44 protein-coding genes and 5 pseudogenes (1 of these 49 running past the window's edge) are annotated in these 57671 nt (G+C 41.1%); 27 read left to right on the top strand and 22 right to left on the bottom strand.

The features are described 5' to 3' along the window. The 6 genes from CDC33_RS16085 to CDC33_RS16060 all read right to left on the bottom strand — a co-directional run. On the bottom strand, nucleotides 1-771 hold the 5' portion of the coding sequence (locus CDC33_RS16085) for a phosphatase PAP2 family protein (RefSeq protein WP_244919246.1). The gene continues 348 nt to the left of window position 1, outside the view; 771 of the gene's 1119 nt are visible here — the first part of the coding sequence; its start codon is at nucleotides 769-771; its stop codon lies off the left edge, out of view. Nucleotides 772-943: 172 nt separating this feature from the next. Beyond that, nucleotides 944-1543, bottom strand: a complete 600-nt coding sequence (locus CDC33_RS16080; protein ID WP_109009308.1) for a DUF2238 domain-containing protein — start codon at nucleotides 1541-1543, stop codon at nucleotides 944-946. After that, entirely contained in the window at nucleotides 1540-2886 is a 1347-nt protein-coding gene (locus CDC33_RS16075; RefSeq protein WP_109009307.1) for a DUF2254 domain-containing protein, read from the bottom strand. Before CDC33_RS16075 ends, CDC33_RS16080 begins: the two co-directional genes overlap by 4 nt. Next, a complete protein-coding gene (locus CDC33_RS16070) occupies nucleotides 2883-3890 on the bottom strand; it encodes a mechanosensitive ion channel family protein (protein WP_109009306.1) in 1008 nt (335 codons plus the stop codon). The genes CDC33_RS16075 and CDC33_RS16070 overlap by 4 nt, the downstream gene beginning before the upstream one ends. 32 nt (nucleotides 3891-3922) lie before the next feature. After that, complete coding sequence (locus CDC33_RS16065) at nucleotides 3923-4738, bottom strand: potassium channel family protein (protein ID WP_109012594.1); 816 nt, start codon at nucleotides 4736-4738, stop codon at nucleotides 3923-3925. Between the two features lie 112 nt (nucleotides 4739-4850). After that, a complete protein-coding gene (locus CDC33_RS16060; RefSeq protein ID WP_109009305.1) occupies nucleotides 4851-6134 on the bottom strand; it encodes a DUF389 domain-containing protein in 1284 nt (427 codons plus the stop codon). 490 nt (nucleotides 6135-6624) lie between these two features. Here CDC33_RS16060 and CDC33_RS16055 point away from each other — a divergent pair, with 490 nt between their 5' ends. Continuing rightward, nucleotides 6625-7539, top strand: coding sequence for an S-layer homology domain-containing protein (locus tag CDC33_RS16055; protein WP_109009304.1), 915 nt, complete (start codon nucleotides 6625-6627; stop codon nucleotides 7537-7539). A gap of 46 nt (nucleotides 7540-7585) precedes the next feature. Here the strand turns inward: CDC33_RS16055 and CDC33_RS16050 are convergent. The 6 genes and pseudogenes from CDC33_RS16050 to CDC33_RS16025 all read right to left on the bottom strand — a co-directional run bounded on the left by CDC33_RS16050 (nucleotide 7586) and on the right by CDC33_RS16025 (nucleotide 14936). Continuing rightward, nucleotides 7586-8724, bottom strand: a pseudogene (locus tag CDC33_RS16050) (mechanosensitive ion channel family protein). Nucleotides 8725-8958: 234 nt separating this feature from the next. Beyond that, nucleotides 8959-9969: a DUF389 domain-containing protein gene (locus CDC33_RS16045; RefSeq protein ID WP_109009303.1), complete on the bottom strand. Its 1011-nt coding sequence runs from the start codon at nucleotides 9967-9969 to the stop codon at nucleotides 8959-8961. Between the two features lie 248 nt (nucleotides 9970-10217). Continuing rightward, nucleotides 10218-11552, bottom strand: a complete 1335-nt coding sequence (gene rppB, locus CDC33_RS16040; protein WP_109009302.1) for a two-component system sensor histidine kinase RppB — start codon at nucleotides 11550-11552, stop codon at nucleotides 10218-10220. 42 nt (nucleotides 11553-11594) lie between these two features. Next, nucleotides 11595-12329 carry a two-component system response regulator RppA gene (rppA, locus tag CDC33_RS16035; protein WP_109009301.1) on the bottom strand — a complete coding sequence of 245 codons (735 nt, stop codon included), beginning with the start codon at nucleotides 12327-12329 and terminating at the stop codon, nucleotides 11595-11597. 538 nt (nucleotides 12330-12867) lie between these two features. Next, nucleotides 12868-13248 carry a hypothetical protein gene (locus tag CDC33_RS16030; protein ID WP_109009300.1) on the bottom strand — a complete coding sequence of 127 codons (381 nt, stop codon included), beginning with the start codon at nucleotides 13246-13248 and terminating at the stop codon, nucleotides 12868-12870. 113 nt (nucleotides 13249-13361) lie between these two features. Further along, on the bottom strand, nucleotides 13362-14936 hold the full coding sequence (locus CDC33_RS16025; RefSeq protein ID WP_109009299.1) for a GMC oxidoreductase: 1575 nt from the start codon (nucleotides 14934-14936) through the stop codon (nucleotides 13362-13364). 603 nt (nucleotides 14937-15539) lie between these two features. Here CDC33_RS16025 and CDC33_RS16020 point away from each other — a divergent pair. After that, nucleotides 15540-16445 (top strand): SMP-30/gluconolactonase/LRE family protein, encoded by a 906-nt coding sequence (locus tag CDC33_RS16020; protein ID WP_109009298.1) that lies wholly within the window; start codon nucleotides 15540-15542, stop codon nucleotides 16443-16445. Beyond that, entirely contained in the window at nucleotides 16442-17008 is a 567-nt protein-coding gene (locus CDC33_RS16015; protein WP_109009297.1) for a DoxX family protein, read from the top strand. Before CDC33_RS16020 ends, CDC33_RS16015 begins: the two co-directional genes overlap by 4 nt. A 160-nt stretch (nucleotides 17009-17168) precedes the next feature. Here CDC33_RS16015 and CDC33_RS16010 read toward each other — a convergent pair whose 3' ends face one another. Genes CDC33_RS16010 through CDC33_RS16000 form a run of 3 tightly spaced genes read right to left on the bottom strand, consistent with a single transcriptional unit; the run spans nucleotide 17169 to nucleotide 18880 of the window. Beyond that, nucleotides 17169-17552, bottom strand: coding sequence for a type II toxin-antitoxin system VapC family toxin (locus CDC33_RS16010; protein ID WP_109009296.1), 384 nt, complete (start codon nucleotides 17550-17552; stop codon nucleotides 17169-17171). Further along, nucleotides 17552-17857: a type II toxin-antitoxin system Phd/YefM family antitoxin gene (locus CDC33_RS16005; protein WP_109009295.1), complete on the bottom strand. Its 306-nt coding sequence runs from the start codon at nucleotides 17855-17857 to the stop codon at nucleotides 17552-17554. Before CDC33_RS16005 ends, CDC33_RS16010 begins: the two co-directional genes overlap by 1 nt. 39 nt (nucleotides 17858-17896) lie before the next feature. Further along, complete coding sequence (locus CDC33_RS16000) at nucleotides 17897-18880, bottom strand: VOC family protein (protein WP_109009294.1); 984 nt, start codon at nucleotides 18878-18880, stop codon at nucleotides 17897-17899. Between the two features lie 414 nt (nucleotides 18881-19294). On the opposite strand from CDC33_RS16000, the gene CDC33_RS15995 reads away from it, so the two are divergent. The 10 genes and pseudogenes from CDC33_RS15995 to CDC33_RS15950 all read left to right on the top strand — a co-directional run bounded on the left by CDC33_RS15995 (nucleotide 19295) and on the right by CDC33_RS15950 (nucleotide 32703). Further along, entirely contained in the window at nucleotides 19295-20107 is an 813-nt protein-coding gene (locus CDC33_RS15995) for an SDR family oxidoreductase (RefSeq protein WP_109009293.1), read from the top strand. A 190-nt stretch (nucleotides 20108-20297) separates the two neighbouring features. After that, on the top strand, nucleotides 20298-22421 hold the full coding sequence (locus CDC33_RS15990) for an amylo-alpha-1,6-glucosidase (RefSeq protein WP_109009292.1): 2124 nt from the start codon (nucleotides 20298-20300) through the stop codon (nucleotides 22419-22421). A 35-nt stretch (nucleotides 22422-22456) separates the two neighbouring features. Beyond that, nucleotides 22457-23701, top strand: a complete 1245-nt coding sequence (locus CDC33_RS15985; RefSeq protein ID WP_109009291.1) for a permease — start codon at nucleotides 22457-22459, stop codon at nucleotides 23699-23701. 18 nt (nucleotides 23702-23719) lie between these two features. Beyond that, complete coding sequence (locus CDC33_RS15980; protein WP_109009290.1) at nucleotides 23720-24658, top strand: cation diffusion facilitator family transporter; 939 nt, start codon at nucleotides 23720-23722, stop codon at nucleotides 24656-24658. Nucleotides 24659-24703: 45 nt separating this feature from the next. Beyond that, nucleotides 24704-27100 carry a glycoside hydrolase family 15 protein gene (locus tag CDC33_RS15975; RefSeq protein ID WP_109009289.1) on the top strand — a complete coding sequence of 799 codons (2397 nt, stop codon included), beginning with the start codon at nucleotides 24704-24706 and terminating at the stop codon, nucleotides 27098-27100. 55 nt (nucleotides 27101-27155) lie between these two features. After that, on the top strand, nucleotides 27156-27611 hold the full coding sequence (locus CDC33_RS15970) for a cupin domain-containing protein (RefSeq protein WP_109009288.1): 456 nt from the start codon (nucleotides 27156-27158) through the stop codon (nucleotides 27609-27611). A 317-nt stretch (nucleotides 27612-27928) separates the two neighbouring features. Further along, nucleotides 27929-29113: pseudogene (locus CDC33_RS15965) on the top strand (cation:proton antiporter); the annotation flags it as partial. A 162-nt stretch (nucleotides 29114-29275) separates the two neighbouring features. Continuing rightward, nucleotides 29276-30067, top strand: a complete 792-nt coding sequence (locus CDC33_RS15960) for an alpha/beta hydrolase (protein WP_109009286.1) — start codon at nucleotides 29276-29278, stop codon at nucleotides 30065-30067. A gap of 23 nt (nucleotides 30068-30090) precedes the next feature. Beyond that, entirely contained in the window at nucleotides 30091-31731 is a 1641-nt protein-coding gene (locus CDC33_RS15955; RefSeq protein WP_109009285.1) for an alpha/beta hydrolase, read from the top strand. Between the two features lie 75 nt (nucleotides 31732-31806). Beyond that, nucleotides 31807-32703: a DUF3267 domain-containing protein gene (locus CDC33_RS15950; RefSeq protein WP_109009284.1), complete on the top strand. Its 897-nt coding sequence runs from the start codon at nucleotides 31807-31809 to the stop codon at nucleotides 32701-32703. A gap of 20 nt (nucleotides 32704-32723) precedes the next feature. Here CDC33_RS15950 and CDC33_RS15945 read toward each other — a convergent pair. Next, a pseudogene (locus CDC33_RS15945) lies at nucleotides 32724-33050 on the bottom strand (HAD family hydrolase); the annotation flags it as partial. Between the two features lie 236 nt (nucleotides 33051-33286). After that, the gene (locus tag CDC33_RS15940) at nucleotides 33287-34729 is read right to left on the bottom strand and encodes a glycosyltransferase (protein WP_109009283.1); all 1443 of its coding nucleotides are present in this window, start codon (nucleotides 34727-34729) and stop codon (nucleotides 33287-33289) included. Between the two features lie 691 nt (nucleotides 34730-35420). On the opposite strand from CDC33_RS15940, the gene CDC33_RS15935 reads away from it, so the two are divergent. From CDC33_RS15935 to CDC33_RS15925, 3 genes are all read left to right on the top strand, one after another. After that, nucleotides 35421-35648, top strand: coding sequence for a hypothetical protein (locus CDC33_RS15935; protein ID WP_109009282.1), 228 nt, complete (start codon nucleotides 35421-35423; stop codon nucleotides 35646-35648). 16 nt (nucleotides 35649-35664) lie between these two features. Further along, nucleotides 35665-36063, top strand: a complete 399-nt coding sequence (locus CDC33_RS15930; RefSeq protein ID WP_109009281.1) for a type II toxin-antitoxin system VapC family toxin — start codon at nucleotides 35665-35667, stop codon at nucleotides 36061-36063. A 177-nt stretch (nucleotides 36064-36240) separates the two neighbouring features. After that, nucleotides 36241-36882: a restriction endonuclease subunit R gene (locus CDC33_RS15925; RefSeq protein ID WP_109009280.1), complete on the top strand. Its 642-nt coding sequence runs from the start codon at nucleotides 36241-36243 to the stop codon at nucleotides 36880-36882. A 240-nt stretch (nucleotides 36883-37122) separates the two neighbouring features. On the opposite strand, the gene CDC33_RS38800 is transcribed toward CDC33_RS15925, so the two are convergent. Both CDC33_RS38800 and CDC33_RS15920 read right to left on the bottom strand, forming a co-directional pair. Next, complete coding sequence (locus CDC33_RS38800; protein ID WP_181374029.1) at nucleotides 37123-37275, bottom strand: hypothetical protein; 153 nt, start codon at nucleotides 37273-37275, stop codon at nucleotides 37123-37125. Between the two features lie 153 nt (nucleotides 37276-37428). After that, complete coding sequence (locus CDC33_RS15920; protein WP_109006873.1) at nucleotides 37429-38256, bottom strand: IS982 family transposase; 828 nt, start codon at nucleotides 38254-38256, stop codon at nucleotides 37429-37431. A 220-nt stretch (nucleotides 38257-38476) separates the two neighbouring features. On the opposite strand from CDC33_RS15920, the pseudogene CDC33_RS40490 reads away from it, so the two are divergent. Then, nucleotides 38477-38641 (top strand): annotated as a pseudogene (locus CDC33_RS40490) (AIPR family protein); the annotation flags it as partial. A gap of 303 nt (nucleotides 38642-38944) precedes the next feature. On the opposite strand, the gene CDC33_RS15910 reads toward CDC33_RS40490, so the two are convergent. Further along, a complete protein-coding gene (locus CDC33_RS15910) occupies nucleotides 38945-40318 on the bottom strand; it encodes a calcium-binding protein (RefSeq protein WP_109009279.1) in 1374 nt (457 codons plus the stop codon). Nucleotides 40319-41385: 1067 nt separating this feature from the next. Between CDC33_RS15910 and CDC33_RS15905 the strand changes: the two are divergent. Next, a pseudogene (locus tag CDC33_RS15905) lies at nucleotides 41386-41591 on the top strand (IS66 family transposase); the annotation flags it as partial. A gap of 227 nt (nucleotides 41592-41818) precedes the next feature. Here CDC33_RS15905 and CDC33_RS15900 read toward each other — a convergent pair. Further along, nucleotides 41819-42052: an EF-hand domain-containing protein gene (locus CDC33_RS15900; RefSeq protein WP_100902068.1), complete on the bottom strand. Its 234-nt coding sequence runs from the start codon at nucleotides 42050-42052 to the stop codon at nucleotides 41819-41821. A gap of 325 nt (nucleotides 42053-42377) precedes the next feature. Here CDC33_RS15900 and CDC33_RS15895 point away from each other — a divergent pair, with 325 nt between their 5' ends. From CDC33_RS15895 to CDC33_RS15875, 6 genes are all read left to right on the top strand, one after another. After that, nucleotides 42378-43061: a PRC-barrel domain-containing protein gene (locus CDC33_RS15895; protein ID WP_109009278.1), complete on the top strand. Its 684-nt coding sequence runs from the start codon at nucleotides 42378-42380 to the stop codon at nucleotides 43059-43061. A 94-nt stretch (nucleotides 43062-43155) separates the two neighbouring features. Then, a complete protein-coding gene (locus tag CDC33_RS15890; protein ID WP_109009277.1) occupies nucleotides 43156-43497 on the top strand; it encodes a transposase in 342 nt (113 codons plus the stop codon). 168 nt (nucleotides 43498-43665) lie between these two features. Next, nucleotides 43666-43800, top strand: coding sequence for a hypothetical protein (locus CDC33_RS41270; protein WP_280524415.1), 135 nt, complete (start codon nucleotides 43666-43668; stop codon nucleotides 43798-43800). Nucleotides 43801-44441: 641 nt separating this feature from the next. Beyond that, nucleotides 44442-45788 (top strand): phage terminase large subunit, encoded by a 1347-nt coding sequence (terL, locus tag CDC33_RS15885; protein ID WP_109009276.1) that lies wholly within the window; start codon nucleotides 44442-44444, stop codon nucleotides 45786-45788. A gap of 257 nt (nucleotides 45789-46045) precedes the next feature. Then, entirely contained in the window at nucleotides 46046-46708 is a 663-nt protein-coding gene (locus CDC33_RS15880) for a sigma-70 family RNA polymerase sigma factor (protein ID WP_109009275.1), read from the top strand. Continuing rightward, nucleotides 46705-47442, top strand: coding sequence for a DUF3102 domain-containing protein (locus CDC33_RS15875; protein WP_109009274.1), 738 nt, complete (start codon nucleotides 46705-46707; stop codon nucleotides 47440-47442). The genes CDC33_RS15880 and CDC33_RS15875 overlap by 4 nt, the downstream gene beginning before the upstream one ends. On the opposite strand, the gene CDC33_RS15870 is transcribed toward CDC33_RS15875, so the two are convergent. After that, entirely contained in the window at nucleotides 47396-47977 is a 582-nt protein-coding gene (locus CDC33_RS15870) for a hypothetical protein (RefSeq protein WP_109009273.1), read from the bottom strand. The two genes, CDC33_RS15875 and CDC33_RS15870, sit on opposite strands and share 47 nt — an antisense overlap. A gap of 357 nt (nucleotides 47978-48334) precedes the next feature. Between CDC33_RS15870 and CDC33_RS15865 the strand changes: the two genes are divergently transcribed. The 3 genes from CDC33_RS15865 (at nucleotide 48335) to CDC33_RS15855 (ending at nucleotide 57655) form a co-directional block, all read left to right on the top strand. Beyond that, the gene (locus tag CDC33_RS15865; protein ID WP_109009272.1) at nucleotides 48335-48976 is read left to right on the top strand and encodes a hypothetical protein; all 642 of its coding nucleotides are present in this window, start codon (nucleotides 48335-48337) and stop codon (nucleotides 48974-48976) included. A 44-nt stretch (nucleotides 48977-49020) separates the two neighbouring features. Then, a complete protein-coding gene (locus CDC33_RS15860; RefSeq protein ID WP_109009271.1) occupies nucleotides 49021-49458 on the top strand; it encodes a hypothetical protein in 438 nt (145 codons plus the stop codon). A gap of 103 nt (nucleotides 49459-49561) precedes the next feature. Further along, the gene (locus CDC33_RS15855; RefSeq protein WP_109009270.1) at nucleotides 49562-57655 is read left to right on the top strand and encodes a tape measure protein; all 8094 of its coding nucleotides are present in this window, start codon (nucleotides 49562-49564) and stop codon (nucleotides 57653-57655) included. The last annotated feature ends 16 nt before the right edge of the window (nucleotides 57656-57671 follow it).

Raw genomic sequence — 57671 nt, 5'->3', positions numbered from 1 at the left:
GTCTTTTTTGGCTTCGCCACCGTTTTGGATATTTAACCAAGTTTCATAATCAGTCAAGTAATTGATATCTCGTTGTACGGTTTTTTGTTTTTGAGAAATCGTTAGGGAACCGAAAGGAATATCCTTGAGCAATAACTGGGAGATATAAGGGCCTACTAAGTCACCAGTATGAATACCTCGGAACAGCGTAGCTGGTGTGATACATCCATCAACTTTCGGGCCGCGAAAATCAGACAATTTGGACAAATCTGCTGCGGCTTCCGCAACTAAGGGATCTTTTGCATAATCAGTGAAGTTGATATCTCGCAACAGCGCCATCCAGTAGAGTTCTACCATTTCCCCTGAGTTTTCGGCTGAGTCGATACGAGGTGCTGGAGGAATAGCCGGTGCATGGCCGTCGGGGCCTTCTAGATCGAAACCTAAGCCTGCTTGGGGATTAGTCAATTTGCGACCAAGACCTAGCTTGATGGCTTCAAAATCTTGTGGTTTGCCACTTTCAAGGGCTTTGAGTAGAGATTTATAAGCTTCTGGCTTGACTTCTCCAAGTTCATTATGAGGCAAACCCTTAGAGAAATTTGCAATGTAGTTGGGATTTCCATCTGCGCCGCGATAGTCTTGTTCTTCACCATTGCAAACATGATCCGCCGCACCCCGATTAAAGGCAATCTGCGCTGCTTGACGACGAATCGATCGAGATGATTTCCGACGTTGTTTGTTGTTTTCAGGGCCAAGTTCTTGGCATTCTTGACGATCAGAACGCTCTTTATTCATAAACAAATGTCTTTTGTGAAGTTAGTATGTGGTAGCCACGTGTATATCTACCGATCGCAGTTTGAAGATTTCGGAAAGCCTGACAGGTTTTTCTCATATCTCTAATCGCTGAGTATATTTGCTTAAAGTTAGATGTCTTCATAGTTATTTCAAGTATTAAATATTATGTAGTTTAAATGTATGTCTCAGTTTGCGAATGATTTGCCTCTGCATTACGACTAGTCCACTCTCGTAATGCCCAAAGGTTAATTAAAGCTGCTAATCCAGCCCCAAGAGAGTCCATAATTAAATCGATAATAGTGTCATCCAAGCTTTCAATTACTTGAGTATTAAGGATTTTACCGGCAGACCATTCCGTAACTTCCCACAAAGCACCAATGGCAATTCCAAAACTGGTAATTGTCACTAGATATAAGAGTGTATGATTACGAAATATATTCAGCATTGAACCGTAGACTAAAAAACTGAGTGCGAGGGTAATTGCAAAAGTCGTATAAGCATGAACAATCTCATCATAAGGGCCTGGCATACCAAAGAAATCCCATACCCAACCAGTAGCATTTAGCAATGCAGCCAAGACAAATAGAAAATCAAACAAGGTGGGTAACTTATTATCTTGAATGACAAATACAAAGGATGCAATAAGGAAGACTGCAAGACCAAAGGCATTTGTCCACTTGCCTTGAACTGCTGTGGCTATGACAAGAATTGTTAATAGAGCTTGTCCTAACCACGCAATAATTCGATAACCTTTCCAATTGAGACTTTTCATTTTTTTCTTTCAGCTAAAGTCTGATTTTTTAAAGCTTGAATCACGTTGTCATATTGCTTTTGCACATCCTGGCGGTCTAGTTCTTCTGGTAAACCGTCTTGGCTACCGCGCAAAATCATCTCTGCATGACGCTGTAAAACTACTTGATATTTGGGATTGTTGGTGTAAGTTGCAATATTCTCGATCGCTTCTAATAAACGAATGGTTACTGATGTATCAGAGCGTGCATATTGGCGAATTCCATTAAAGGCACTATCAACCAATCCCTCAAATGTTACCCCAAAAGCGATCGCACGTAATTTATGATCTTCATCGTAGCGGTAAGGTGAAGGAAAATCTTTTTGGGCTAAACGGGATAGTCCAGCGCCTAGTCTATCAACACAGCGAATTGCAGTAAATGGGTCATTAATCCCTGGAGAAAGCGCACGTAGGGCAATTTCTACTAACTGATCGATGGGAAACTCGATATCTTGCTGTTCGCTACGTTCTTTACCCAAAATAAAGCAATCATTGATTTGTTTGGTTAATTTTTGGTTCACAAATTTACCAGGAAAAACCATAACTAAATCACTGTCCTTAACAATAAACTTTCCGGGTCGAGACTCGACGCGCAATAAAAGATTGTTTCTGCGGGCAATTTTCATCAATTCTTCGTCGTCAATTGCTTGTATGTAACCATTCTTATTAACTATTACAGGACTTGCAACCAAGTCAAAATTGTCAGGTATTTCTGCAATTTCTTGTCCAAATGGGATACTACGCCCGATTTTTTTGGGAAACAAGCGATCGATGGCTCTATCTAAGTCATCACTAACATTTTCGATGATGTGCGAAGCCTGAATTATTGTAGAAGCATGATCGATAAAATAAATCAAAACTCCGATGCTAATAATTGCCAGTAAAATACCGCACGTAACCGAAATTTGCGGTACAAACTGACTATATCCATCTCCCTCACCATGAATAGTCCGAAGTATCAGCAAGCAGTAGATAAACGTACTAATAAATGTACCAAGGACAACTTGATTGCCAGTGTCCTGCATGAAATTACGCAGGAGACGGGGGCCAAAATTGGAAGCAGCTAACTGAAGCGCCACGATTGTAATTGAAAAGGCAGTAGCAGCAACGCTAATCATTGAACCTGCAACTGCTCCTAAAACCGATCGCGCTCCGTCTGCTCCACCAGTATAGCTCCACCAATAATTAAGACCTGCCTTACCTGTGCGATCGAGCATTAACATTATGAATGCCAACGCAGTGGTAATTATAGCCATAATTGACGGAATGAACCAATAGCTTGAGTGGAGCGTATCCCACAGTTTGCCTAATTTGACATTTTTCATGTTTCATTATTCACCTTTGCAGAATCTACTTTACTATTGCCATCATCTTGCTTTTGAGCAAGTAACCTGAGAGTATCGCTAATACGGCGTGGCTTTGGTACTTCACCTTTGCCGGCAGGCCAACCTTCACGCTGACGGGAGCGATCGCCATCTGTCTCTTCGGTCTGGTCATGAAATAGAATTTGTTGTGTGGGAAAAGGTAAATCAATACCATTTGCAACGAGTTTTTTCTTAATAGCAGTAATCACTTTATCCCGCGAAATCAGATTATCTGCTCGTCTTGGTGGATGAACCCACCAGCGCACCCGGATGTTAACAGTGCTTCCGGCTAGTTCCATTGCTAGTACATCAGGAGCCGGATCTTTTAAAACCTCGTCTACGCTATGCATTGCGTCTAACATCAACTGCTTGGCTTGGTCAATGTCGTCGCCGTAGCCAATACCGACATCGTATTCTAATCGGCGGTTATCAAAAGCAGTATTGACAGTTACCGAATTAGTAAATAATTCTGAGTTAGGAATCACAATCCGCCGACCATCGTAGGTTCTGATTGTTGTTGCTCTTGTTTGGATATTTTCAACTGTTCCCTCAAAGCCTTTAAACACAATTTGGTCGTCAATTTGAAAAGGTTCAGTTAGTAGAATTAAAATCCCAGCTAAAAAGTTTTGCAGAATATCGCGGAAAGCAAAACCAATTGCTACCCCACTAATTCCCAAAAGTTGGACTAAATCGCCAGCTTTAAATGAGGGAATTACAATAGAAAGGGCGATAAACAACCCAATCAAAATTGTTATGCCCTGAGCTAACCTTCCCAGCACTAATCCAAGATTACGGGCGGAACGACGGTTACGAGTTAACCGCTTAACCACTACCTTAATTCTGCTAGCAATAAACAAAAATAGTATAAAGACAATTAACCCTAACAGAAGGTTAGGTAGCAAAGCTATAAACCCGTTAATCATGCTTTGAACTTTATCCCAAGCTGCGGAGATTTCTGCATTCATAAACTTTCCTCACTAATTAATATTTGCTAACATCAACGCTGTGAATTTTGATGCAATAATTCTTGAATTTCCTGCCGCAAAGCTGTAATTTCACTCTGAAGCATTTGAATCGATTTCGCTCCGGCTAACTCTGCTTGATCATCATCGGCATCACGGCCAATAAAAAAGGTCGCTAAAGTTGCAGTGACATAGCCAAACACGGCAAACGCATATAATGCTAAGAAAAAACAAAGCACCCGTCCTTCGGGCGTTTTGGGCGAATAGTCAGAACCCATCGTTGTCATGAGCATTGCTGTCCACCAGAAAGCAGTGCTGTAATCGTGCAGTCCTGATTCATCAGGAACTTCGTTTTCAAATGCATACATCCCTGCTGCTCCTATTACAGTAACGATCGCAGTTAATGCCACAACATAACCAAACCCTCGACGACTAATACTTGCTCCCAAAACCCTCATTCCTTGGTTAGCACGAGTCATGACTCGCAACAGTTGTAGCCCTCGCACAACCCTGGTTGTTCGTAGTATCCGTATAACTCGTATAATCCGAAAACTACGCAGGGCTGGCAACATCAGAGAAATAGCTGTTAGCCAGTTGTTTTTGATATAAGAAATTTTCTGAGGAGCGATCGTTAGTTTCAGTAGAAAATCTAAGATAAAAATAATCCAAATAGTGATGCTAACGGCTTCCAGGAAAGGATTTAACCCCCAGACGATCTCGATGATGAATAGTGCTAGCCATACAAAACCTAGCACCAGCATGGGAATTTCTAGCCAATCTTCCAACTGTTGTAAGACTTCGCTGCGTTCTTTTTCTAGGGCTTGCTTTTGGGAAAGCTTTGGACTACTCATAATATTAATTCGTAATTCGTAATTCGTAATTCGTAATTCGCAATTCGTAATTAAAATCTCCATCATTAGGTTTTTAGGTTTGAATCTGTTGCTGTATTTTAGAGAATTGGGCTTATTGTTTACTCACTGGTGGTTCTAGCACGTTGACATCAACTAAAGGTGTGACATTTAAATCCTGTTTCAATAATTGAGCTTGAATTGATTGGGTGAGCCTAGAGCGTATTTCTTCATTAGACACTGTAACTTGCGGTTGACGCTGCACATAAATAACAGATAGCAGGGTATCCTGGCCTTCAATGTTGGATCGTGTAAAGCGTACATTCGACTCGACTAATTTTGCTAAACCAACTTGCTCCACAGCTTTCTGGACTTGGGCGTTAGCACGTTGGGCAAGGCTAGAGCGTTGAAGATTGGGAGAATGGGAAAACTGCCAAGTTAGTAAAAGAGCCAATGCGATAACAGTGATCGTCAAAGCAATAGTAAATACCCGTTTTTTACCACGCCCATAGCGAGTTGCTTGAGGAGACAGCCCAAAAATTCGGAACAAGAGGGCTGCTGAAAAGTTGATGCCGCATAGTTGCAAAAACAGTAAGAACAGCCCCGAAATTGCCATATCCCACCTGCCAATTGCACTTGCCATACCGACAATTCCCGCAGGTGGAGCTAAGGAAGCGGCGACTAACATTCCGGTTGCTGCCCCAGAGACTAAACTGCTCCGGTCTGACTGAACCAAGGTGAGCGCTCCGGCGGCTCCGGCTACCAATGGTAAAATCACTGCCACTGCTGAAATCTGGCTACTGTCTAGCATTAAACTAGTGGGGATTTCTTGCCTTAAGATTAGGCTAAGTAGCCAAGTGGTGGCAATTGTGACTGCTAAAGCGGCAAAATATCGTAGGATACTCCGCCCCAGGAGTTTGCGATCGCCCCATGCAGTTGCGATCGCTGTATTCATTGCCGGGCCTGCAAACGGCGCAATCAGCATTGCCGCTACCAGTAAGTAAGTTGTATTAGTATACAAGCCAATCCAGACTACAAAACCTGCAAGCGATGCATAACCTAGAAAACCTTGCCAAGAGCCAACACTTTGCAAACCAGAAAGAAAAATCTCAATCGGACTGCGTTCTTCTACATCCACAACTTGCTGGGCTGCTTCCGATGCAGGTGGTTGCAGAGCGATCGCACCAGTTGGTATGAGCGTGATGTGTACTTTGGGCAAGTCTTGCAATTCCTCTAAGACTTTCCCAACTTCTCCATTAGAAACGTGAACAATCACCACATCAATCGGTTCGTCTGCATTCCCTTCAAATCGTGCCAGATTTGTGCCGTTATGAGATTTGGCAATATCAATAACAGCTTTTCCGTTTCCCCGTGGTACTTGGATAATGAGTTGACGCATTTTATCCTCCTGAGCTAACCATCTTGCTTTTTAAGGCAATAACTCTACTACCCAAAGAAATATTTTTTTAAAAATGTATCTCATACTCAATCAACATTGGTTTGTTTATTGCTTAATTTGGGAAAATTGGTGTAGCAAAAGGTTTCATTACATTATCGTTTTAGATTTACATTAAATCTAAATAGTGGAAAACACGTGAATAAATCAGCTATATTTTTCCTTTATTACCCCAGGGTTTAATTTTTATTGTTTACATGGAAAGTTTTGATGTCGGTATGAATTATTATTCAAGCACCAATTTAAACACTAATTCAAACACCTAAAAATTTGTTGTTCGTTTAACCCGCTAGATATCTCTTAATGAATAAGTAGAATCAGCCTATAGTAGTATTTTAAGATGTATTAGAAATTTATCCCCGAAATCTGCACTATTTAATAATAGTATCGAAGCATTAAAAGAATGAATGATTGAAAAAAAGGGGCATAGATCGTGACGCAGTTAACAAAGATAGTGTCAGCAGGTGTATCTTTACTATCTTTAAATTTAATAGTACTTGCAGTTGGAGCATTAGATACATCTGCTCAATCTTCATCTGTAAATACTTTTAGCGATGTTAAATCTAGTTATTGGGCAGAGCCATTTATTCGGGGTTTGGCTGCAAGAAATATTGTAACTGGATATCCTGATGGTACATTTAGACCAGAACAGCCAGTAGACCGAGATGAGTTTGCAGCAATCATTCGTAAAGCTTTTGATCGACCAGCAATTCGCCAGATCCAAAGTGGTGCTGTATATAAAGATATTCCTGCTAACTATTGGGCAACTCGTCCCATTGAAGAAGCATATCAACAAGGTTTTATGTCGGGTTATGCTGGTGGTTACTTTCGTCCCAATCAACCGGTTTCTAAGGTTGAGGCTATAGTTGCTTTAAATAAAGGTTTAAATTTAACTACTAGTGCATCAGCAGTTACCGTCCCTACAATCGCGCAGAGAGTATTTCCTGAACAAACCACACGAAAAGCTGTAAAAAGACGTATTTTCATGCCTCTTGCATTTACTACTTTGATGCAACCGTTATTAATATCAAAAGCTCAGGCTGTAACAGCTAATGCTGTGGATCTTAACCATCCTGCATCATTTATTATTACTAATACTTACGCAGATGCCAACAAGATTCCGCAATATGCTGTTGGAGATGTAGCAGCAGCAACCGAAAAAAATATAGTGGTGAATTATCCAAATACCAAAGTTCTTAATCCAACAAAACCTGCCACACGCGGAGAGATTACAGCTTTAATTTATCAAACTTTAGTTTCCCAAGGAAAAATCGAACCAATTGCTATTAATTCAGCTGCTAGTCAATTTATTGTTCGTACTCCTATCAGAAAGCAAAAGGTTAAATAAATGTGATTTGTCTTTAATAAATTCACCAGGTTAAGCAGCAAGAAATTTAGTTTTCATCCTTAGCTTTTGGAGAATCTACCTTACCGTTGTCATCTCGTGGGGAGCGCTCTTGAGCAAGTAACTTGAGTGAATCACCAATGTTACGGGGTTTTGGTATTTTGCCTTTACCAGATGGCCAACCTTCACGTTGATGAGAGCGTAGACGCGGAGCGGCTTGTCGCCAGACATCGCCATCTGTCTCTTCTGTCTGGTCATGGAATAAAATTTGCTGTGTGGGAAAGGGTAAATCGATGCCGTTTTCGACTAAAGTTTTCTTAATTGTAGAAAGCACCTTGTCCCGTGAGGCGAGGTCATCTGCACGTCGTGGCGGGTTGATCCACCAACGAATGCGGATATTAACGGTACTTTCGGCTAGTTCCATAAGCAGCACATCAGGAGCAGGGTCTTTCAGTATTTCTGGCACATTATGCAATGCTTCAAGCATTAACTCCTTGGCTCGGTCTATATCATCGCCGTAACCAATACCGACATCATACTGTAGTCGGCGACTGTCAAAGGCAGTGTTCACAGTGACCGAATTAGTGAACAATTCTGAGTTAGGAATCACAATACGGCGACCATCGTAAGTTCTTAGGACTTACGCAAAAATTGCTAAAAAGCTTAATTTCTCGAACCGCCAAGACGCCAAGAGCGCCGAGAATTCGTAGAGTGTGCGTAAGTCCTAGTTCTAATTGTTGTCGCTCGTGTCTCAATATTTTCTACAGTTCCCTCAAAGTCTTTAAAAACTATTTGGTCATTGATTTGGAACGGCTCTGTCAAGAGGATCAGAATCCCAGCCAAGAAGTTTTGTAGAATGTCACGAAAGGCAAAGCCGATCGCTACACCGCTAATCCCCAGTAGTTGTATCAAATCTCCGGCTCGAAATGTCGGTATTACAATTGACAAAGCCACAAATAGCCCGATTAAGAGTATTGTACCTTGCGCCAAGCGTCCCAGTACTAGTCCTAGATTCCGAGCTTGGTGGCGATCGCGAGTTAATCGTTTAACTACTCTCTTAATTGCTCTAGCCACCGCGAAGAAGATTGCAAAGACAATCAATGCCAGCACGATATTCGGCAGTAGGACAATGAATCCGTTAATCATTCCCTGAACTCTGTCCCAGAGTGCGGATATATCTGCATTCATGATCTTACTTGCTTAATTAGTCAACCTTAATAAGAATATAAAAAGATTTTGATATTTAACTCTACCTTTAGTTAGTTTTTACTATCTATAAATAGGATGAAAAATTTATTTTAGGGCAGGATAATAAAATTTTAGATATTAGACATAAGAGTGAAAATGAATGTACAGAGGTAACAGTGTTACGTCTGTAGAATAGTTCAGAATAACGCATATTTAATTCGGTCAATATCTATTTTATTTGTGAGGATAATCTGATTTTTCTCCTCTGACTTCTTGCACCTGACTAACTTCAAAAATCAAGGAAAAACGTTGCCCAATTTCTTTTTCAAGAAACGCTTCTAAAAGACTTACTTGCTTTGATGTTACAGGTTCTTGTGCGCTAACGCTCAAGCGAACTTGAGGCGGATTACTCAGCCAATTAGTATCAGTTTTCAGTAGTTCTAAACGCTGAAAAGTTACAGTTCGGTTCAGCAGTGCCTTTCTCAAATGGGTTTCGAGTTCTGCTTGTCTAACTAATCGGGTAAAGCTGACAGTTAAAGGTATCAGTAAAGCACCTGTTAACGCCAATGCCGATAGCAGCGCTTTTTGGGCGCGACCGACAGGAGAATAGCCGGTGAATAAAAATGTCAGCATACAAGCAAGGCTAATACCCAAAAGGTTCGTTAGGTAGAGCAAAGTCGCTCCTAAACTGAGTGACAAGTTAAATTTTGCTAGACCTAAACCGATAACGCAAATTGGGGGCATAAGGGCAACAGCGATTGCTGTCCCTGCTACACTAGCAGAGATTTTTGAATTTACCTTAGCGTAGCCACTGATACAACCTGCTGCGACTGCAATACCCAAATCAAGCAGGTTAGGTTTGGAGCGAGATAGCACTTCACTGCCGAAACTAGGTAGATTAACGATCCAACCGATACTGCAAGAAATTACAAGTGCTAATAATGTGCCTAAGAATACTGCTATTACGCCTTTACGAAATAGGTTAATATTTCCAATTAATGCACCAAAAGCTAAACCTCGAATTGGCAACATTAGAGGTGCGATAATCATTGCGCCGATAATTACAGCAGTGCTATTGGCAAGTAGACCAAATGTAGCGATCGCACATGAGCCAATAATCAAAATCAAATATGTTGCGTCGAGACTAGACTCTTCTAACAACTCATGTACCAACTGTTTTAGTTGTGATGGTTCAACCCTTTTGTGCTTAAAACCCCTAAAGCGATCGCGAATATTATTTATCAAAACTCCTCCAAATCAAATGATTTTAGATTCTGGATTTTAAACAAAAGCTTTAAGTAAGTCGGTGTAATTAAAGCTAAATGGCGGTGATTGTCATTAGTCATTAGTCATTAGTCATTAGTCATTGGTAAGGGTTTTAAGCATATTTATATTTCGTAATATAATTTGGTTTATTCCCACCAACTTACTTAACATAGAATATCGTTATCAAGATAAATAATGCACTAGATAGTAACATTTATTTCCAGAACTCACAATGAAAGTGGAAGTCGAACTGTAAATGTACTACCTAGCCCAGGTTGACTTTGAACGTGAATATTGCCTTTATGCGCTCTGGCGATCGCGATTGCGATGGCTAATCCCAAACCCGAACCGCCAGAGGTACGAGAGCGGTTGCGATCTACTCGGTAGAAGCGATCGAAAATTCGCTGTTGATGTTCAACAGCAATACCAATTCCTGTATCTTCAACTTTAATCATGGCGTAAAGCTCACTTTTTTCCAAAAAAACCGTGACTTTTCCACCGCTAGATGTAGCTTGAATTGCATTGGCAATTAAGTTGGAAATTAAGCGATAAAGCTGTTCTTCATTTCCCATCACATACAGTTTTTCTGAGACTTGCACCTGTTTAGAGAGATTTACTTTAGTTTCTACTGCCAAAAATGCTAATTCCTCAGTTAAATCGCTAATTAAATCATTTAAACAGCAAGACTGATATTCTCCTGTTAGTTCTTTTTGGTCTATTCTAGTTAATAGCAATAAATCTCCAACTAGTTGTGATAAGCGCCGATTTTGGCGTTTGAGTACATCTAAAATTCCACCATTGGATTTTGGTTCTTGCTGTAACTTGATAGCAGCTTCAATAGTAGAATACATAGCTGCTAAAGGTGTGCGAAACTCATGGGCAGCATCAGCAGTAAATTGTTGCATTTGTTGATAGGAAAGATATACAGGTTGCATTGCCCTTCCTGCCAACCACCAACTAGACAAACCAACGAAAATCATGGAAATTGGTAATCCCAACATCAAAGCTAATTTTAAATAAGCCAGATGTTGGTCTAAATCGGTGATACTACGCGCCACTTGTAGATAACCCGAAACCTGGTTTTGAGTATACAAAGGTAAAGTGATTTCGCGGTATCGAGTGCCAGAGGAATCTGTTAAGATTTGCCAATGCTGTAATTCTGAGGTAATCGGTAACTTGTCAAATTCCATGCCTCCACTAGCAAAAAGTTTTCCTGAGCTATCCAATAAGCGTATATAGTAATTAACTGGATTCGCCGCTTCTGCGATTGATTTTTTAATGGCTGTTGTTTTAGGCAAGCAATTTGTCTGAGCCACACATAATTCTAAAGAAAATTCTTTCGCAAGGCGTTGTAATTGTCCGGGTTGTTGCCAAGCCGGTTCAATACTTTTATGGAGTGCGTTTGCGACTGATTGCAATCCCTGGTCTATGGTTTCATAGTAGGCATGGGCAACCACACTATAAACTCCCAAACTAGATAGCCCTAAAATACCGCCCATGACGAGGGTATACCAAGCTGCCAGCCGCAACCGAGTCTGGTGGAAAATGGGATTGCGTTGCATATTTTTATAACCTTGATGAAAGTGTCGCTGTCTTAGCAGAAATCATCTGCTTATTTCCGCAGCTGGAATATTGAGACGATAGCCCACACCATAAACAGTTTCAATCAAAGATTCGTTCTCTTCTTCTCCTAATTTACGTCTCAATAAGCGAATTTGTGCTGCTACGACATTACTAACTGGCTCTGCACCAATTTCCCAAAGCTGATTAATAATTTGGTCGCGGCTGACAATTTGGTTAGGATGTCTCATGAAATATTCCAACAATTGAAATTCCTTGACAGTTAAAGAGAATACTTGATTTTCTCCGTGACCATACTGACGAGTAAGTTGATGAGTGCTGTAATTGAGAGTTAGGCAACCTACTTGTAAGCGTCGGGGTTGGACTTGAGGTGTTAGCGTTGCTCCCACGTAAGAGGATCGCCGTTGTAATGCCCGCAATCTTGCCAGCAGTTCTGCCATATCAAAGGGTTTAACCAAATAATCATCTGCACCGCTATCTAGACCAATAATCTTTTCCTCCATTCGGTCTTTAGCCGTTAGCATTAATACAGGCAGAGTTAATTGGCGATCGCGCAACCATTTACACAACTCTATCCCCGATACTCCAGGCAGCATCCAATCAAAAATCGCAAGTGTGTACTCAGTCCAGCCAGTTTCTAAATATTGCCATGCCTGAGTACCATCTAGAAACCAGTCAACTATATACGCCTCATGGCTCAGGACTTGTTTGATTGCTGCACCTAAATCTGCTTCATCCTCAACTAATATCAGCCGCATAGTCAACCCAGTGCTAAAAACCTTCTTTAATTACGCTTTCACGAAAAAGTGAAATAATTATGAAATTCTTATTCTACTTAAGAAATAAATATTGATGCCTGCATAGTTTTTGATTTATTCAAAAATAAAGTTTTTCTGCTTGTTAAGTTATCAATATTTATTATCTCAATAATAGGAAGCAAACTTTATATAGCAATCATAAATGAGTTTTGAAAAATATTTTTTGAATCGAACCACGGAAATATAGAGGACAAAGAGAGGTAATAAATAGGGATTTTTACGAATGATTTAGGACTGGTAGAGCTATTTTATAAATGATGTGACAACTATGTTATTGATAGTTGTCACAAAAACATTTTCTTCGTAAGAATATGACTCAATTGTGACTGTGGGTTGCCTTTACTAAAATGATTATCGAAGAGAATTCAGGAGTCAGAATGCTAGAAAATTTAGTTGAATTTTTCTCAATTAGTAGATGAATTATGCGCTTATTGCTTGTAAATTCTGACTTCTGTCTCCTGAGTGCTGAATTCTTACGTCATGTAGCTTGCATTTTTTCACCTTGAGGTTTTGATAGTGCTTGTAGTTCTTCCCAACTATAGTGACTAGGTAATTCAATTGGTTTGTGATTTGCTCCTAACCCCAATCCAACTGTCGGTTCGAGTTCTTCAGTAAATTCCTCTACATATTCTGCCAACTTATTGGCTGCAAGCCCACCAGTAATTGCCCCTGCAAGCCCACCAATTGCAGCACCCATCTTACCACCAATTGAGCGACCCAGTGCGGCTCCTGCAAAGCCACCTCCCACAGCACCTAGACCTGTCGCTAAGGGATCAGAATCTATATGTTCTGACTCGTCCTGTTGAGATTGAATCTGTGGTTGCTCAATTGGTGTAATTTGTCGTTCATCCTTCGTCATAATGTTTCTCCTTTTTGCTATTTACTCTTGACCAATAACCTGTTCATTTCAATCGTTAAGCTATGCGTTAGTGTACCCTTCCCTACGGGATGCCAAGGGCGAACGGGATTTTGCTACGCGGAGCGTGCTGCAAGCAGATCGCCAACACGCAATGCATTCGCCATAATTGTAAGTGTTGGGTTAGCACCAGAATTTGACGGAAAGAAACTACTATCTACAACATAAAGATTATCGACATCATGAGTACGGCAATTGATGTCAAGGACTGAGGTTTTGGGATCTGTGCCAAATCGACAACTACCACATTGATGAGCAACTGCTTGTTCAGGTAGGTGAGTGCGGGGATAAAGGCTAAATGGCAGGACGTGTTTAGCAGAGTGAGGGATTGACTTGAGTACAGATGTCCATCGGTGAATTAAGCGATCGCTTGCTTCGGTATTGTTCAGTGTATAGTCAACATGAATCTTGTCGCCCACCATCCGAATCCGATTATTTGGGTTTGGTAAATCCTCTGTCTGTAACCACCAGCCAACCGAACGCTCGGCCAGCAAATGGCGCTCAAAATGAGGAATCAGTTTGACAAATGGAGCCATCAGTGGTGGTGCTTCTCCGGGAATCATATCAGCTAGGACATTACCTGTATTCTGCACCATGCCCATTGGATAAGGAAAATCTGGCTCTCCCCAGTAAAAATCGTTGACAGCGATCGTTTTTTGAAAGTTGGCGTGATTCACTTCTAGGTGTATGGAAACTATGGCCGTTTCCAGTTGCTTCATGAAATTCCGCCCCACCTGATCGGAACTATTTGCTAATCCGTTGGGATGTTTGTCATTAGCAGAGCGTAACAGCAAAGCAGCTGAGTTGACAGAACCACAGGCAACAACCACAATATCGCTTGTGAACCAATGTTGCTCTCCTGCAATTTCAGTTTCTACCTTTGTCACTTCTCGCCCCGACTCACTGGTATGCAGCCGCAAGACTTTGGCATTAGTTAAAAGAGTAACATTGGCATACTTTTCACGAGCCGGACGAATGGCGTTGACATCAGCATCGGCTTTTGCTTGTACTAAACAGGGGTATCCGTCAAAAGTATCGCAGCGAATACAGGGACTATTGGTGCGATCGCTTTCATTCAGCTTTAATCCTAATGGCAGGTGAAATGGATAATAACCCAGTTCCCGAATGCCATCAGCGAGAGACTGCATATCTGGCTCATGGCTGACTGGCGGATAGAGATATGGTTCGCTGCGAGGTGGTTCTGTGGGGTCTTCTCCTTCCTGTCCATGCACGTCATATAGCTTTTCTGCTTGGGTGTAGTATGGCTCAAAGTCTTGATACTTCAAAGGCCATTCTGGAGAAATTCCTCCTTTATGAATTACCCTTTCAAAATCTCGCTCCCGGAATCGAATTAGGGCTGCACCGTAGAGTTTGGTATTGCCACCAACCCAGTAACCTGTCTGAGGTTGAAAGGCTTTACCTTCCTTGTTATACCATTGCTCATCAGTATGGTAACGATGTTTTTGATAGACTTCCTCTGGGTTCCAGTTAGCTTTCTCTCTCGGTAAAAAGTCGCCTCTTTCCAGTACTAGAATTTTTTTACCTGTGGGTGCAAGGCGGTGGGCTAATGTACCTCCACCCGCTCCTGTACCTATAATAATGATGTCGTAATGTTCTGTGATGCTAGTCATAATTGATAATTCGTAATCTCATATTAATTACGGCTTAATTTCTTTGAGGCGGCAAAGTAATTTGGCAATAGTTAAGTTAATTTATAAGTTTTCTCAAAATTTAAATAGCTCTAAAGACAGATTCTTATGCTTAGACTAAAGCTTTAATTACAATATTGCTTCTCTCCAATGGATTAATATTTATTTATGCCTAAAGACAGGTTAGTATTTCATTTTAATTTCATTTTTTATTTCTATTGTGTAAATTAGCCATGTAATTTCTTTACAAAAATAGTAAATAAATTTTGCTTGGCATTTTTGATGGAGCTATTAATTCGATTGTGTTAAAAAATGTTTAATTTTGAACACAAATAATTTTGTTTTGAATAGAAATAGTCTTTTGTTGCAATCTATATCTATGGTTCCATGTTAATGGAAATCAATAGAGTAAGAATTAGCTTTATAATAATCAACTTCAATATTGTATTTAGTAACTGATTAAAATAGCTAGAAACTTTACACTCAGTTTGTTGCACAATATTAAATATACATCTACAGTATTTTAGTATTAATTTAGACCTGCTATTTATCGTCAGTAGCCAAGTTAAATAACAGGAGATTTCTATGCCTGAAGCCATTGAGATTTATGACGATCGCCTGCGTGCTATTGTACGCCCAGGAGCCTCACTTCAAAAGCTTGCTAAGGGTGCAGTCCATAGCGAGGGGCCTGTTTACTTCCATGAAGATGACAGTGTTGTGTGGAGCGATGCTCACGGCAACCGCCTGTTACGGTGGAGTCCAACTGACAACGTGACTGTCCTACGAGATCCATCTGATTACCAAAGCGGTAATTACCGTGACTTAGAGGGTCGTCTGGTTGCCTGTTCCTCTGGTCTGCGTGCTATTATCCGACGCGAACATGATGGTGAATGGAAGGTTTTAGTCGATCGCTACGACAACAAACGCCTGAACAGTCCAAATGATTTGGTAGTCAAAAGCGACGGCACGATTTGGTTCACCGATCCGCCTTATGGGATTACCGAGCCAAACCAAGGTTACGGAGGGGAACAGGAACAACCCGGAAGTTACGTCTATCGCTTTGATCCAGCAACAGGTGAGATTTATCCTTTAGTAACAGATATGGTACGCCCTAATGGGTTGGCTTTCAGTCCAGACGAAAGTATGCTGTATGTTTCAGATACAGCTGCGTTTAATATTCCTGGGGGGCCTCACCATATTCGTGTCTATGAAGTTGTGGGCAATCGCTATGTAAAGAATGGGCGTGTATTTGCAGTCATTGAGCCAGGACAACCGGATGGACTGCGGGTTGACAAACATGGCAATGTTTTTACTAGTTCTCAAGACAGTGTGCAGATATACGCCCCCGACGGAACTCGCTTAGGAAAAATTTTTGTACCGGAGACATCAGCTAACCTGACTTTCGGTGGTAAAGAAAGCGATCGCTTATTTATCACAGCCGGTCATTCGTTATATGTTATCGACCTTAATACCCGTGGTGTACAACTATGATTTATCAATTTGGGTTGGGTGTAGCGTTAAGCGGAGCTATTCCGAAGGAACTCGCTTTTTTCGTAGCTGAATTTAATTTCCCACAGCTAAGTCCACACTTGTTAAGTTCACTTTCTCCTGTGTATCCTGACGGATTTCCCGGATTAGCACTTTTACTTCTCAGAGTTAGCCTTGGCTGGTTGTTTATACTACACGGCTATCCCAAGATAACGCATCTTCGACGGTGGGCTGAGTCTCTAAAAACGCCTGTCTTTCTTTGCTTTTTATCAGCTGCATCGATGTTAGGTGGCGGAATTTTTCTGATTATTGGATTCCTCACACTCTTAGCAACTTTGCCCATTCTCTGCTCAATGATTTTTGCGATATATTTGCACATTTCTGGAAGTAAGCCTTTTGTAGCTCAAGATCCATACTTAATTCCTCAAGAACAGTATCAAGGTGCTTTAGGACAAGGTGAACCGCCAAGTTGGGAAAAGGCTTTTATGTATTGTGTGATGCTGATTGCGATCGCAGTTTTAGGCCCTGGTGCTTATTCGCTTGATGCTTTGATTTTTGGAAGGTGAATCATCATATAGGATTACTATTTGATTTTTGAACGAAATTAAGTATTGTAGAGTGTGTTAGAACGGAGTTCGTAACGCACTATGAACACGAGTTTGATGCGTTACGCTGTCGCTAACACATCCTACGTATATTTTCAGAAATCAAACCGGATTCCTATATTTATGATTCAGTTATTAACAACGCCACATCATAAAATTTAAACTTCTGATCTACAGTAATTATCGTTAGACCTTCTACCAAAGCCTGAGCAATTAACATCCGATCAAAAGGATCTTTATGATACATTGGCAAATCAGCAACCTTTATTCCATGTGCCAACGTAATCGCTAAAACCTCTAACCGACTAAAGCGCAAAGCCTCTTCTAAATTACTAGGAGCTATTAACTTTCCTAAAGACTGTTTAATCGAAATTTCCCAAGCACTAATAGCACTGACAAAAATTAAATTTTCAGGATTAGTAATTACCTTTCGTACCTGATTTGACAACTTAGAATCATTTTCTAAAAACCAGAGCAGGATATGAGTATCTAGCAGAAAACTCATTAATCTTCCCCATAAAAAGCAGCAATCACCTCTTGGGAAGTTTCATCAAAATCATCAGATATCTTAACCTGCCCTTGCCAAAAACCTGCAACTCTGGGTTCTAAGATATCTTCACTACTCATCACCATTGAGCCATTATTTAAATTTGCTTTTTCATCTGTAGACTCTGCTTGAGACAGAGGTAAAACCTTTGCCCAAGGAACCCCTTGACGAGTTAGCGTAATTTCAACATTATTTTGGATATCTGATAATAACTCAAGTAAATTATCAGATAAGTAAGCAATATCGAAAGTTTTTTCTGACATTTTTATTTATGTCCTACTCACTACAAGCATTATAGCCAATCAAGATTCCCCAATTAGCAATATTGCGTGTCCATCAGGATCTTTAACTAAACAACCTTGCCGATAAGGAAAAGAGCGATCGCTAAACTGCACAATCCGCGACGATACAAACTCAACCCCGTTACGCCGTAGCTTATCCACTAACTGCTCAAGATTATTTACAACTAGCTCAATTTGGATATGTGCAATATCGCAGCTTTTCCAGTCACTCGGCATTGGGCGGCCTTTTCCAGGCACAATATAGTCTAACAGTTCAATTCCCACACCATCTTGAACAGGTCGCAGTCCTGTAATTTTGACTTCGGCTCCTGGTAAATTATCCAAGCGAGATTGGGTTGCACGCCAGTTGAGACTGCGGCTATCAATTTGCATTCCCAGGAGGTTGCAGTAAAAGTGTAGACTCTGCTCGGTATTGAAAATAGCGATCGCACTATGATCAATTCCCAAAAACAAGCGATGACTATTTTGATGCCATTTATCTTTTCCTTTATCAGGCGGAAACCAAATTAACTCTAAATCATGACCATCAGGGTCTTTAAACTTAAAAGCGCGGACACCACCCGATGCTTCATTTTCAGGTGGTATTGTCTGGGGAGCAACTGAAATTAGTTCAATGGAAAATGTACGCAAGTGAGCATAAGCACGATCTATATCACTCACTACAATTGCCAGATGTTGAAACCACAGGTCATTACTTTGTGAATAGCTGGGGATGGATTTACCCTGAATATTAAGATACTCCATCAACTCGATAAGTTCATCACCTAATCGTAAAGTGATAATGCGAATTTTTGCCCCAGTCACACCTTCTAAGTCGCTATAATCCTGTCCTTCAACAGTAATGTCAGAAACGAGTTCAAAAGCAAGTGCTTGTGTATAGAATTCCAAAGAGCGATGTCTACGACGGGCTGCGCCTACGCAGTTTGTCACCGTTAAGCCAATAGCTCTAATTCTTTGTACTTGTACATCGGTTTGACTAGACATATTCAACAGACCTTGTACTAGCTTCGCAAAAATTCAATATGAGTCTTGTATAAATCAATCAATATAAAAAATATTATAAAATTTATCTCTAGCTTAAGAAAGACATGCAACTGACTTCATCCTTTAAAGATTTCATCCAATAATGAAATCGTGATGAAATTTTTATAGTTCTTTCGGTAGAGATATTTATTATTCCAATGGCTAGAAGCGTTCATTCTTGCAAACCTCTAAAGTAATGCCAGAATCATCAAAATAGCTGTCAAAAATTAAACACATAAGCAAAATGTGTAATTGGTATAAAAAGTTCAACGTAGGACAGCTTGTTTCAATTTGGATTCAATCATAAGTTTTCAATATCAGCTATCCTCAAACTTTGCAAATGAAAATACATAACAAAAATTCTGAAAAAGTATTATGAGTTATTCCCCTTATCTGCTTAAAGGTCAAAAAGCACTTGTGACAGGTGGTAGTTCTGGAATTGGTGAAGCGATCGCTCGCTATTTGGCTGCATCAGGTGCAGCAGTCGTTATCAATTACCATTCTGAAGCTGAAGAAGCTCAAAAGATTGTTGATGATATCAAAGCTGCTAATGGAGAAGCATTCGCTATTCAAGCCGATGTCAGCAAAGAAGACCAAGTAAAAGCGATGTTTAGCAAAACGCTTCAAGAATTTGGCACTATTGATATTTTGATAAACAATGCAGGTCTTCAAAAAGATTCAGCATTTGTAGATATGACCCTTGACCAATGGAATAAAGTTATTGATGTAAACTTGACAGGGCAATTTTTATGTGCTAAAGAAGCTGCAAAAGAGTTTTTGCGTCGAGGTGTGAAGCCTGATATTTCATGTGCCGCAGGTAAGATTATTTGTATCAGTTCAGTACATCAGGTAATTCCTTGGGCTGGTCATGTTAATTATGCTACGAGTAAAGGCGGTATTAATATGATGATGCAAAGTATTGCCCAAGAACTTGCTCCTCACAAAATTCGCGTCAATAGTATTGCTCCTGGTGCAATTAAAACTCCAATCAATAAATCAGCTTGGGATACTCCACAAGCAGAGGCGAAGTTACTACAATTGATTCCAGCGAAACGTGTGGGTGATGTAGAAGATATCGGCAAAGCAGCAGTTTGGTTGGCTTCTGATGACTCTGATTATGTCAACGGTACAACACTGTTTGTAGATGGTGGTATGACTTTGTATCCGGGTTTTACAGAGAATGGTTAATACCAATTCGCAATTCGCAATTCGCAATTGGCAATTGGCAATGGGCTAACGCCCCGCTACGCTCTAAGCGCAGCTATGCCGCAGGCTTTACGCAATTAAGAAACTTAGATGCAGTAAGACTTTCGTGATTTATATCTGTTGCTTCCTTTTGGAGAATTGGTATTAAAACCACAGAATTGGTTAATTTAAAATGCCTACAAAAGTTACTGTCAATTCGGGTTTGATAACTATTAACGATGGCTCTTCTTTTTTAGTAACGGCTAGTGATGGTTCTATCGACGAGAATTTACCTCAAGGTTTTTTTGTTTGGGACACACGGCTAATTTCTTACTACGAAATTTCTCTTAATCGCTATCGACTTTCGTTGCTAGCCTCTAGCAATATCACCCATCATAATGCACTTTACCAATTCACTAACCCACAACTTCCTACTATCAACGACTCTTTACCTCCTGGTAGTTTGCTTGTAACTGTTCGGCGCGATATTGTGGAAGGTATGCATGAAGATATTGATATAACTAACTATCACAATGAAGTTGTTGAGTTTCAATTAATGCTAGCTGTGCGTTCTGATTTTGCGGATATTTTTGATGTCAAATCACAGCAAATTTTGACGCGGGGTGAAACACAAACCAGATGGGAAAATGGTGTACTCACTACTGAATATCGTAACGGCTCTTTCTTGCGAGGTATTGTGATTGAGCCAGTTTGTACTAGTTCTGAGGCACGCTATGCCAATGGTCGTTTAATGTTTGATGTGGTCATTGCTCCTGGGAAAACATGGCACACTTGTGTCAATTTTACAGCCTTAGCAGATGGAAATATTTTCAAACCTCAAAATACCTGCGCTGTGCCTCACAGTACGAAAGCAGGAAAGGTTAGGGATGAATTTCTGACTAATGCGACAAAGTTGCGATCGTCTAATGCTGAAATTGCCGAATACTATCAGCAAGCGATCGCAGATATGGGAGCATTGCGGATTGAGGTGGATGATAATGGACATCAATTTTGGATGCCTGCTGCTGGTATACCCTGGTTTGTTGCCGTTTTTGGACGCGACTCAATAATTGCTAGCTTGCAAGCGATCGCAGTTTATCATGAATTTGCTCGTGGCACGTTACTGAAACTGGCTCAACTCCAAGCAACTGAGTTGGATGATTGGCACGATGCCCAACCGGGCAAAATGCTCCACGAAATGCGCCGCGATGAGTTAACTACATTAAACCTACTTCTATATCATCCCTACTACGGAACAGTAGATACTACCATCCTTTGGATTGTTACTTTAGCTGAAGCCTATAACTGGAATGCTGATGTCAGTATGCTTGATGAGTGTCGAGCGCCACTGGAAAAGGCACTAAATTGGATTGACAAATACGGCGATTTTGACGGCGATGGCTTTGTTGAGTATTTAACTCATTCGCCAAAAGGATTACGCAATCAAAGTTGGAAAGATTCGGGTGATGCAATAGTTTACCCAAATGGTGAGTTAGTTGAGCCGCCAATCGCTTTGTGTGAAGTTCAAGGCTACGTTTATGATGCGTGGCTGAGGGCAGCTGTAATTTATGAAGTTTGGGGCGAAAAAGAGCAAGCCAAAAAGCTACGTCAAAAAGCCGAAGAACTTTATCAACGATTTAATGAACAATTCTGGATGGATTCAGTTGGCTTTTACTGTTTAGGATTAGACGATAAAAAGCAGCAAATTCAATCAATTACCTCAAATCCTGGTCATCTACTATGGTCTGGTATTGTCCCACAGGAACGAGCCAAAAAACTTGTTAACCGACTTTTTCAGCCAGATATGTGGTGTGGTTGGGGTGTACGGACTCTTTCATCTCAAAATCAGGCATATAACCCAATTAGTTATCAACGAGGTAGTGTATGGCCTCACGACAACTCCATAATTGCCGCCGGATTAAAGCGATATGGCTATCACCAAGAAGCTAACCGCATTGCTGAGGGTATCTTTACTGCTGCTAGTTATTTTCAAGCTGGGCGAATGCCAGAATTGTTTGCGGGAATTGAACGCCAAGATGATAACTTTCCAGTCCCATACCCAGACGCTAATATACCCCAAGCTTGGGCTGCTGGTTCAATTTTTTTACTCATTCGTACTATTTTAGGACTTAAAGCTGATGCCTCAAAACAACAGTTAAAAGTACAACCGAATCTACCAGATTTCTTACCTGATTTAGAACTCACAAATTTGTCCGTGGGAGACGCTACGGTGGGATTACGCTTTTGGCGCGATGGCCAACAAACTCAATGGGAAGTTACCCATCTCGATGGTGAATTAGAAGTTTCTACTACTTAGAAATTGGGATAAAACTATTCTGATAATTGATAAAAATGAACACTATAAACCCTTTTAGCGACCCCATAAATGGAATTTTCCTAGCACTTAGTATGACATTTTCTATGTTCTGGGAAATTCTTTGGGCGCTCATTCTTGGTTTTACGCTATCAGGTATTGTTCAAGCGGTAATTTCCAAAGGGGAAATGAGCCGACTACTACCAGATGCGTCACCAAAATCGATCGCAGTAGCCTGTGGTTTAGGTGCAGCTTCATCGTCGTGTTCTTACGCTTCTGTCGCCCTTGCCCGCTCAATCTTTCGCAAAGGGGGTAACTTTACAGCCGCGATCGCATTTCAATTTGCCTCAACTAATTTAGTCATTGAACTAGGCATTATCTTGGCAGTATTAATGGGGTGGCAATTTACCCTGGCTGAGTTTATTGGCGGGCTATTGATGATTGCCATACTGGTATTTCTGTTTAAAGTATTCCTCAAACCTCAGATGGTGAAAGCAGCTAAAAAACAAGCCAACCGGGGACTTTCCGGTAAAATGGAAGGACACGCCAATATGGATATGTCAGTCACAGAAGGTTCTATTTGGCAAAGGATTTTTTCTGATAAAGGGTTTACATCCATTAGCCACTACTTTGTCATGGACTGGGTTTCGGTGTGGTTAGATATTGCCCTGGGACTAGTAATTGCAGGGGCTTTGGCTGCTTGGGTATCCAACGACTTTTGGCAAGCATTCTTTCTCACAGATCACCCTATATGGTCGAAGTTATGGGGGCCAATTGTCGGGCCAATTGTAGCGATATTTTCCTTTGTTTGTTCTGTGGGGAATGTTCCTCTAGCGGCTGTGCTGTGGAATGGAGGTATTAGTTTTGGAGGCGTAGTTGCATTTATTTTTGCCGACCTGATTATACTGCCAATTTTAAATATTTACCGCAAATATTACGGTTTGAAAATTAGTATATTTCTAGCGATCGCTTTTTACGCAGCGATGGTAAGTGCGGCATTAATCATTGAATTTCTGTTCCAAGTTTTGGGGTTAATACCACAAGAACACAGCGCCAAAGTAGTTGAGGTATCTATCCAATTTAACTACACTACAGTATTGAATATTTTGTTTTTGGCTTTAGCAGCTTTACTCGTTGCGCGGTTCTTCAAAACTGGCGGGCCGAATATGCTGAAAATGATGAATAGCGGCAGCGAACAAGAACATAGCGAACACCACCATAACATGATGCATTATGCTATGAGAAAGAGGAGAAATAAATCTGTAAGAAATTTACCTATTTAGAAGCTAATATTTACAATCATGGCAATTGATTCATCTAAAAAAACAATCTTTGCGGCGATGGGGTCGAATTTAGCGATCGCTATTACTAAATTTATCGCCGCTTCCATTACTGGCAGTTCCGCAATGATATCTGAGGGTATTCATTCAATTGTAGATACTAGCGACCAACTATTACTTTTGCTGGGAATTAGCAGAAGCCAAAAACCAGCAGATGATAGTCATCCTTTTGGTTATGGACAAGAACTTTACTTCTGGACTTTTATTGTTGCCATCCTCATCTTTGCCATTGGTGGCGGGATGTCAATTTATGAGGGAATTACTCATTTAATTAATCCTAGTCCTTTAGAAGACCCAATGTGGAATTATATTGTGTTAGGTGTGGCAATATTATTAGAGGGTTATTCTTGGACTGTAGCTTTGAAAGAGTTTTTGCCAACCAAAGGTAAACAAAATTTTTGGCAAGCTATCAAAAATAGTAAAGATCCTACAGTAATTACAATATTATTTGAGGATACTGCCGCAATTTTAGGTTTAATCGTTGCCTTAATCGGAATTTTCTTAGGACATTTATTTAATAATGTTTATTTTGACGGGATCGCCTCAATTATTATTGGCATTATCTTAGCTATAGTAGCAGTGGTACTAGCGAGAGAAAGTAAAGGTTTATTAGTTGGTGAGAGTGCAGATCCTCAAACTATAGCTAATATCCGTTCTTTGTCAAAAACAGAACCAGGAGTGAAAGAAGTTATCCGGGTGCTAACAATGCAACTTGCTCCTAAAGAAGTATTGCTCAACTTAGAACTTCAATTTTCTCACAATCTTACAGGTGAAGAAATAGCTTTAACTGTAGAAAGTTTAGAAGCAAACATTCGCCAAAAGCATCCTGAGATCAAACAAATTTTTATTGAAGCTAAATCCTTAACTGCATCTCGCAAATATTCTCAAACTTCTCAATAAAATTTTAATAAAAATCAACAACAGCGCTGATTTGCCCAACAAACTATGGTAAAAATTCTTAGTCAAGGACAGGCTTTTGGCTCACCAGGTATCGATCCTCGGTGGACTCATGCAAATAAAGATGGAGTCGGCACAGCTTACTCTACCTCTAGTAACATTTGGTTTACTATCTGGAATGGTGTTGTGACTGAAATCTACCATCCCACAGTAGACAAACCACAAGTTCGGGATTTGCAGTATTTAATTTCTGATGGAAAAAGCTTTTTTCACGAAGAGAAACGACATCTCGAATCAAAAGTTGAACCGATGTGGACTCATGGTTTAGGATATCGCATCACTAATTCCGATCCACAAGAGCGTTATGCTGTCATCAAAGAAGTAATTGCTGACCCGCATTTATCCTGTATTTTACAACGCACAAAATTAACAGGAGATAGCGATTTTATTTCCCAACTCCAGCTATACGCTTTGTGTGCGCCACATCTGAAAGTTGGAGGTAGAGGTAATAATGGTTACGCTGTACAAGTTGCTGGACATCGAATTCTCACAGCCGAGAAAGGAGGAAGATGGTTAGCGATGGGTGCAACAATTCCCTTTACCCGTCTTTCTTGTGGCTACGTTGGTGAAAGTGATGGTTGGACAGATTTAGCTGATAATTTTCAGATGGATTGGGAGTTTGATAGTGCTGTAGATGGCAACATAGCATTAACTGGAGAACTAAATTTAGACAGCACTAAAGAGTTTACTTTAGGGTTGGCATTTGGGACAAATCTGCATAATGCAATTTCTACACTATTTCAGTCGCTGAATATTCCTTTTGAACAGCAGAAGCAGCAATATAACGAACAGTGGAAGCGATCGCGCGACGACATCCACTCATTAGAAAATGTCTCTTATGATGATGGGAAGTTGTATCACAACAGCATTAGTCTGTTGTTGGCACATGAAGATAAAACCTATCCTGGCGCATTAATTGCATCTCTGGCTATCCCTTGGGGTGAAGCCAAAGACGACCAAGACCAAGGAGGCTATCACCTTGTCTGGACGCGGGATATGGTTAGCAGTGTAGCAGGTTTAGTAGCTGCTGGCGAAACAGATACAGCAGTGCGATCGCTAATTTATCTCGCCACTAGTCAGCAGGAAGATGGCGGTTTTCCCCAAAATTTCTGGGTTGATGGTAAACCTTATTGGACAGGTATCCAGCTTGATGAAGTGGCATTTCCCATTCTTTTAGCATGGCTATTACATCAGCAAAAAACTTGTTTAAACTTCGATATTTATCCGATGATTTTACGGGCGGCTGGTTATTTAATTCGTCATGGGCCAGCTACCCAACAAGAACGCTGGGAAGAAAATAGTGGTTATTCACCATCAACATTAGCATCTAATATTGCCGCCTTAATTTGTGCTGCTCAATTTGTTCGTGAACGTGACGATGAAGTAACAGCAACGTTTATCGAAGAATACGCTGATTTTTTAGAATCTCACATCGAAGATTGGACGGTTACTACTGAAGGAACTTTAGTTTCTGGCATCAAACGCCATTACATTCGGATTACTCCTACAGATATTAATAATCCTCAACCCAACGAAAATCCTAACCAAGGAACTCTTGTTATCAGAAATAAACCACCTGGCGAACCGTCAGAATTTCCCGCGAAGGAAATTGTTGATGGCGGGTTTTTGCAATTAGTACGCTATGGAATTCGCAAAGCTGACGATCCAATTATTGTTGATTCTGTCAAAGTAATTGATGCAGTTTTAAAAGTAGATACATCTGCTGGGCCTTGTTGGCATCGTTACAACCACGATGGCTACGGCCAGCAAGAAGACGGCAGTCCTTATACTGGTTTTGGTAAGGGACGCGCTTGGCCTCTCTTAACAGGAGAACGGGGACATTATGAATTAGCTATGGGCGGCGATGTCAAAACATATATTAAGGCGATGGAAGGATTTGCATCAGATACTTGTTTACTACCTGAACAGGTTTGGGATGAAGCAGATATATCTGAAAACCATCTGTATTTAGGAAAACCAACAGGTTCGGCAATGCCTTTAATGTGGGCACATTCGGAGTATATCAAACTGCTACGGTCAAATCATGATGGTCAGGTATTTGATTTGATTCCACAGGTGGCGAATCGATATCTAGGCGAAAGAAAGCAGTGTAAATCGTTGGAAATTTGGAAGTTTAACCGTCAAATAGACAAAGTTAAAAAAGGTTATACATTGCGAATTCATGCTTTAGCGTCTTTTCAATTGCACTGGTCAGATGATAATTGGCAAACTGTAAAAGATACACCTGCAACTTCTACAAAATTAGGGGTTAATTTTGTAGATATTGCTATTGATGATAATCAGCAACAGCCAATCAACTTTACCTTTTTCTGGATTGAAAGCAGCAAATGGGAAGGACGCAATTATACGATTAGAATTTCGTAATTCCTAATTTCTAGTTCGCCTTTCAATACATTTCGGATAAAAAAGAGCCATTATTATGCAGAATACATCACCCAAACCAACAATTGAATACTGGCACGTCTGGACTGACAACGACGGTATAAGTCACCAATCCCGTTGTCAAATTGAAGACTTTATGGAAAAAGGCATAGCCCCGGATACCTCACCGCAGTGGCTTTCTAATTTGAAGCAGTCCGGTGCTACAATCACTTTTACTGTGCTACCTGTGGGATGGGTTGGTAACTGGCATGAGAACCCGAAACCCCAGTGGATCATACCTTTATCGGGACGCTGGTTTGTGGAGACTATGGACGGACAGCGAGTCGAGATGGGTGTTGGCGAAATTTCCTTTGGAGAAGATCAGGGTACGAAAGCAGACGCGCAAGGTCATAAAGGTCACTTATCTGGAACAGTAGGCGATGTGCCAGCTGTTCTAATAATGGTGCAATTTGAGGAGACTCCGACTATAGACCAATCTTGTCGATTTAGATAAGTGAGTTAGTAGCCAATACAGTTCAGAATGGGCAACAAAATATTTGTAGAGACGGCGATTTATCGCGTCTCGAAAACCCAAAATTGTTGCCAGTAGCCCTTAACCCAAGCGTATTAAGTTAGTGGCGATCGCTAGCAGTGCGTTAGTATACTCCTTTGGTGAAGTAAACTATGCTCCCGCCTGTCGCGCCAGTATCAACCTGTTAAAATGCTAGTACAGTACAGCGTAAATAGCTATCATTTTTTTCCTGAAATATAAACCTCATAATTTAGAACTATTCAGTTATAGGAGGTTGTACAACACAACTTAAATTTTCTATGGAAGAATCCTTACCCATTACTATTCTGATCAGTGCAACAGTTGTAGCTGGTATTGCTGCTCAAGTTTTAGCTGGTTATTTTCACATTCCTAGTATAGTCTTGCTACTTCTATTTGGGATTCTTCTGGGGCGAGATGGTTTTGATTTTTTAAATCCATCTTTACTGGGTGTTGGTTTAGAAGTTGTAGTTTCCCTCTCAGTGGCGCTGATTTTATTCGAGGGTGGTTTAAATCTACAGTTAGGAGAGTTAAAAGAGGTTTCTAGTAGTCTTCGCAATCTTGTCACTTTGGGAGTGCTAATTACCTTAACTGGTGCTGGAATAGCTGCACACTGGCTGAGTGAATTTCCCTGGTCAATTGCTTTTCTTTATGCCTCCTTAGTAGTTGTGACAGGCCCAACAGTAATTAATCCACTCCTCAAACAAATTGGTGTAGAAAAAAAAGTCTCAACACTTTTAGAAGGAGAGGGTGTTTTTATCGATCCAATTGGTGCAATTTTGGCTGTGATTGTGCTTCACTTTGTCTTAAGTGGAAATGTGGAGCCACTCATTTTAATTAAGGGTCTAGTTTTGCGTTTGGGTATAGGCATAGCTATTGGTACAACTGGAGGCTGGTTGCTATCCCAAATTATCAAACAGGATAAATTCTTATCCCAAGAGTTAAAAAATCTAGTCGTTTTAGCTAGTGTCTGGGGTTTATTTAGTTTGGCACAAGTTTTACGTGGTGAGTCTGGTTTGGTGGTTGCTGTAGTTATGGGGATAGTTTTAAAAGCTAGTAACCTACCTTCAGAACCTTTATTGCGTCGATTTAATGAACAGTTGAGTATTTTAGCCAATTCAGTTTTGTTCATTCTGTTAGCAGCAGACTTATCAATTGCCAGTGTTTTTGCTTTAGGTTGGGGTAGTGTTCTGACAGTTTTAGTACTGATGCTAATAGTGCGTCCTATTAATATTTTAATATCTACTTGGAATCAAGATTTTAACTGGCAACAGCAGTTATTTTTATCTTGGGTTGCTCCTCGTGGAATTGTAGCTGCTTCTTTAGCTTCTTTATTTGCGGTTTCACTTACAAAACAGGGTATTAATGGCGGTGATTCAATTAAAGTCTTAGTATTTTTGACAATAATGATGACAGTTTTTTTCCAAGGATTGACGGCTGGTTGGGTCGCCAGTCTGCTTGATTTACGTTTAATACAGGAGTCTTTAACAGCAAATAGTGATGATATTAAAACACAAGAAAGTGGAAAAATAAGCAGGACTGCTTCTGAATTAGTTTAGTCGGAATTAAGATTATTTGATGACTTGCCAACGTTAGAGCTTTCATTATCAATATATATTAGTTTAGTTATGGCACCTAAAACTCAAAGTCATCCTTATTTTATAACTACGCAATCATCTAACCCAAATTATCCACTCTTTGTGTTTCTACCGGGGATGGATGAGACTGGGAAGGAATTGATATATATTCAAACAGCAGGTTTAGAAGCTGCTTTTGATGTGCGTTGTTTTGTTATTCCACCTGACGATCTAACAAGTTGGGATGAAATGACAGAAAAAGTGATAAATTTAACTAAGATAGAACTAGAAAAAACACCGCGTAGGTACGTTTATCTTTGTGGAGAATCATTCGGTGGTTGCTTGGCACTCAAAGTCCTAGAAAAGTTTCCTCAGCTATTTACAAAGATTATTTTAATTAATTCTGCTTCTTCATTTCATCGAGTACCTTGGTTAAATTTAGGTTCACTTTTATTTCCTTATACACCTCAGCTTTTTTATAAAATATCCTCGTTTTTATCTTTACCATTTCTAGCTAATTTAAGTCGAATTCCACCTACTGCAAGCCTTGCTCTTTCAAAATCGACTAGTTCCGCACCACAAGAAACTGCTAATCAGCGATTATCCCTGATGAGAGACTTTGATATTGACGAGAATAAATTATCTCAAATTACTCAACCTGTCTTACTAATTGGTAGTAGAAATGACCGACTTTTACCTTCAGAAGCAGAAGCACAATATTTAAGTAATATTTTCCCTAATCATCAGATCATAGCTTTACCTCATAGCGGTCATGCTTGCTTAGTTGAAAGGGATGTTAATCTCTATCAACTTTTATTATCCGCTAATTTTACTGTTGCATAATGTACTATTTTAAATGATATATCATGACTCATTTGATAAATCAAAAAACTGTTTGGCTAAAATTGGCTTTGAGAATTTTTAGTATCGGGTTACTACCTACACTAACTGCTTATCCCGCTTTCGGTGCAGAACGACTAAAATTTAATTATGGTCTTTTAGAAAGGTCTATCCCCATTAGTTCCCTCGAAACCTATGCTACAACAGGCAAAGTAGACAATGATTTAGCTGGATATAGTCATTATGTAGACAAAAAACAACTAACTCAACTGCGGAAAGTTTTACTAACTCCTATTCCTTTAAATCAAGTAGAAGTTTCGCAATTTCTTTATACACCCATTGGTGAACGATTATTAGAAAAATTGGGGAAAGTTATTCAAACAGAATCTCACTTGTCAGGGTTCTATGCAATTCGCGCTGCACTAATTTTGTCAGCCGCAGATCAAAAAAATTTTACGCTTTTAAATGTATTACGTCAGTTTCCAGCAAGCGCAATTTCCATTAACTTAGACCAGAGTTTGGCAATAGCAGAGTCACTACAGAATTTAGTAAATCAAACTCAAAATGCAGTTGCACTTATTAACCAACAATCCCAACAAAAAGTAACTACAGCTTCTACACTTAAAACTGTTTCATTAATGGACTTGGGAAAAACCGGAAGTTTTGGTTTCTCAAAGCAAACAATTACACTTAATGACCTCTCACGTCAGAGAAGATTTCCTGCTGATATTTACCTCCCAACTACTCAAACTCCTCGTCCGATAATTGTCATTTCCCACGGACTTGGTTCTGATAGAACGAGTTTTGCATATCTAGCTGAACATCTCGCATCTTATGGTTTTGTGGTTGCTGTTCCAGAACATCCTGGTAGTAATTCAAAACAAATACAAGCATTATTAGCGGGTACAGCAGATACAATTACCAATCCTAGAGAACTAATTGATAGACCTTTAGATATAAAATTTTTATTAGATGAACTCACTAGATTGTCACAGTCTGATTCAACATTTAAGGGACGTTTAAATTTAGAAGAAATTGGTGTAGTAGGGCAATCTTTTGGTGGATATACAGCCTTAGCATTGGCAGGTGCAAAGATTAATTTTCAGCAAGTGAAAGCTGACTGTCCAGCCTTAAAAGATACTTTAAATGTTTCGCTTTTGCTTCAATGTTTAGCGCTCAAGTTACCAAAGATTCAATACAATTTATCCGATCAAAGGATAAAAGCGGCGATTGCAATTAATCCAGTTGATAGTAGTATTTTTGGTCAGGCTAGTCTCAGCCAAATCAAAATTCCAGTGATGATTGTATCTGGCAGTGCTGATACAGTTGCTCCGGCTTTAGCAGAGCAAATTCAGCCTTTTACTTGGTTAACAACTCCAAATAAATATTTAGTAATTATCAATGGCGGGACACATTTTTCTACGATTGCAGAATCACCAAATGCAACTGTGCCTGTTCCTTCACAAGTAATCGGTTCAAGTCCTGCTTTGGCACGTCATTATGTTAAAGCTTTGAGTGTTCCCTTTTTTGAAACATACATTGCTGAACAATCAATTTACCTTCCCTATTTGAGTACAGATTACATTAATACAATTAGTCAGCAGCCACTACCGTTAAGTTTAATTAAATCTCTGACAGATGAACAACTACAAGAAGCGTTTAAATAGATCAATCTATAGAGTGATGGAAAAACACTAAATATTATTAATCTAAAAAATAAGTGTTGATAATTAGCAGTAATTATGAATATAGCAACTCGAAATGAGCCAATCTATGTATTTCGTGTAACTCCAGAAATATCACTAATTTGGACTACTTTAGGTTCATTATTGTTAATATTGGCAGCAGCAGGTGCAAGTTGGTATTATGCCATCATTCACGAACAAACAGTAATTTTTAGTGTAGAAAGTTCTGGAGATGGAGCTTGGCGAGGAATTATTGCTTTTTTAGTTTTGCTTACTATTATTTGTATAACTACCATTGTTCATGAATTGGTGCATGGAATTGCGTTTGCTGCCTTTGGTGGTTCACCGCGTTATGGATTGAAAGTTAAATATTTCTTACCTCTTGCTTACGCCACTTCACCAGGTGACTTTTTTCGTCGTAATGCTTTTATTATGATTGGGTTAGCACCATTGGTAGTCCTTGATATTGTATGTTTATTACTGCTAGCAATTTTCCCTCAAGCAAGTTGGTTAATTTGGGTAATTGCATTCAATACAGGCGGTGCAATTGGCGATATCTGGATAGCAGTACAATTGCTACGCTGTCCGCAGTCAATTAGAGTCGAAGATAGGGAAGAAGGTATAGCAATTTACGCACCTCCTAGTGTGACTCGCCGAGAGCTTCCTTTTGCTAGAACTGATAAAACTAAACCTCTCTCAGGTGTAAAAGCTTTGTTAAACCTCGCTTTTATGTCTTTGGCATTGGTGCTGATTTCTAGCTTTTTACTAATACCAGTATTGAAAATCTTAGAAGTTCCTTCATTTATTATCGGTAATAATTCTTTCTGGATTTTCCGGTGGATAAATAACACAAAAGGATTTAGTATTGAATTTAACTGGATATCTTTTGTTACAGTTATTTTTACATTATTGTTACTAAGTCTTTTAACTAATATGCTTCGACGACGACAGTAGTATAAATTACTCAAATAACTATCGGGTTGGGATATCAGTGCAGAAAAGTAGCTAGCAATTGTCCAAGTTGCATCCCAATCCCAATCTTTTGAGATTTGATTTGCCCAATCTTTTTCTAGAAGCACACCCTGTTGATAAATTTCAGTGCCTACACTAGCGATTAAATAATCGGGTTTCAAAAGCCGTGCTTTTGCTATCACCCGACGACTAGAAGCATAAGAGCGGCCAGTAACATAGACTAAGTAAATCTGATTGCGTATAGCTTCTAGCCTTTGGTTTAAAGCGGCAATAGCTCGATTGTTACCAACCAAGGTATTATCTAATTCAATCACCAAAAGCAGTTTCATATTTGCTTCCACTAAAATAGTACAGTATTGATAAACCTCTTTCCCCTTGCTCCCAGCAAGAACTGCGGTATTAATAATAAGTCTTTAATCGGCAACGATATCATTTAACGAACTTTGGGGGTTTAAGTCCCCAGCAAGATAGGCAGCACGTTTTGTGTCGGGGTCTAAATCCCCGTCACAAAACGTAATTGCGAATTGCGTTAGCGGAGCGGGGCGTTAGCCCATTGCGAATTGGTTTAATTGGTTGCCCACTGCACAATGTCATTAGAAAAAGAGTCAATTAATTTTTCTAGAGCTTTAATTTCATTGGATTTCAAAACTTTTGACTTCAACAAACTTTGGATTTGTCTTTCCAAATCTGGAGTTAACTTTTTAGTTTGAATAATTTCTTGAACAAATGTATCAAGTGTTAAAGATTGATAGAGTTCGTGAACTTGGGCGGCAACTCCCTGAGTGCTAAAACGAGACTGAACCCAATTTTGTGCAGCATTGCCATAGCTTTCTTTGAGAGTTGGATTTTGTAATAAACTGTAAATAGCGATCGCCAATGCCTTAGAATCACAAGGAGGAACTAAAAATCCAGTTTCACCATGCACCACCGTATGCTGCAATCCTCCCACATTACTCGCAATTACAGGTATTCCGGCTGCCATTGCTTCAATCGCCACTAAACCAAAAGGCTCGTAGTAACTCGGTACAACGCAGATATCCCCTGCGGCATAGTAAGCAGGTAACAGCGCTTGAGAAATTCGTCCCGTGAAAACTGTAACGGCTTCCAATCCCAGGTCGTTCACCAAAGTTTCAATACGTTGTTGTTCTTTGAAGTCTGCTCCATCTTCACGGCTACCACCAACTAGATAGAGTTGAAATCCTGAAGGTAAATTGGCGCAAGCTCTGACTAGGGTTTCAACTCCCTTACGGGGATCAAAACGTCCTACATACAAGATTATCTGAGAATCTGCATCAATTCCCAACTGTTGGCGAGCAATTTCTTTACTTACAGAACCAAAATGTTCAGTATTAATTCCGCAGGGAATAACTTTAATACGTCCATACTGCGAAATTAACTGACGTAAATCTTCCGCTTCTTGGGGGCTAGTGGATATTACATAATCTGCTTGTTCTAAAATAGCCTTCTCCACACAATGACGAATTACAGCAATCTGCGGCGGATTCTCCACATTACGGTATTTAACTGCTCCTATAGAGTGATAGGTATGAACTTGGGGTAGTCCCAATCGAGATTTAAGTTCTAATCCTACCCAAGCAGAAAGCCAATAGTTAGTGTGAATCAAGGCATAGCTACGCCCTGTTCGTTGTTGAAAATTCAGCCAGGCTTCTACAAATTCTGGTACATATTCAAATAAATCATTTCTAGTAATGAATTCTGCTGGCCCAGCATTTAAACGAATAGTGCGACACCCTGGTGCTAATTCCACAATTTCTTCTTGGTCGGGGTACTCGCGTCGGGTAAACATATCAACCTGACAGCCGCGTTTTGCTAATGCTAACCCCAATTCTCGCACGTAGACATTTTGACCACCTGCCCCTTCTTTACCAATTTCAGCTGTCGGGTCGCCATGAACTGAAATTAGAGCATAAATGGGTTGAGAATTTGGCGTTTCTGTAACAGAATTTTCTAGAGATTTAACTAAATTTAAAGAAGGAAGAGTATTCATAATCAAAATTCACTGTGGTATGTGGTACAAAAATTCACAGCTAGGTAACTTGAAGAAAAAATGATTTATTAAGTTACCTATTATCGAAAGAAATGTGTAAAAACCTTCTAGGAAACATAAACGAATGGCTTCTACTTAATTTATTATTTGGAGAGCATTCTGGAAGAGAATCAATTAATAACCGTATTGCTTCATGAATTGATATTTGACGATATTCTGCATAAGCTCTAAGCTTGCGATACTCTTTATTGGTAATAACAATATTGGAAATATTTATTGAAAAATGGGGCATAAAAATTTCCTTAAAATTTTAAATAAACTTACCAAAATGCTTTCGTTCCAAGATGTTACATTTTAGAAGTTGAAATATCGGTTAAATATCGGTGAAAAATCGGTTACTAATAAAAAATGCTATCTAAATTAATTTCTATTGCATTTGAAAATATCAAATAATTAAATTTTAAATGGTTGCGGTGTTGAGGCGAATATCAAAGGGTTAATTAATTTTGCCTGCGATCGCTAGTTCAATTTTCATCAAATCAAAGGCGGGTATTATTTCCAGCTATGCGATGGTCGCTTTGCGAATCGGCGAAGCCATCGCGCTGAAGTATTAAGTCAGTCAAATTTTAGCTAAAATGTTATGGTGCCGTGATTTATTAGCGATCGCTCAAGTTCCTCAACGCAACCCATTATGTTACAAACAATTCAAGGAATATACAGAAACGGCAAAATCGAATTAGCTGAAGTCCCGCAAGACATTACTGAAAGCCAAGTTTTTGTAACTTTTTTAACTTCTAAATCAGTCAGTTCAAATAGTCAGCTAATGTCTTTTGGTATGTTTTCAGGTTCTCAGCAATCTACTGAGTCTGATTTCAAAGATGCTGAGTTTCATGGCGATGCTGACGAGGCTCTGAGTTAGATATGAATCTATCAACTTGAAATATATACTTGATACCCATGCTCTAATCTGGTTTTTAGAAGGTAATTCTCGTTTAAGCCCTATTGTAAAAGCTATTCTTTCCGATGCAACCAGTGAATTAATTTTACCCGCGATCGCCTTGGCGGAGTCGGCATGGATCGTTAGTCATGGTAAAACTTCGATTCCTTCTGTTGATGCCTTGTTAAAGGTTGTTAAGAATGATAGACGAGTTTTTATACATCCACTAGATTGTGATGTCATTGAAAAAAGTGTAGAACTAACCTCTATCAATGAAATGCACGATCGCCAAATTGTATCAACAGCTTTAGTTGTAGAGAGTCAAGGAAACCAAGTAGCTTTATTAACTTGCGATCAAAATATTTCTGCTGCAAAGTTGATAACAGTTATTTGGTAATTATTTTGCCTTGCGATCGCCTCAATTATCTATCTTTTAAAGGCGATCTCTATTACTGTGAGTCGTGATTTTTAGGCTATCTCTCTTTTGCTCTTAATATATCGTATATTAGGTATTGGAGGCTAGATCAAATATCTAGACTTTTAAACTTCATGTAATTACTACAAGAATTTAACCGTGATTACAAATGCTAGTAGCCTTACCCTTGGCGCTCTCCGTCAAACTTTTGGCTTGAGACTCGACTCTAGCGATCGCTTTTTTGATGAATGGTTAAATAATGCGCCGACTCTAACCGAAGCGGAACTACAAGGACTAGATCGCCTCACTCGAAACTATACCTATCTCAGTCAAGAAGAACCACCTCTCGAAGAAATTGTTAAGCTTGTAGTTATATCACCATTGCTAGATTTAGCAGGTTTCTATCAGTTTCCTTTTTTGGTAAAAGCAGAAGTAAGTACCAATATCGAAGTTGCAGACGAAGCTAATGCTATTGCAGTTCAAGGCAGGATTGATATTTTGGTGATTCAAGATAGTTTTTGGATTTTGGGAATCGAGTCAAAGCCTGCAAGACTAGACGTTACGGCGGGAATTCCCCAAGCACTTACTTATTTGTTGAGCGCTCCCAACTTACAGTCAAGTTATTATGCAATGGTTACAAACGGAAGAGAAGTATTGTTTTTGAAATGCGATCGCCACCAAAATGTCCCTCAATATACTAGATCCCATACTTATCGGTTACTTGAAAATACATCAGAACGTATCCAAGTTTTGCAGGGACTTAAACAAATTGGGGCTTATATTGGCGATTTGAGGAGTTAGGCGATCGCTATTCCTGTGAGTCGTAATTTTTAGGCGATCGCTTAATAATTATTAGTCTTTGTGATCGCTGATAACTTCTCGGAAATCAGCAACGAAGCCAAGCATTTCTGGTAGAACAATCTCGGCTAGAAACAGACAGCCAAGCGTACTGCTCGGCATAATGTCCCCATTCATTGGGTCGCGGCTAACGACGTTAATTTTCAGAACCCGCACTGATTGCGGCTCAAGTGCAACGCATTGTTATGACTCTTCGTTGAGATCGAAGGCTTCTGCATTCTTAGTCAGTTGCGTCACAAACTCATGGAACATCGCGTTGAACCAGCCGACAACCTCCTTGCAGTCACTGATTTCTTGATCTGTTATTGCGAAATCCTCAACTACTTTGGGATGCATAATAACCCAAGTTGCTGGTTATCGACTGATATGCACTTGTTATCACTCAATTCATGCGATCGCGTACAACAAAGTTGGTGCCTAGCGCCAACGTGCCGATGCCATTGTTGCCAGCATTCAGCTACTTAAATGCCTATTAGTTGTATAAATTACTTATTCAATAAAAGCTTGTTGAAGAGTAAAAGAAAAAATGAATGCTTGTAGCTTAAGTAAAAACCCTTGATAAGTGACTGCATGTATTGATTTTGGAAAAACACAAGTGATACTACTAAACACAGTTTCGATATAATGCCGAGTATGTTGTTTAATATATTGATTCCAAGGCTGGTCTTGACGCTTGGAGTTCTTTTTCCTCATGACTTTTAAAGAAATGTGACTTGTTTGTTCCAAGTCATCCTCAATCGTGTAGTCGGTGTAAGCTGAATCACCATAAATTTCACTACCAGGTGGTAGATTCAAGGGTAAGGCATTTAAAGCACGTACATCGTTGGCACTACCAGGCATAAACACAAATTCGACAGGAATACCATTTTTGGTTGTTAATAACTGAACTCGAACCCCGTAAAAATATCGTTTTTTCGATGCGATGTAACCTCTATACTGCGCCGACTGTATTATTTTTACATTAAAGATACGGATGTTATCGCAGATGGGCACTGGGAACGAGTCTAAAAGATATTCAGTGGAATCACTAATTTCCTTCAGTGCCATTCCCACTTGATGAAACAAGTCGTTGATTAACATTGAGACACTGTGTAATCTCCGGTTAAATCGTGACTTTTCTAACATATTAGATATCAACTTATGTTCTTTCATATAGGTACAAGCCTTACTATGATTACCATTAAAGAACATCGCCGATGTTATTGCCGTTGTAATAATTTCTGCGTCATTCATCTCTCGACGACAATCTTCATTATGCCCAATCGCCTTTAACAGGTCGTCTATGATAGCATATATGGAAATTATTTCGTTTAGCATTTAGCCCTCCTAATTTTCTCTTCTTGGAGGGCATTTTATTGCTTTACTGTCCCAAAGCGATCGCCCATAAGAGTAACTAGCAACTTGGGTTAGTACTGTTTCACAATTGCGTCAAATTTACCAGTCGTCCACAACAGACACTCAGCAATGAGATTGGGCATCGCCTAATTTCCCCATCCCCGAATCAACAAGCCCAAGACGAATTTAACTAAAATAAAGTATGCCCAAGACTTGGAACATCAAAATAGATAACTACTTTCAAGCCAACCCAAATTGCATCATCGCTATTGCCCATGTAGACAGCTTCCCTATAAACCTACCCCTAGAACCGAACATCCGGGAACCCAACCGCAAAAGCGCAACCTACAGACAAATCTTCGACTCACATTGGCACGAAAGCAGAACTGGATGTAAAGCTTCGTTAAATAAAGCTCCGCTACAAAGCGGTCTTAGATGATGTTTGAAAAGTATTTGGCTGTACCTAAGACTTATTGATCCCCCCTGTGACCGCGCCCACTCCCTAATAAATTGGGGAAGAACCGGAATCTAAGTCCTCCAATTTATCGAGGAATTTAGGAGGTTCAGAACTTATTGATACCTACAATAAAACTTTTCAAACATCAATAAGGAGGAACTCAAGAGCTAGTGTGTTTGTTGGAAATCCCCAAAGAGTAATCCAACAAGCACACTAGCTCTGTTGAGGAACGCCAAAAAAGGCAATTTCCTCAACATTCAATACATTCAACGTGAACTGATCGCGCTTAATAGTGTAATTGTTCGAGTTGCCTAGAATAGTGTAATCACTTTTGAAATCAGGCAAAATTAGCTTGTCCGATCCCGAACCACCATCGATCGTGGCATTACCGTAACCAAGATCAAATGTGTCGGCTCCATATCCACCCTTAATCACGACATCGGCAATAGCGCCCCCTTGGTCTGAAACGGAATTACCGCTATCATCAATTCGACGAGCTTTGAAGTAATCGTTACCGTTTCCGCCATCAATGGTGCCACCTTGAATGCCAATGCTGGTGCCATAGCCAGTAAGGATATCATCTCCTGCCCCTTGATCAATAATGCCATTAGTATTAACAATACCTGTGCCTTGACTAATGCCAGTACCAATGAGGGTATCATTGCCATCGCCTAAATTGATTGTGCCACTGTTAACAATGCCTATACCTACACCAGATGCAAGCTCCTCTGGCCCGTTCCCAAAAGGGTTATCAGCGTAGTACCTTGCACCGCCTGTGCCTGTGCCAGAGAGATAGTCGTTTCCCTGCCCAACAGCGATCGTGCTACCCTTGCTGTTGGAAATGCCTATACCCCTACCCGCATTGTATGATCTAAAAGGTTCTAAATCTGCATCACTGCCCTTGCCGATACCAACAATAGAATCGTTTCCTTTATCCCCACTAATTACACTACCACCACTGTTGAAGATACCTGTACCTTCTCCTCCAGTACTAGTAGTTCCACCAATTCCAGTTCCCTGGATGGAATCATTCCCTTCTCCTCCATTAATGTCGCTGCTATCACTGTTGAAGATACCTGTAGCATCACCTCCAAATTCTCCATTTCCAGTTCCCTCGATAGAGTCATCCCCAAATCCTCCATCAATGCGGCTATCCTGAGTATTATTGATGCCTTTAGCAGAGCCTATTCCTAAGCCTTGATCTTCGCTTCTGTTTCCGATCCCGAAGATCAAATCTTTTCCGTCTTCTCCATTAATGTAACCACCCTGAGTGTTAGAGATACCTATACCAGGTACATAAGTTCTATACTGATAGCCACCAGTGCCTATGCCAGAGATAGTATCGTCTTGCGTCCCTGCATTGATGATGCCACTGTTAGCAATGCCTGTGCCTGTGCCAGCACTGCCATTGTCGTCGCGGCCGGTGCCACTACCCTTGATAGTATCGTTACCTGCTTGAGTATCGATGACTCCGTTTTTTAGAACCTCAATTCCAATTGCTGGGATTGCATTATCCTCTTGTCCTACCACTAGATCCGAACCCGAAGTGCCTATGAATGAGGGGGAAGAAACAATTAGTCTGGACATAATATAATTTTCCGCGATTGTGTGCGATCAAGTTTTAAACCCTGAAAGTCTTGCTGTTTGAAGAATAATTCTCTAACGGCAATTCTCTCTCATCAAGCTAGTACCTGCTTACTTTCTTACTTTACGTTGGGCGCACAAGTTTTATGCACAGCCAACCAATTTTTTATAAAAGTTCATAAAAAAATCCTGCTTAATAACTTCACCACATAGTGCCTATTGAGTCATCTGACTTTTCCCGTTAAGTCTCGAAAAGCAAGCTGCCAACCTTAGTGGTGCAACAAACTTATACACACTCCCGTTTTCCCCTCGGTCCCAATCGCCCCACATACGACAACCGCAGATCAATATTCTCCAGCAATTTCTGAGCAAGCGGATTGCGATCGCATAAGGATTTCTATGATTTAAATAATTTAATTTTTTCTATTAGAAAGTTTTGATTTTATTATGACTGGACAAAGCCGCTCTTACTGGAATGCCTGTTTGATATTTAGCATTCCTCATAGCCCGGATTTCTCACCTATGCTCAAAGCCTGTGCTTGTGCAGGGGAGCAGGGGAGCAGGGAGAGTTATTGTATAAGTTCTTTCCCCTCTGCCCCTCTGCTCCTCTGCTCCTTCCCTCAAGCTTGTGAGAAATGCGGGATAGGGTTGATCGCGTTTTATTTTTCTTCTTTCTCAACAACTCTAATAGTAAAAGTTCCTTCACAAATAGCCAAAATTTTTACTCACACTACTGAGCAGTCTGCTACTTCATCCTGATTACTGAATCGGTGTTCTAGTAGATTAACTGTTTTATCGGCACTTAAAGTCAAGAGAAAACACGGAATCTGTATCTAATGCATATTGACTAGCTTGATAATATGCTGTAAATTGCTAGTTACAAAACTTTCATTGTTAGTAAAAGCTTTAAATCCTGCTTGCTTCTCTTGTTGCCTTTTTACGTTATCAAGGTAATATTTTATACTTATCAATTTATTCGCAATTAGAGTAAGTAAGTGAATCCTAGCGTGGCAAAACTTACTAGAGAAGACGACTCTCTAAATTAGCTAAGTAACCCTTGGGGTCAGAGCAAGGTAATACGTGAATTACAGCAAGAAATAGAGCGTTTAAAAGTCAGTAGAGATTTAGACAGTTCTAATTCGTCCAAACCGCCATCAGGGGACATCCACAAGAAGAGTGAAAACAAAAAAGCACCCCCACAAGAGGAATCAAATGACATCAAGGCAAAACCCGTAAGGGATTTGGCAGAGTAGATCGTTATGAAATTTTACGCCCTGGCCCCTGGCTGTCTAATCAGTATTTAAAGGCTTGAGACTCAAGCCACTGTGGGGCATCGAAAAGCAGTTGAGCAAACTTTCAATCGCAAAAAGCCAGCCTTTCACCTCCAAGGTCATCCATCGGGGCTAGCGAGTCACTAATGACCATGAAAATTGCAAATCCCTCAAAGCGCCCACGCTTTGAGGGATTTTGGGTATTGATATTTGGTATTGGGTTTTTTGACTGCTAGGTTAAATTATCTGCTTTCTTAACGGCTGACTTTAACTCTTCAAAGGTAATACTACCGTCAGAGTCTGAATCATAATTTACTAGCAATTCCTGGGGAGTACTGATGTTTGTTTCTGATGAAATGATTGTACTTAAGCCAGGACTTAAAAAAAGATCATTAATGGAGATTTTGCCGTCAAGATCGGTATCTAATTTATTAAAAAGAGATTGAAGCTCTTGCTCGGTTGCCATAAGTTTATATCTGAAGAATCGTTTTTCAACTTAATATCTCATTAATCTGTGATTCATCTCTAAAAATTAAATAAAGTTGTATCTAAACACATAGAAACTGTCAGTCAAATAGGGCAATTAGCAGATGATTCACGCCATCCACTCGACCCAATCGGGCGCATCTAGAATCAAAATCTCATCCTTGAGAGAGGCAATAAGCTGCTAGTTTGCTGCGATCATTGGTCTGGAGTGGATTTGGGATAAAGATCCCTTAAATATGAACATCGGTTTGGTTCCACCTCAGTCTATGAATTGAAACCATAAAAAACGGAGTCCAAAAGACATTATGTCTGTTCATAAAATCGAAGATTTTGATGCCAATTATCATCAACAGGATTCTCAGGAGCATCTTCAGGGATTTGACCTTTACTCCAAAGACGATTTAATTGGCTCTGCTGACGACCTTTTGGTTGATGATGATGGCTACATTCGTTATCTGGTTATAAACACAGGCATCTGGATTTTTGGCAAAAAAGTTCTGCTGCCAATTGGATGTTCCCAGGTAGACTATGATACCCACCGGGTCTATGCAGTCAACCTGACTAAAGCCCAGGTAGAAGCGCTACCTGAGTTTACGGATGGTATGACTGTTGATTTTGATTATGAACATCGAGTTAGACAAGTCTACCGTCCTTCATCTTCATTTAGTGTCTTTGACTCTTCTGGGGTTGGATACGCCGGATATGGAACTGAACCGAATGCCGCTACTGACACTCCCACCTCTTCTGGGGTTGGATATGCCGGATATGGAACTGACCCTCCTGCCCCTGCCTATGTTCCTACCTCTTACGGGGTTGGGTATGAAGGATATGAAAATGCCCTGCTTGCTTCGGATAAGGCACTCTCACCTGATACTGATCACAGCGCTGCTGTTGACCACTGCGATTCCTACACATATCAGCAAGATCCCTCATTATATTATATGAACGAGCAAAATCATCAGTCGGCGCGAAAAAACCAAAGTATGTGAAGATAAGTAAATACGGAGAATGCATCTACCGAGGTGACTAAGATATGGGCGCTCGTATAAGGGTGTTTTTAACTCACAATCAAGATAAAACTCTATTAAACCTAAGAAATGCGGATGTACCACAGAAAGTCAAAGACCGAGCAGAGATAATCAGGTTAAATGCACATGGCTAATACATCGATGTCAGCAGGTGCAACAGTTATGGTCAAAGTGGGAACAGATGGGTTTGCACATCTTCTTTTTACCGAAATATTGCTCCGAAATGAACCCAATTGAATTGGAATGGCAACACCTTAAAAAAGATGAACTAGCAGGAAAAATGTTTAATGACGAGCTAGAACTTGCCTATGCCGTAATTGATGGTGTCCAAGCCAGAGGGGAAAAAAGAAACCATAGTACGAAACGTGTTAAATTTAACTCCAATAACTCTGGTTAAGCTTTCGTTACATACTTATAAATTTTCCCGCCGACTTACTTATGTAATTAGTTGAACCAAAATACGAGACGTTATTCAGATGTTTTCAACAATGGTGGATGCCTAAGATAAGGCTATTAGCTTGAGCAAGCAAATATACACGGCGTTACTCTTGTTAGGGAAGCAGTTATGGATAATCCTAAGTTGAAAAAGACTATTTTAGAGACGAATCTAACCTATCAAGCTTACCTCAAACGCAGATCACAAGATTTTTATATCGACCAACATCGGGAACAAGCCACAACGCTCTGTGTGAGAAGTTAACAGTCTACATCGGGTGACAGAAATGAAACTATTGACCCCATAGATAACTTGCCTGCCACTCCCCTTTTGGGGGGAGCGATCGCTAAACACTAGACCTAAAAATTTAGCCGGAAATAGGCGTGTTGCTCTTATTTACATCATATATCTTTTGTCAAGATATATTAGTTGACCGGCTCTCTAGAATCATTGCCTACCCCGAATTATTGAAGGGATATCAATAAAGTTTTGTAAAAAAAATCCGATACTCGCGTAAAAAAAGTTGCAGTAGCAAGAGAACCAAATAGGGACTGTACCGACAGTACATAGGTTATGAGTATAAAAAAGTCACGCACAAGGGGATGAAATTTTTGAGCATGGGGAATCGGGCATAGGGCATTGGTAATTCTTCCCTATGCCCAATGTCTCAAGCTTGCGGGGCAGCTATCTTTTTCCACCCGCAAAGGAATGGAGTTTACCGCCGCTTTCGATGAATTGGAGAAAACAAAACCTGACTTAAAGGATTGAAATGCTTTCATAAGTTTGCAGGAAGCGGTAATTATGGTTCGATTCGACAAAAGTCGTATTAAATCAGATGTAACCAGCAGCTTAGTGATGAAAAGTCATTTTTAAAAGCTTATTCAGTAATTGCAGTGACTTGAACTATGGTTATTAGCAACCGCATTTTAGAGCAAAACAACTTTCCAATCAGACTGTTACTAGAAAAAGAGTTATGCTCTGTGGTTCGATTTGATGCGCCCTGTAATTCTGGAGAGGGATGGCGATCGCTGCACGGGCTGCAACAGACCAAATGCTACGGTGAAAACGAGGAATGGGCAAACGCGATCAATTTTAGCAATTCATCACATCAATCGGGAGCCAGCAGACAATCGGGCAGAAAACTTAATAACGCTCTGCAACAAGTGCCACAAGGCTCATCACCAGGCAATCAAGTCACCGTTTCCAGAATTGAGTTCGATTGCGATATCTCGAACTACGTCTATGATCTCCAGGTTGAAGGAAACAGCAACTTCTTTGCAAATAAGATTCTCGTCCACAACTGCCTTCTCTGGGATGACCCCCACGACGCGCAAGAGGTAAACTCTGAGCTGATCAGGCAGGGAGTTATTGATCGCTGGGACAGTGCGATTCGCAACCGTGTCAACGATTTAAAGTCATCTGTGCGAATTGGCATCATGCAGCGCTTGCACGAGAAGGATTTGTCAGGACATGTTCTTAATCAAGGCAGTTGGCAACATCTATGCATCCCTCAAGAATTTGAGAAGGCGCAGTCACCAACGGCTTTGGGTTGGGTTGACCCTAGAACGGAGCCAGAGGAGTTAATGTTTCCAGAGCGCTTCTCAAAAGAGGTATTGCTTGAAGAGAAAAAAGCGCTCGGTTCTTATGGCTATGCAGGTCAACATCAGCAACGCCCTGCACCTGCTGATGGTGGCCACTTCAAGCGTTCATGGTGGAAGTATTACAAAGTCGCACCGGATGATTTTGAGCTAATTATCCAGTCATGGGATTGTACCTTCAAGGAAACTAAAAAGTCCGATTACGTTGTGGGGCAAGTTTGGGGCAAGCGTGGCGGACAATTTTACTTACTTGATCAGGTGCGCGATCGCATGGATATCAACGCCACCATTGCAGCCATTCGCGCTATGTCCGCCAAGTACCCAAATTCTACAGCCAAGCTGATTGAAGATAAAGCCAACGGGCCAGCTGTCATCTCAATGCTAGAGCGCGAGATTCCTGGAATCATCGCCATTGAGCCAGAAGGCGGGAAGTTGGTTCGGGCGGTTGCGATCGCGCCTTTTGTCGAAGCTGGTAATGTTTTTCTCCCAGATCCTAGTATCTCTTCATGGGTGGGTGACTTTGTAGCCGAGTTCAGCACTTTCCCTAATGGCAGTAACGACGATATGGTGGACAGCGCATCGCAAAGTTTGAACTGGCTAGCAAGTAAGGTAACATACTGGGCTGTTAGTCATGACAATGCTTGGGGTAGTTGAAAAATTTTGCAGGATGTCTGAAATTTCAAGCTTCGGTGATCTTACAGATTTTCTTGAGCAATCGTCGTCAAGGTTTTTTTGATGGGCAGCCTTAGATACGATTGGTGGGAGGCAGTAGCGATCGCCACTGCGATAGAACAACAAAAATCCCTGCCCTACTCATAAATATAAAGATATTCCTAACTTCCGTACTCCTCCCAATGACTGTATTACTTGTAACCAAATAACCTGATTAATATATTTGGTTACAAAATAATATGCGTTCATCTGATGTTCGTGAACGGAATTCATTGGCCCAGAAGAATGAAAAATTAGTCCACAAGGTTGTGCATAGGATGTCTCAAACTTGCCGCGAACCTTACGATGATTTATATCAGTTAGGTTACATCGGGCTTTTAAAGGCCGCCGATCGCTTTGACCCTAATACTGGAAATGCCTTTAGCTCCTTTGCTATCCCCTATATTCAAGGGGAAATTCAGCACTTTTTACGCGACCAATGGCAAAGCGTGAAACTTCCGCGCACTGCCCTTGAAACCAAGGCAAAAGTACGCAGAGTACAGAGAAGCCTTGCATCTCTTGGTAGAGAAACTGATGCTTTGCAAATTGCCTTGGGCTTAGGCATAAGTGAAGAGAAATGGCGTGAAATAGAAGCTTTAGACAGCAATATAACTATTAGTTTAGACGAACTTCTTCACGAACCTATGCAGGAGTTGGAGGATGAAGTTGATGATAAGGCAGTGCTGAAACACTTGAACAAGCTACAAGCGTCGCAGCGAACTGCCATTGTTGAAAAATTTTTCAGCAACAACTCAATTCAAGATATTGCTAAACGCCAAAAGAAAACGCCTGAAAAAATCAAGGCTTATATTAATTTAGGTTTAGTCAAGCTACGAGTATCTTTATCACAAGAAGAGTTATGAATTTATTAGAATTAGCTAATAGTATCAATGAAGTTTTTAAGCAGTCAAAGCAGTTTTATGAAGCTGGGATTGAATCTTTTAAGTTAGCGATCGCCGCCGATAAAGAAGCAGGAGAAATGTTGATTAAGGTCAAGAGTTCTTTACCTTACGGTCAGTTCGGTGATTGGGTTAGCAAAAACTGCGATTTCACTCATCGCCATGCCAATCGGTTGATGCTGATTGCTAAAAACTGGGAAAAAATCATCGCTACTTTAGACACGCGTGACGAAAGTGAATCTCTATTGCCTTCGTTAAGAACTGCTCTTGCTCTAGCCGCCGCCGAACCAAAACCAGAAGCACCACCACCAGAGCCAACACCAAAGTATAAGGTAGCACTAAAAGGTCATGCGTGCTACGGGGAAACAGTTGAAGTTAAGGAGGAGTTGAACAAAGGAGATGTCTTAGTTTGCAAAACTTCTAAGGGTGAAATTCCCTTTCTCAAGAAAGAACTGATTCCTGAGTCTCAATTACTTGAGTCAGTGGATGCTGAAATTATTGATGTAGAAGTTGAGGATATTTCTGAGCAGTTGAAAGAAGCGATCGCATTGGTAATTGAATATCTGCCAGAAGTTGAACTCAAAGCTGTGCTAGCAGCAAGCTTGAGTATTGGTAAAGAACACTTACCAAGTGACGCTCAAAGTACAGCTGCTAGGTTGATTGGCGGACAGGACTTAGCCATTTTAGGTCAAGGGTAGCCACTTGCTTTGTTACCTGCCAGCCAGCTTCACGCCCAATTTTTCCAATTTTAGTAAAAGCGAAACCCATGACTAGGAAAGCATGACTATCATGCGTCGTTTTTGGGGAAACTCCTGTCAGTTGTTTGACTAAAGACGTGGGTAGCACCCATTCAAACTTGGCTGCTTTCTCTAGTTCCTCGTAATTAGCCAGTGGGGAAGAATCCCTTGCATAGGCGTAAGACATCATTTTTTCCATCAACTCTGCCATGACGTTGACGGCACTCATTCCACTGCTATCAAGTTTAATGTCTCGTTGCGGGATCTTGTCCAGTTTGTCCACTTGAACTTCTGGCTGAATTGGAAAATCCGCGATCGCACCCCCGCCTCGAATATGAATGTCTAGTCTGTCCAGTAAGTCTAATTGTTCGGCGGAAATCTTACCTGGTGCTACTGGCCTCATCTTCAGACCATTAATGCGATCATAAATCGCTTGCCTAGAGTTTAGTTTATAACGCTGTTGCAGGCTAGATATTTTGACGGTTTGTCCAGTCATTTTTAAGTTGTCCAGTCACTCACTGGACAATTCTAATATGTCCAGTGAGTGACTGGACAAACAGACATTTTTTAGCCCATGATTGACGTTTAACTCTTGCACTATTAGCATAAAGAGCAAGCGAAAAGTGTGGTCTTGGGGGTTTCCCCCATGAACAACTTTTTAAGAAGCGCAATATAATATTTGAAATTTAAATTACTCTTGTTATTGGAATAGGTACGGGTGTTCAGTGACACCCGTTTTTTATAAGATTTTACCCTTCATTGTCTCATCTTGGGTTAGGCGCGAGCCACCTTTTCTATTGGCATCGGGAATTTAGTTAACTGATAACTGATAACTGATAACCAATAATTAACAATGCTTAAACTTCCTTTTAAGACTTTCCCACAAAAATTTGAAAAAGTTACTGTAGGAAATCCTGAAATTGGCGAATTAGAATTACCTAAATATGGCGATATCAGCCCCAACGAGCGCCTATTCATCAAAGCAGCTAACTTAACAGATATTCGCCTTGCTGCTGTGAAATTAGCCAAAGATATTGCTGTTAAATCAGGTAAGCAAGTAATTGACATTTACAACGCTCTAACTCAGGGTGATAGTGAGTCGCTAGCAGAGTATTTAGAAGAGTTCGTAAGTTTTCAAGACTTGATGGATGATGCGGCTATGCAGCGTAGCTTGGTATTGGCTACTGCCGTAATTCAACGGTTAGTACCTGACTGGAAGCTTGAAAACACTGGCGATCCAAATCAACTTCATCCGCAATTGCTGACTCTGATTATTGAATTTGCCAAAAACGAAGAAGCTGGTTGGCCAACATCTGTAACCCAAGTCACCGATAGCGAAGCGTTAGCGAGTCTTCGAGCGTCAGAAGACTTGGGAAACTCGACACCGAACAGCGAGATCCTGACTGGGGAGAAATCTACTGGAGAGTCAGAAGATACTGGCCACAAGAAGAACGGTTCAGTGAAGAAAGCTTTGGAAACCAGCCAACCTGGATAATTCTACAAGCGCTGCACTATGGCGCGAAACTCCACCGCGAAGAGTTGCACCTGGCTGAGTTAGGAATCGCTACTCTTACATCCTGCTTTGTCAACTCCAACCGCGATCCGAAATCGGAAGCGGCGAAACCGAGTGACTTTTTCTACTTCACGCCTACCGAGGATGAAGGGGAAAGGATTTCAAGCGCTGCTGCGAATGCCTTCTTTGCTCTGGCTGACGCTGGGAAGTTGCCGGGGTGGGTAGTGGCGATCGCACCCGTGGATAAATTAGCCAAATCCCGTAATAGCGATCCATGTAACCCCCTTTTATGGGGGGGTGAAGGGCTAGTGCTGCTAATGCCTGTGGTTGATAATGGTTTGGTGCGATTCCCTCTGGGGTTTGTTGATGGCGTGAGTGGGGAAGTCGCTACAGATGGCGGTGTAGTGAAACTGCCAGAATTGGGTCAAGCATGGGTGCTGGATGGAGAATTTGCAATTTCCTGATTCGGCAGACAGTGACTGCCGAATTTAGGCTTATGAAAAATTTTTCATGAGGTTTTCCACAGTCAAAAGGGAACCCATTGTTTGATGTAATGCGATCGCAATCATGGGTACTCTTGGTTCCGCTTCAATAAAATTAAACCTGGATCGTTCCCAATTCGACAGCGACTTGAAAAAGTTGCAAGCGACTGATGCAGGTCAAATCGCATATCGCATCAAGCTTGATACCAAAGACTTTGAACAACAAATCAAGGGATTGCGAATCCAGCAACCTATCCTCATTCCCCTTGAGATAGATACAAAAACTTTTGACCAGCAAATCAAGAAGCTGTCAACTAGTATCGACCCTATCAAGGTTGACTTAGCACCCAACGTCAAAGATTTCCAAGAAAAACTGCGGCGGCTGTCAAAAATAACGCCTGTCACGGTTGATATTAAAGTTGACGAAGCCAAGGTAAAGCAGCAGTTTGAAACGATCGGTAAATATGCTGCTGAGGGTTTTACTCAGGGGTTTTCTGGGGTTGAGGGCGCGGGTAAATCAGCCATTGATTCGATGGTGAAGTCGGTTAATAAGCAGCTAGGTATTCAGTCGCCATCGAGGGTTTTTAGAGAGATTGGTAAGTATGCGATCGCGGGATTGATCCAGGGACTGGATTCTGTTGATGAATCCAAACTCAAGGGCGTTACCAACAAGATTGAGGGTTTTTTTAAAAAGTCCAAAATCAAAATTAATGTAGACGTTAATTCCGGTGATTTTAATCCTTTAAAAAATATTTCGGGGGCGGAAGCAAGCGAGAAAATCACAAGTGCAATTGAAGAGGGTTTTAAAAAGTCTCGCCCTAAACCTCCTAGTACTTTTTCTAAAATATTCAGTGGTATTGGTGACACCCTACTTGCCCCCCTCAAGGGAATAACCATCGGTGCATTTGAAGGCGTGGGCTTGCAGCTTTCTAAGCAGCTTGGGACAGGACTAGGGAGAGGAATTGAGTCTCAACTTGCCCCAATCATCGGCAGTTTTGATTTGCTAGGAGAGAAGCTAGTCACCTCAGCTATCCCTAAATTAGGTAATACAGTTGGCGGAAAAATAGCCTCAGCTATTCTCAAAAGCCCACCACTACAAAAGCTGAAGCAGGACTTAGCTGGACAAATTACCAGTATTGTAGGTGAGTCTGAGCAATTGATTGCATCGACTGCTGGTAAACAGCAAAACCGACAGCGACAGCAGCAGCTGCAAAAATTATCTCAGCAAGAACTTGGGATTGAGTTGCAAACAGCGATCGCTAACGCACCTCAAAGACAACAGCAAGCCCAAAAAATTAAGCAAGAAATTCTCCCTCAATATCAACAGGAAGTAAAGTCAAAGTCATCGCAATTAAGTTCTCTACAAGCGGATAGAGAACTGCTTACCAACGTAGGGACAGAAACCGAAGAAATTAAGCAAGCTGTTGAAGAAATTGACCTGCAAATTGCTCAGGCATCCAGCGCACTTGTTGAGGCCAAAAAAGCAGAGCAATTTTTGCAACAGCAGATAGCTGGATTACTGGGGGAAACTTCTGGTGCCGTTGGTAAGTTAAGAATGGCAGGAGCCGACACCAGAAAAGTCGATGAGACGGAATTCGCCCTCAAAGAGTCATCTGTTAGGGCAAACGGCATAGTTACTAGGCTTGATGGCAACATCAAAATTCAGCAGGAAAATATCAAGGAAGCGCGAACTAGACTAAAAGCCTATAAGCAAGAGGAAGCGAGGCTAAAGGCAGAAGCGATCGCGGCTTTGCAATCTGGCGATGATGCTGGGGCTAAAAACTCATTACTGGAGAGCAAAAAGGCTGGATTAAGAGCGAATTCAGCAAGCCAAGAAATATCAGCCTATAAAACCAATATTTCTGAAAACCTGAAGATAAAACAGGAATCGGCTGGTGAATTTATTCAGGAGCGTAAACGGCTAAAGGACTCGCTAGAGCAGGAGCGTACAGCTTTAGCCCAAAGGCTTTTAGACGCACCCCAAGAGGTACAAGCACGGACGACTAGGGTGAAGGCAAAACCCAGAAATGTCGCAGCAAAGCAAACCACTCAAGTTGAGGACTTAGTTAAACAACCCGCTATTGCTGTAACTCCTGCACTACAAATCTTTCAAGATGTACTTGCTCAATTTCAACAGTTAGCTGGAGTTAAAATCCCTGCCAACAAAATCCCTCAGTTGGTACGCGGCCCAGAAAAAGCCGGATTCACAGGAAAATACAATAGTGTCGATAACGCAGTTACCCTCCCATCAAGTCGCTACGACGAGTTAAGTAAAGGTATAATCTCTCCCGATGTCATTAAGACTCTGGTGCATGAGCTTCGTCACGCGATGCAAACCGGATTTGGACAAAGGACAATAAGTCAATCAGGTAACCCAGAATTTCAGCTAATCAAAGGCACTCCCCAAGAGCAACAACAACTCGGCAGCAAGATTCAGGCTAGTGCAGATTTCTTCAAAAAAGGAGCGCTGGGCGCTACATCTGGCGATGTTGAAGTGGTGAAATCCCTGGAAGAGGATGCTTATGTATTTGCCGAGCGCTACTTCGAGCAGGTATTCAAAAGTATTCAACAGGGTTTGCAATCTGGCGTGAAATCTGGCGACGTGCCAACCGAGGCTGAATTGCTCAAGCAAGTTCAAACTGCACAGGCAACCATTACCGCTAATCTCAAGCAATCTTTTAAAGGCCCAGCACGCGATCGCAAAGTCACTAATCAAGAGTTGGCTGGCAGCACGTTGACGAACATCGATCAACAAATCGCTCTTGTTAGCGAACAACTCAAGCGCACAGATTTATCAAGTGAAACGCGAAAGAAGCTAGGGCAATTCAAAGGTACTATTGAGCGCCAATACAGAACTTACTCACCTGCCATAAGACAGTTACAGAATTCTCAATTACCAACTTCAAAAGCAGTTGCAACAGATAAGCAAGGCGTTTCTGGCTTTGAGCTATTCGCTGTTGAAGATCCAGAAATCGAGAAAGAGCTAACCAGGCTTAAATCTGTAATATCCAGGCGCAAAAAAATAGCCACGGGCATTGCAAATCCTGACAAAGAAATCAAGAGAATGAACCAGCTTATCAAAAAGCTGGAATCATTTATGCCTCAATTTGATGAATACCAAAATCAACTATTGCGAGAGTTAGCGCAAAAATTAGAATCTCAATCAATTGGGGTTGACGATGCTCTTAAACAAATGCGATCGCTTGCAAGAATCGCCGAAAAACAAGCTCAAAAAAATCTTAAAGAACTTCAAAAAAACGCAGGGCGTAGTACCCTACGTGCGGAAGCTGCACTAAAGCAAGTCGAGCAAAATACCAACACCAAAGTAAGTGAGATTGAAGCAGGAATTGGTTTTGATGAGGCGCTAGGGCAACGCAAAACCCGTCGCGTTTTAAGGAAAATTCAACGCGGCTATGGTGGCAATATTGATGCACCCACCATTGAAACTGAAGCCCCAAGGGTTGAAAAGGATCTGCCCAAGCTTCCCCAGCAATCATTCTTTAAAGGACTTGGTAAAGAATTTAGACTGGCTCGATTGAGTGCGCTTACCAAGCAAGCCGAATATTTAGGGCAACAAGCTCAAGTTTTATTAGCTGATGTTGATGCTCAAATTGCGTTGGGTAAGGCGACTGAGAAAGAAGCCCAACTTATTCAAAAGCAAATTCAGCAAAATGAGCGACGGTTAAACGCGGTACTCAATCAAATTAAACGCGCTCAATCAGGCAAAGATCCCAAGTTGACATCTGGAGATTTACAGCGATTAAGTGGGAAAGCCGAGGACTTGACAGGTAGGATTGACGCAGATAAGCAGCGACTTGCAGGAATTCAACTCAATATTAAAAACGGTAAAGAACTCGAACCAGTTGCCAAAAATTTGCGTGCTGGCATCGCTGGCGGATCGGAAGCATCCAAACAGCAAAATATCAAAGAATTGGAGCGGCAAAATGCCCTAATTAGAGAAAACCTCAAGCTTCTCGGCGAAGATCCTCCAGCAAGAAATCCTTTTGATGTGATTTTGGGTGGTGCTGATAAGTTTAGGCAGATGCTGCCAAATGTTTTCACTCTCCTGAAGGGAATCTTTGCCTTCCAGGTTTCCAATTTCCTACAAGGATTTTTTACCAACCTCGCCACAGATGCCTTTAAAGCATTCGTTGAACTCGATCGCCTCAAAACCGCCCTCAACTTCGCATCAGGGGGAACTGCCGGGGGCGCTCAAAATCTGGCATTTGTGAGAAAGACGGTTGATGATTTGAAAGTCCCCCTCAAAGCCTCCGCCGAAGGTTTCACTTCATTAGCAGCATCTGCCAGAAATTCTGCGCTAGAAGGTAAAGGAACCCGTGAGATATTCTTAGGGATCTCGCAAGCTAGTACGGTATTGAGTTTGTCGGCGGAAGATACCCAAGGTACGATTCTCGCGTTGAGCCAGATGATTTCTAAGGGCAAGGTATCATCTGAAGAATTGCGTCAACAACTTGGTGAACGCTTGCCAGGTGCGATGGGCATTGCGGCGCGGGCAATGGGGCTGACAGAAGTGGAGTTCACGCGCCTGCTAGATACTGGGCAAATCCTCTCCCAAGACTTTCTGCCTAAATTTGCTAAACAGTTGCAAGCAGAATTCGGAGATGCAGCGAAAGATGCTTCTGGCAATGCTCAAAGCGCTATATTTGGCGTACAGAACGCATTTTTGAGCTTGCAACAGGGTATTGGTGAGGGCGTTGCACCAGCTGCTACTGCGGGGTTAAACGGCTTATCTGTAATTCTTAAGGGTGTTGCGTCTGTTGCTAAAGAATTAGGATTTATCCTGCTTAGTGTGACGGTCACATTGTCAGTGAAGATGGTTGGCGCATTACAAGCCGTGATTGCTCAGTTGATTGCCACTAAGCTAGCCACTGGTACTTTGAGCGGTGGGATGCAGGCTCTAGGTCAGACCATTAATAACTCGTTCTCAGTCAAGCTAACGGCTGGTATTTTCGCCGTCTTGGAAGTGATTAATTTGCTCAATCAAGCAGTTAATACCGAGTTAGTGCAATCCTTTAGCAAGGCGGCTGATGCCGCTCGTCGAGCGGCGGAGGAATCTAAGAAAGCATTTGAAAAACCCAAGCCTGGGCAGGAGAATAAAGGCACAGAGCCTGTAGCAACTAGCGGTGTTGGTAGGTTCATAGATTCAGGAATTGGCTTTCTGAACAGGGATTTAGGCCCGATTCCGGGCGGTATTTTCGGCAAAAAAATCAAAACTTATGGGCAGTACGAAAGGGACAATACCGCCAACAGTATTGAGCAGCAGGGGCTTTCCAACACTGAAGCATTAGCCGAAGGACGCTACCGACTAACCGAATTCAAAACTGGTACTGGAGAGGGTGGAAAACTACGCGGCATTGATGCCCAGCTAAAAGCCGCAGAGGAACAAAGGGCAATATTGCAAGCCCAAATCAAACGGGATTTTGTTGACAAAGGTCAAGCTGTCCCTGTTGAATCAAAGCGTCAGCTTGACTCTCAAAACTTAAAAATAACTGCGCTCAATGACCAGCGCAGCGATGCCGCCAAGCCATTAACTCTGGAACTCAATCGCACAACCCAGAAAATCAATTCGATTAAATCACAGCTAGAGCAGCTAAATAATCCTGATAATATTGCTGCTTTGGGCGGGGAAGCAGCAGCCGACAAACAACGTCAAAATCTCAAACTACAGCTTGAACCACTAAAGCAATTTAAAGCTGAGATGGAAACAGCATTGGGGTCGTTGCGGATCGATCCAATTCTGGCATTTACCCAATCGTTGCGGAAGTTAAACCTAGCACTAGCTGAGGGGCAAGAGAAGAATAAAGAGAAGCTTTCAGGACAAAAATTAGCCAATTCAACCGAGGCGATCGCTGGCTTCTCCTCCAATAAGCTAGCCGGCAGAAAGCTCACATTCTTGAATGCAAATGATGAGTACAATGCTGCTGTTGCTGATGAAAAAAATTACGCAATTCAAGATAAAGCCTACAACGAATCCGTTAACAGACCGGAGTTCCAATCAACGCTAAAACGCCTTGGTGTCTCGCCTGATGCCAGTATTGCCAAAATTGATGATGTACTGAAAAACACCACCGATGAAGCAGATAAAGGGATATTAGAAAAGCTTAAAAGCGGTCGTGAGTCGAAAGTAAAATTTGCCGAAGCAAAGCAAACTACGGTTGATAGTTTTGCCAAACTTCAGCAAACTATTCAGGATACTTCCCTGTATTTGCTGGATGATTCTGCTGCAAATTCCCGCGCTCGAATTCAAAAGGACGAGAACGATAAAATCTCTTTCCTCAAAGGCGCTCAAGCGGTTAGGTTGATATCGGAGGAAATGGTTAATGAAAAAATTGCCAGGATTCAACTTAGCAGTAGTCAGTCGCAGAAAAAGAACATCGTTGATCAGCTAACAACGCTACGTGCTTATCACAACGAAGGCAAGGTATCAGCTGAGGAATTCGCTAAACGCCAGCGTGACTTATCGACTGAATTAACGGCTACAGAACGCCAAGAGGCAGAGAACCGCCTCGCTGTACAGCAAGCAGTGCAGGCACGACGACTTAAAGATATTGAGTTCGCCAACAAGAAAGCTGAATCGGCGATCGCTCTTTCTTCCATGAATGCCACAGCCAAAAACAAGGAAAAATTACTTGCTTCTGGGTTAACGCCACAAGCCCAAGACCAATTTGCGCTCTCACAAAACCAGATTGACCAAAAAGCAGCAGGCGATCGCATTGTCCTCGTCAAAAACCGCATCGCCCAAAACAAGCAACTATACAAGGACGGGCTACGAGATGCTAGAGAATTCGCATCGGAGCAGTATTCTCTCAATGTAGAGCTAGCCTCTGCCAACCGAGAATTGATTGATTTGAAGATTACGGGCGAGGAGAAGTACCGCGAAACGGTTGAGCATAGCATCCAGCGCATCATGCAAGCTGAAGAGAACCGCTTCAAAAAGCAAACTTCTCAGCTTGATGAATCGAAGACAAAGCTCGACCTTTACAACCAGAGTTTAGAACGCACTAACAGGTTAGAGCAATCGCGTCAGAGTTTATCTAAAGCATTGTCAGATGCTGCTCTTGTACCTGCCGAAAATCAGAAAACTGATACTGATGACGCACAATCTTTGGTTGACAAACTTAAAGATCCAAATGTCAAACGCAGAACCAAAAGGGCGATTCGTGAGCAATTGAGGGGGATGGATTACCAGGTAAATTCCAATACCAAACCCGAAGAAATAGAGTTACAGATTAAAGAGAAAAGGATTGAAGCTGAAAAGGTAATTGCAAATATTAAGCAGATGGCTTTGGAGAAAGAGCAGGAGTTTCAACGTAAGTCGTTGGAAAATGACTTGAAACGCCAGAAGATTGCTGCTCAAATTGCTTTGTATGAAGCCCAATCTGCACAACTATCAGCCCAAAAAGCTAAAAACGAAGCTGAGGGAGCGCTCAAAATTGCCATATCCAAGAAAGACCCACTGGCTATTGAAACTGCCCAGACTAACCTAGACATTGCCAACAAACAAATTGACCTCAGTAATCAGCGCGTAGATAGCGCCCTCTCTTATCTCAATGACCAACCTGAGATTGCTGCTAACTCCACTGCTGAACAAAAAGCGACCCAAGGCGCTCAAACTGAAAGTTTAAAATACGGCGAAAAAAGGCGTGAACGACAAAGCGCATTAGATTTAGTAGAAGCTGGCGAAAAAGCGCGACGACCAATAAGCCTCTCTTCGGCTGAGGCTAAGGTGGAATCTACTAATCCACAGATGGCGCTTCCCCAAAAAATCGACATCAACCAGATGCCCAAGCTGGAACTCAAGCCAGGTGAAAGCATATTTGATGCTTACCAAAGGCAAAGGGAGGGGATGAAGTTGCCAACCCAAGGGGCAGAATTACCCAGCAACAAAGCTGATATTCCTCCAATGGATAAAACGGCTGCTAATTTAAATTCAGCCACCATTCAACCGCGTGAGTCTGCTGGAGGTAATCAGTTTGTAGAGGCGTTGAAAATGGCCAACCAGGGGATTGAGCAAAGACTAGATGCTCTCAACAGTGCCATTATGACGTTGGCTAACACGCCGCGTTCTCTTAGCATCTCTTCACCTAACCCAATTGATGATGCGGCAGACTTTATGAACAGAATTGGAAGGGGTCAAGTTATGGCTGCGGGAGTGTGAGGTTATGAAAAATTTT

The sequence above is a fragment of the Nostoc commune NIES-4072 genome (genome assembly GCF_003113895.1).
Taxonomy (GTDB): Bacteria; Cyanobacteriota; Cyanobacteriia; order Cyanobacteriales; family Nostocaceae; genus Nostoc; species Nostoc commune.
Note: the sequence above shows the minus strand (reverse complement) of the source record. Positions and strands in the feature narration are given on the sequence as shown.

Excerpts from the sequence above, each read along its gene's own strand:
- CDC33_RS16080 (WP_109009308.1), bottom strand. The coding sequence starts at position 1,543 with ATGAAAAGTCTCAATTGGAAAGGTTATCGAATTATTGCGTGGTTAGGA.
- CDC33_RS16075 (WP_109009307.1), bottom strand. The coding sequence starts at position 2,886 with ATGAAAAATGTCAAATTAGGCAAACTGTGGGATACGCTCCACTCAAGC.
- CDC33_RS16070 (WP_109009306.1), bottom strand. The coding sequence starts at position 3,890 with ATGAATGCAGAAATCTCCGCAGCTTGGGATAAAGTTCAAAGCATGATT.
- CDC33_RS16065 (WP_109012594.1), bottom strand. The coding sequence starts at position 4,738 with ATGAGTAGTCCAAAGCTTTCCCAAAAGCAAGCCCTAGAAAAAGAACGC.
- CDC33_RS16060 (WP_109009305.1), bottom strand. The coding sequence starts at position 6,134 with ATGCGTCAACTCATTATCCAAGTACCACGGGGAAACGGAAAAGCTGTT.
- rppB (WP_109009302.1), bottom strand. The coding sequence starts at position 11,552 with ATGCAACGCAATCCCATTTTCCACCAGACTCGGTTGCGGCTGGCAGCT.
- rppA (WP_109009301.1), bottom strand. The coding sequence starts at position 12,329 with ATGCGGCTGATATTAGTTGAGGATGAAGCAGATTTAGGTGCAGCAATC.
- CDC33_RS16030 (WP_109009300.1), bottom strand. The coding sequence starts at position 13,248 with ATGACGAAGGATGAACGACAAATTACACCAATTGAGCAACCACAGATT.
- CDC33_RS16025 (WP_109009299.1), bottom strand. The coding sequence starts at position 14,936 with ATGACTAGCATCACAGAACATTACGACATCATTATTATAGGTACAGGA.
- CDC33_RS16020 (WP_109009298.1), top strand. The coding sequence starts at position 15,540 with ATGCCTGAAGCCATTGAGATTTATGACGATCGCCTGCGTGCTATTGTA.
- CDC33_RS16015 (WP_109009297.1), top strand. The coding sequence starts at position 16,442 with ATGATTTATCAATTTGGGTTGGGTGTAGCGTTAAGCGGAGCTATTCCG.
- CDC33_RS16010 (WP_109009296.1), bottom strand. The coding sequence starts at position 17,552 with ATGAGTTTTCTGCTAGATACTCATATCCTGCTCTGGTTTTTAGAAAAT.
- CDC33_RS16005 (WP_109009295.1), bottom strand. The coding sequence starts at position 17,857 with ATGTCAGAAAAAACTTTCGATATTGCTTACTTATCTGATAATTTACTT.
- CDC33_RS16000 (WP_109009294.1), bottom strand. The coding sequence starts at position 18,880 with ATGTCTAGTCAAACCGATGTACAAGTACAAAGAATTAGAGCTATTGGC.
- CDC33_RS15995 (WP_109009293.1), top strand. The coding sequence starts at position 19,295 with ATGAGTTATTCCCCTTATCTGCTTAAAGGTCAAAAAGCACTTGTGACA.
- CDC33_RS15990 (WP_109009292.1), top strand. The coding sequence starts at position 20,298 with ATGCCTACAAAAGTTACTGTCAATTCGGGTTTGATAACTATTAACGAT.
- CDC33_RS15985 (WP_109009291.1), top strand. The coding sequence starts at position 22,457 with ATGAACACTATAAACCCTTTTAGCGACCCCATAAATGGAATTTTCCTA.
- CDC33_RS15980 (WP_109009290.1), top strand. The coding sequence starts at position 23,720 with ATGGCAATTGATTCATCTAAAAAAACAATCTTTGCGGCGATGGGGTCG.
- CDC33_RS15975 (WP_109009289.1), top strand. The coding sequence starts at position 24,704 with ATGGTAAAAATTCTTAGTCAAGGACAGGCTTTTGGCTCACCAGGTATC.
- CDC33_RS15970 (WP_109009288.1), top strand. The coding sequence starts at position 27,156 with ATGCAGAATACATCACCCAAACCAACAATTGAATACTGGCACGTCTGG.
- CDC33_RS15960 (WP_109009286.1), top strand. The coding sequence starts at position 29,276 with ATGGCACCTAAAACTCAAAGTCATCCTTATTTTATAACTACGCAATCA.
- CDC33_RS15955 (WP_109009285.1), top strand. The coding sequence starts at position 30,091 with ATGACTCATTTGATAAATCAAAAAACTGTTTGGCTAAAATTGGCTTTG.
- CDC33_RS15950 (WP_109009284.1), top strand. The coding sequence starts at position 31,807 with ATGAATATAGCAACTCGAAATGAGCCAATCTATGTATTTCGTGTAACT.
- CDC33_RS15940 (WP_109009283.1), bottom strand. The coding sequence starts at position 34,729 with ATGAATACTCTTCCTTCTTTAAATTTAGTTAAATCTCTAGAAAATTCT.
- CDC33_RS15935 (WP_109009282.1), top strand. The coding sequence starts at position 35,421 with ATGTTACAAACAATTCAAGGAATATACAGAAACGGCAAAATCGAATTA.
- CDC33_RS38800 (WP_181374029.1), bottom strand. The coding sequence starts at position 37,275 with ATGCATCCCAAAGTAGTTGAGGATTTCGCAATAACAGATCAAGAAATC.
- CDC33_RS15920 (WP_109006873.1), bottom strand. The coding sequence starts at position 38,256 with ATGCTAAACGAAATAATTTCCATATATGCTATCATAGACGACCTGTTA.
- CDC33_RS15910 (WP_109009279.1), bottom strand. The coding sequence starts at position 40,318 with ATGTCCAGACTAATTGTTTCTTCCCCCTCATTCATAGGCACTTCGGGT.
- CDC33_RS15900 (WP_100902068.1), bottom strand. The coding sequence starts at position 42,052 with ATGGCAACCGAGCAAGAGCTTCAATCTCTTTTTAATAAATTAGATACC.
- CDC33_RS15895 (WP_109009278.1), top strand. The coding sequence starts at position 42,378 with ATGTCTGTTCATAAAATCGAAGATTTTGATGCCAATTATCATCAACAG.
- CDC33_RS41270 (WP_280524415.1), top strand. The coding sequence starts at position 43,666 with ATGGATAATCCTAAGTTGAAAAAGACTATTTTAGAGACGAATCTAACC.
- terL (WP_109009276.1), top strand. The coding sequence starts at position 44,442 with ATGGTTATTAGCAACCGCATTTTAGAGCAAAACAACTTTCCAATCAGA.
- CDC33_RS15880 (WP_109009275.1), top strand. The coding sequence starts at position 46,046 with ATGCGTTCATCTGATGTTCGTGAACGGAATTCATTGGCCCAGAAGAAT.
- CDC33_RS15875 (WP_109009274.1), top strand. The coding sequence starts at position 46,705 with ATGAATTTATTAGAATTAGCTAATAGTATCAATGAAGTTTTTAAGCAG.
- CDC33_RS15870 (WP_109009273.1), bottom strand. The coding sequence starts at position 47,977 with ATGACTGGACAAACCGTCAAAATATCTAGCCTGCAACAGCGTTATAAA.
- CDC33_RS15865 (WP_109009272.1), top strand. The coding sequence starts at position 48,335 with ATGCTTAAACTTCCTTTTAAGACTTTCCCACAAAAATTTGAAAAAGTT.
- CDC33_RS15855 (WP_109009270.1), top strand. The coding sequence starts at position 49,562 with ATGGGTACTCTTGGTTCCGCTTCAATAAAATTAAACCTGGATCGTTCC.